General features: G+C 71.8%; 48 protein-coding genes and 1 pseudogene (1 of these 49 running past the window's edge). 26 read left to right on the forward strand and 23 right to left on the reverse strand.

What is annotated here, in order from left to right; all coding sequences use genetic code 11:
- From ACWDR3_RS08760 to ACWDR3_RS08775, 4 genes are all read left to right on the forward strand, one after another.
- On the forward strand, nucleotides 1-259 hold the 3' portion of the coding sequence (locus ACWDR3_RS08760; RefSeq protein WP_450351742.1) for an APC family permease. 1,133 nt of this gene lie to the left of the window's left edge; only the last 259 of its 1,392 coding nucleotides appear in the window; the start codon falls outside the window, past its left edge; it ends in the stop codon at nucleotides 257-259.
- Nucleotides 260-443: 184 nt separating this feature from the next.
- On the forward strand, nucleotides 444-3,200 hold the full coding sequence (locus ACWDR3_RS08765) for a CocE/NonD family hydrolase (RefSeq protein WP_450351743.1): 2,757 nt from the start codon (nucleotides 444-446) through the stop codon (nucleotides 3,198-3,200).
- Nucleotides 3,197-4,060: an ABC transporter permease gene (locus ACWDR3_RS08770; protein ID WP_450351744.1), complete on the forward strand. Its 864-nt coding sequence runs from the start codon at nucleotides 3,197-3,199 to the stop codon at nucleotides 4,058-4,060. The genes ACWDR3_RS08765 and ACWDR3_RS08770 overlap by 4 nt, the downstream gene beginning before the upstream one ends.
- Nucleotides 4,061-4,217: 157 nt before the next feature.
- A complete protein-coding gene (locus ACWDR3_RS08775) occupies nucleotides 4,218-5,855 on the forward strand; it encodes a YfbK domain-containing protein (protein ID WP_450351745.1) in 1,638 nt (545 codons plus the stop codon).
- Between the two features lies 1 nt (nucleotide 5,856).
- Here ACWDR3_RS08775 and ACWDR3_RS08780 read toward each other — a convergent pair whose 3' ends face one another.
- On the reverse strand, nucleotides 5,857-6,429 hold the full coding sequence (locus tag ACWDR3_RS08780) for a TetR family transcriptional regulator (RefSeq protein WP_450351746.1): 573 nt from the start codon (nucleotides 6,427-6,429) through the stop codon (nucleotides 5,857-5,859).
- A gap of 175 nt (nucleotides 6,430-6,604) precedes the next feature.
- Between ACWDR3_RS08780 and ACWDR3_RS08785 the strand changes: the two genes are divergently transcribed.
- Together ACWDR3_RS08785 and ACWDR3_RS08790 are read left to right on the forward strand one after the other, a co-directional pair.
- Entirely contained in the window at nucleotides 6,605-7,414 is an 810-nt protein-coding gene (locus ACWDR3_RS08785; protein ID WP_450351747.1) for an SDR family NAD(P)-dependent oxidoreductase, read from the forward strand.
- Between the two features lie 82 nt (nucleotides 7,415-7,496).
- The gene (locus tag ACWDR3_RS08790; protein WP_450351748.1) at nucleotides 7,497-9,437 is read left to right on the forward strand and encodes an AMP-dependent synthetase/ligase; all 1,941 of its coding nucleotides are present in this window, start codon (nucleotides 7,497-7,499) and stop codon (nucleotides 9,435-9,437) included.
- Between the two features lie 61 nt (nucleotides 9,438-9,498).
- Here ACWDR3_RS08790 and ACWDR3_RS08795 read toward each other — a convergent pair whose 3' ends face one another.
- Both ACWDR3_RS08795 and ACWDR3_RS08800 read right to left on the reverse strand, forming a co-directional pair.
- On the reverse strand, nucleotides 9,499-9,909 hold the full coding sequence (locus ACWDR3_RS08795; protein ID WP_124000098.1) for a rodlin: 411 nt from the start codon (nucleotides 9,907-9,909) through the stop codon (nucleotides 9,499-9,501).
- Nucleotides 9,910-10,168: 259 nt separating this feature from the next.
- On the reverse strand, nucleotides 10,169-10,582 hold the full coding sequence (locus ACWDR3_RS08800) for a rodlin (RefSeq protein ID WP_124000097.1): 414 nt from the start codon (nucleotides 10,580-10,582) through the stop codon (nucleotides 10,169-10,171).
- Nucleotides 10,583-10,775: 193 nt separating this feature from the next.
- Here ACWDR3_RS08800 and ACWDR3_RS08805 point away from each other — a divergent pair, with 193 nt between their 5' ends.
- The 3 genes from ACWDR3_RS08805 to ACWDR3_RS08815 all read left to right on the forward strand — a co-directional run bounded on the left by ACWDR3_RS08805 (nucleotide 10,776) and on the right by ACWDR3_RS08815 (nucleotide 12,718).
- Nucleotides 10,776-11,192: a rodlin gene (locus ACWDR3_RS08805; RefSeq protein WP_450351749.1), complete on the forward strand. Its 417-nt coding sequence runs from the start codon at nucleotides 10,776-10,778 to the stop codon at nucleotides 11,190-11,192.
- A 324-nt stretch (nucleotides 11,193-11,516) separates the two neighbouring features.
- Complete coding sequence (gene chpD / locus ACWDR3_RS08810) at nucleotides 11,517-11,744, forward strand: chaplin ChpD (RefSeq protein WP_450351750.1); 228 nt, start codon at nucleotides 11,517-11,519, stop codon at nucleotides 11,742-11,744.
- A gap of 113 nt (nucleotides 11,745-11,857) precedes the next feature.
- Nucleotides 11,858-12,718, forward strand: a complete 861-nt coding sequence (locus ACWDR3_RS08815) for a chaplin family protein (RefSeq protein ID WP_450351751.1) — start codon at nucleotides 11,858-11,860, stop codon at nucleotides 12,716-12,718.
- A gap of 76 nt (nucleotides 12,719-12,794) precedes the next feature.
- Here the strand turns inward: ACWDR3_RS08815 and ACWDR3_RS08820 are convergent, their stop codons facing one another.
- Complete coding sequence (locus ACWDR3_RS08820; RefSeq protein WP_450351752.1) at nucleotides 12,795-14,054, reverse strand: NAD(P)-binding domain-containing protein; 1,260 nt, start codon at nucleotides 14,052-14,054, stop codon at nucleotides 12,795-12,797.
- Nucleotides 14,054-15,376: a carboxylate--amine ligase gene (locus tag ACWDR3_RS08825; RefSeq protein WP_450351753.1), complete on the reverse strand. Its 1,323-nt coding sequence runs from the start codon at nucleotides 15,374-15,376 to the stop codon at nucleotides 14,054-14,056. The genes ACWDR3_RS08820 and ACWDR3_RS08825 overlap by 1 nt, the downstream gene beginning before the upstream one ends.
- A gap of 120 nt (nucleotides 15,377-15,496) precedes the next feature.
- Between ACWDR3_RS08825 and ACWDR3_RS08830 the strand changes: the two genes are divergently transcribed.
- Entirely contained in the window at nucleotides 15,497-16,876 is a 1,380-nt protein-coding gene (locus tag ACWDR3_RS08830; protein ID WP_450351754.1) for a glycosyl hydrolase, read from the forward strand.
- 22 nt (nucleotides 16,877-16,898) lie between these two features.
- Here the strand turns inward: ACWDR3_RS08830 and ACWDR3_RS08835 are convergent, their stop codons facing one another.
- The 9 genes from ACWDR3_RS08835 to ACWDR3_RS08875 are packed head-to-tail and all read right to left on the reverse strand — an operon-like array spanning nucleotide 16,899 to nucleotide 27,551.
- Nucleotides 16,899-17,984 (reverse strand): GNAT family N-acetyltransferase, encoded by a 1,086-nt coding sequence (locus ACWDR3_RS08835; protein ID WP_450351755.1) that lies wholly within the window; start codon nucleotides 17,982-17,984, stop codon nucleotides 16,899-16,901.
- Nucleotides 17,981-18,637: a lipopolysaccharide biosynthesis protein gene (locus ACWDR3_RS08840; RefSeq protein ID WP_450351756.1), complete on the reverse strand. Its 657-nt coding sequence runs from the start codon at nucleotides 18,635-18,637 to the stop codon at nucleotides 17,981-17,983. Before ACWDR3_RS08840 ends, ACWDR3_RS08835 begins: the two co-directional genes overlap by 4 nt.
- Nucleotides 18,634-19,800 carry a glycosyltransferase gene (locus ACWDR3_RS08845; protein ID WP_450351757.1) on the reverse strand — a complete coding sequence of 389 codons (1,167 nt, stop codon included), beginning with the start codon at nucleotides 19,798-19,800 and terminating at the stop codon, nucleotides 18,634-18,636. The genes ACWDR3_RS08840 and ACWDR3_RS08845 overlap by 4 nt, the downstream gene beginning before the upstream one ends.
- Nucleotides 19,797-20,558, reverse strand: coding sequence for a polysaccharide deacetylase family protein (locus ACWDR3_RS08850; protein WP_450351758.1), 762 nt, complete (start codon nucleotides 20,556-20,558; stop codon nucleotides 19,797-19,799). The genes ACWDR3_RS08845 and ACWDR3_RS08850 overlap by 4 nt, the downstream gene beginning before the upstream one ends.
- A complete protein-coding gene (gene murJ, locus ACWDR3_RS08855; RefSeq protein WP_450351759.1) occupies nucleotides 20,542-22,443 on the reverse strand; it encodes a murein biosynthesis integral membrane protein MurJ in 1,902 nt (633 codons plus the stop codon). The genes ACWDR3_RS08850 and murJ overlap by 17 nt, the downstream gene beginning before the upstream one ends.
- Nucleotides 22,440-23,801 carry an O-antigen ligase family protein gene (locus tag ACWDR3_RS08860; RefSeq protein WP_450351760.1) on the reverse strand — a complete coding sequence of 454 codons (1,362 nt, stop codon included), beginning with the start codon at nucleotides 23,799-23,801 and terminating at the stop codon, nucleotides 22,440-22,442. Before ACWDR3_RS08860 ends, murJ begins: the two co-directional genes overlap by 4 nt.
- Before the next feature lie 4 nt (nucleotides 23,802-23,805).
- Entirely contained in the window at nucleotides 23,806-25,230 is a 1,425-nt protein-coding gene (locus ACWDR3_RS08865) for a sugar transferase (RefSeq protein ID WP_450351761.1), read from the reverse strand.
- Nucleotides 25,227-26,402 carry a glycosyltransferase family 4 protein gene (locus ACWDR3_RS08870; protein ID WP_450351762.1) on the reverse strand — a complete coding sequence of 392 codons (1,176 nt, stop codon included), beginning with the start codon at nucleotides 26,400-26,402 and terminating at the stop codon, nucleotides 25,227-25,229. The genes ACWDR3_RS08865 and ACWDR3_RS08870 overlap by 4 nt, the downstream gene beginning before the upstream one ends.
- A gap of 54 nt (nucleotides 26,403-26,456) precedes the next feature.
- Entirely contained in the window at nucleotides 26,457-27,551 is a 1,095-nt protein-coding gene (locus tag ACWDR3_RS08875; RefSeq protein WP_450351763.1) for a DUF3344 domain-containing protein, read from the reverse strand.
- Between the two features lie 256 nt (nucleotides 27,552-27,807).
- Here ACWDR3_RS08875 and ACWDR3_RS08880 point away from each other — a divergent pair, with 256 nt between their 5' ends.
- From ACWDR3_RS08880 to ACWDR3_RS08910, 7 genes are all read left to right on the forward strand, one after another.
- Complete coding sequence (locus ACWDR3_RS08880) at nucleotides 27,808-28,047, forward strand: chaplin (protein ID WP_401721332.1); 240 nt, start codon at nucleotides 27,808-27,810, stop codon at nucleotides 28,045-28,047.
- Between the two features lie 257 nt (nucleotides 28,048-28,304).
- Entirely contained in the window at nucleotides 28,305-29,057 is a 753-nt protein-coding gene (locus tag ACWDR3_RS08885; RefSeq protein ID WP_450351764.1) for a hypothetical protein, read from the forward strand.
- 277 nt (nucleotides 29,058-29,334) lie between these two features.
- Nucleotides 29,335-29,625 carry a hypothetical protein gene (locus ACWDR3_RS08890; RefSeq protein ID WP_124000080.1) on the forward strand — a complete coding sequence of 97 codons (291 nt, stop codon included), beginning with the start codon at nucleotides 29,335-29,337 and terminating at the stop codon, nucleotides 29,623-29,625.
- Nucleotides 29,626-29,859: 234 nt separating this feature from the next.
- Nucleotides 29,860-30,357, forward strand: a complete 498-nt coding sequence (locus ACWDR3_RS08895) for a DUF5949 family protein (protein WP_450351765.1) — start codon at nucleotides 29,860-29,862, stop codon at nucleotides 30,355-30,357.
- Nucleotides 30,358-30,572: 215 nt separating this feature from the next.
- The gene (locus ACWDR3_RS08900) at nucleotides 30,573-31,088 is read left to right on the forward strand and encodes a hypothetical protein (protein WP_450351766.1); all 516 of its coding nucleotides are present in this window, start codon (nucleotides 30,573-30,575) and stop codon (nucleotides 31,086-31,088) included.
- Between the two features lie 208 nt (nucleotides 31,089-31,296).
- A complete protein-coding gene (locus tag ACWDR3_RS08905; protein WP_450351767.1) occupies nucleotides 31,297-31,791 on the forward strand; it encodes a tyrosinase cofactor in 495 nt (164 codons plus the stop codon).
- Nucleotides 31,775-32,641 carry a tyrosinase family protein gene (locus tag ACWDR3_RS08910; RefSeq protein ID WP_450351768.1) on the forward strand — a complete coding sequence of 289 codons (867 nt, stop codon included), beginning with the start codon at nucleotides 31,775-31,777 and terminating at the stop codon, nucleotides 32,639-32,641. Before ACWDR3_RS08905 ends, ACWDR3_RS08910 begins: the two co-directional genes overlap by 17 nt.
- 108 nt (nucleotides 32,642-32,749) lie before the next feature.
- Here the strand turns inward: ACWDR3_RS08910 and ACWDR3_RS08915 are convergent, their stop codons facing one another.
- The 3 genes from ACWDR3_RS08915 to ACWDR3_RS08925 all read right to left on the reverse strand — a co-directional run bounded on the left by ACWDR3_RS08915 (nucleotide 32,750) and on the right by ACWDR3_RS08925 (nucleotide 35,740).
- The gene (locus ACWDR3_RS08915; protein ID WP_401721316.1) at nucleotides 32,750-33,040 is read right to left on the reverse strand and encodes a chaplin; all 291 of its coding nucleotides are present in this window, start codon (nucleotides 33,038-33,040) and stop codon (nucleotides 32,750-32,752) included.
- A gap of 91 nt (nucleotides 33,041-33,131) precedes the next feature.
- Entirely contained in the window at nucleotides 33,132-34,091 is a 960-nt protein-coding gene (locus ACWDR3_RS08920; RefSeq protein ID WP_450351769.1) for a D-2-hydroxyacid dehydrogenase family protein, read from the reverse strand.
- 32 nt (nucleotides 34,092-34,123) lie between these two features.
- Nucleotides 34,124-35,740, reverse strand: a complete 1,617-nt coding sequence (locus ACWDR3_RS08925; RefSeq protein ID WP_450351770.1) for an MFS transporter — start codon at nucleotides 35,738-35,740, stop codon at nucleotides 34,124-34,126.
- 399 nt (nucleotides 35,741-36,139) lie between these two features.
- On the opposite strand from ACWDR3_RS08925, the gene ACWDR3_RS08930 reads away from it, so the two are divergent.
- Nucleotides 36,140-36,691, forward strand: a complete 552-nt coding sequence (locus tag ACWDR3_RS08930; RefSeq protein ID WP_450351771.1) for a hypothetical protein — start codon at nucleotides 36,140-36,142, stop codon at nucleotides 36,689-36,691.
- A gap of 19 nt (nucleotides 36,692-36,710) precedes the next feature.
- On the opposite strand, the gene ACWDR3_RS08935 is transcribed toward ACWDR3_RS08930, so the two are convergent.
- Nucleotides 36,711-36,980: a GlsB/YeaQ/YmgE family stress response membrane protein gene (locus tag ACWDR3_RS08935; RefSeq protein WP_450351772.1), complete on the reverse strand. Its 270-nt coding sequence runs from the start codon at nucleotides 36,978-36,980 to the stop codon at nucleotides 36,711-36,713.
- A gap of 261 nt (nucleotides 36,981-37,241) precedes the next feature.
- On the opposite strand from ACWDR3_RS08935, the gene ACWDR3_RS08940 reads away from it, so the two are divergent.
- From ACWDR3_RS08940 to ACWDR3_RS08960, 5 genes are all read left to right on the forward strand, one after another.
- Nucleotides 37,242-37,613 carry an ArsR/SmtB family transcription factor gene (locus ACWDR3_RS08940; protein WP_450351773.1) on the forward strand — a complete coding sequence of 124 codons (372 nt, stop codon included), beginning with the start codon at nucleotides 37,242-37,244 and terminating at the stop codon, nucleotides 37,611-37,613.
- Nucleotides 37,606-40,377: a magnesium-translocating P-type ATPase gene (gene mgtA / locus ACWDR3_RS08945; RefSeq protein WP_450351774.1), complete on the forward strand. Its 2,772-nt coding sequence runs from the start codon at nucleotides 37,606-37,608 to the stop codon at nucleotides 40,375-40,377. Before ACWDR3_RS08940 ends, mgtA begins: the two co-directional genes overlap by 8 nt.
- Nucleotides 40,378-40,523: 146 nt before the next feature.
- A complete protein-coding gene (locus ACWDR3_RS08950) occupies nucleotides 40,524-42,302 on the forward strand; it encodes an LCP family protein (protein WP_450351775.1) in 1,779 nt (592 codons plus the stop codon).
- Between the two features lie 151 nt (nucleotides 42,303-42,453).
- On the forward strand, nucleotides 42,454-42,702 hold the full coding sequence (tatA, locus tag ACWDR3_RS08955) for a Sec-independent protein translocase subunit TatA (protein WP_450351776.1): 249 nt from the start codon (nucleotides 42,454-42,456) through the stop codon (nucleotides 42,700-42,702).
- A gap of 244 nt (nucleotides 42,703-42,946) precedes the next feature.
- Entirely contained in the window at nucleotides 42,947-44,977 is a 2,031-nt protein-coding gene (locus ACWDR3_RS08960; protein WP_450351777.1) for a LamG-like jellyroll fold domain-containing protein, read from the forward strand.
- Here the strand turns inward: ACWDR3_RS08960 and ACWDR3_RS08965 are convergent.
- Entirely contained in the window at nucleotides 44,964-46,145 is a 1,182-nt protein-coding gene (locus ACWDR3_RS08965; protein ID WP_450351778.1) for a N(5)-(carboxyethyl)ornithine synthase, read from the reverse strand. The two genes, ACWDR3_RS08960 and ACWDR3_RS08965, sit on opposite strands and share 14 nt — an antisense overlap.
- Nucleotides 46,146-46,414: 269 nt before the next feature.
- Here ACWDR3_RS08965 and ACWDR3_RS08970 point away from each other — a divergent pair, with 269 nt between their 5' ends.
- The 3 genes from ACWDR3_RS08970 to ACWDR3_RS08980 all read left to right on the forward strand — a co-directional run bounded on the left by ACWDR3_RS08970 (nucleotide 46,415) and on the right by ACWDR3_RS08980 (nucleotide 48,937).
- Nucleotides 46,415-47,593, forward strand: coding sequence for a hypothetical protein (locus tag ACWDR3_RS08970; protein WP_450351779.1), 1,179 nt, complete (start codon nucleotides 46,415-46,417; stop codon nucleotides 47,591-47,593).
- A gap of 206 nt (nucleotides 47,594-47,799) precedes the next feature.
- Nucleotides 47,800-48,240, forward strand: coding sequence for a VOC family protein (locus ACWDR3_RS08975; RefSeq protein ID WP_450351780.1), 441 nt, complete (start codon nucleotides 47,800-47,802; stop codon nucleotides 48,238-48,240).
- 136 nt (nucleotides 48,241-48,376) lie between these two features.
- Complete coding sequence (locus ACWDR3_RS08980) at nucleotides 48,377-48,937, forward strand: hypothetical protein (RefSeq protein ID WP_450351781.1); 561 nt, start codon at nucleotides 48,377-48,379, stop codon at nucleotides 48,935-48,937.
- Nucleotides 48,938-48,952: 15 nt separating this feature from the next.
- Here ACWDR3_RS08980 and ACWDR3_RS08985 read toward each other — a convergent pair whose 3' ends face one another.
- The 4 genes and pseudogenes from ACWDR3_RS08985 to ACWDR3_RS09000 all read right to left on the reverse strand — a co-directional run.
- Complete coding sequence (locus ACWDR3_RS08985) at nucleotides 48,953-49,447, reverse strand: hypothetical protein (RefSeq protein WP_450351782.1); 495 nt, start codon at nucleotides 49,445-49,447, stop codon at nucleotides 48,953-48,955.
- Between the two features lie 15 nt (nucleotides 49,448-49,462).
- Nucleotides 49,463-49,768 (reverse strand): annotated as a pseudogene (locus tag ACWDR3_RS08990) (IS5/IS1182 family transposase); the annotation flags it as partial.
- An 18-nt stretch (nucleotides 49,769-49,786) separates the two neighbouring features.
- The gene (locus tag ACWDR3_RS08995; RefSeq protein WP_450351783.1) at nucleotides 49,787-50,545 is read right to left on the reverse strand and encodes a DUF6082 family protein; all 759 of its coding nucleotides are present in this window, start codon (nucleotides 50,543-50,545) and stop codon (nucleotides 49,787-49,789) included.
- Nucleotides 50,546-50,755: 210 nt separating this feature from the next.
- Nucleotides 50,756-51,148: XdhC family protein (locus tag ACWDR3_RS09000; protein WP_450351784.1), on the reverse strand; the 393-nt coding region annotated here is incomplete at its 5' end.

Here is a 51,148-nt window from a genome sequence, read left to right on the forward strand (position 1 = left end):
CCTCCTGGTGGCGGTCGCCGCCCTGCTCTCCCGCCGGGGCACCCACAAACACACGGCGGCTTGGCGGATGCCCCTCTGGCCCGCGGTACCTCTGCTCCTGATAGCGGTCCTGACGTACATCCTGAGCCAACAGGAGACGACCTACTTGCTGTGGACAGGCGGAATCACAGCAGCGGCAACGGTGTACTGGGCCCTGTACCTGCGACCGCGCAGAGAGACACGCTGGCTCATCTCGCTCCCCGAGGATCAACTGACGTAAGGGGCGCGGGGAACTGCGCGACCAGCCCCCACGCAGCCGCACCCGGCACACAACAGACACGACCGAGCTCTTCGCCGTACCACGCCTGCGGTACGACTCGATCAACTCGTACTCCCAGAGAAGGTCCGGACGTTCACCCCGGGGTCGCCCCCAACTGTCAGAGACGCCCCGTACGGTTGAACGCATGGATCTTCGACTCCCCACCCCGCGAGACCTACTGCGAAGGCCGCGCCGCGCACTCGCAGCCGGCGCCGCCATCGCCGTACTCGCGGCAGCGGGAACGTGGACGGCAGTCGCCTCGGACGAGAAGACCCCGGCACACCGGACCGACCAGATCATGTCGATCGACGGCGTCCGCATCGACACCTCGTACTTCACCCCCACCACCGCCGGACGGCACCCCGCCGTGCTCCTCGCCCACGGCTTCGGCGGCAACAAGAACGACGTACGTCAACAGGCCGAGAACCTCGCCGAAGACGGCTACGCGGTACTGACCTGGTCGGCCCGCGGCTTCGGAAAGTCGACCGGCAAGATCGGCCTGAACGACCCGAACGGCGAGGTCAAGGACGTCTCCAAGCTGATCGACTGGCTGGCCGAGCAGCCCCAGGTCCAGCTCGACAAGCCCGGCGACCCGCGCGTGGGCGTCGCCGGCGCCTCGTACGGCGGCGCGATCTCCCTCCTCGCGGCCGGCTACGACAACCGCGTGGACGCCATCGCCCCCGCGATCACGTACTGGAACCTCGCGGACGCCCTCTTCCCCAACGGCGTCTTCAAGAAGCTGTGGGCCGGCATCTTCGTCAACTCAGGCGGCGGCTGCGAGAACTTCCAGCCGGAGCTGTGCCAGATGTACGAGCGGGTCGCGGAGGCCGGCAAGCCGGACGCCCAGGCGCGCGCACTGCTCGACGCCCGCTCACCGTCCGCCGTGGGCACCCGCATCAAGGTGCCGACCCTCCTGCTGCAGGGCCAGACCGACTCCCTCTTCCCGCTCGGCCAGGCCGACGCCGCCGCGAAGGCCATCCGCGCCAACGGCGCCCCCGTGGACGTCGACTGGATCGCGGGCGGGCACGACGGCGGCGACATGGAGACCGGCCGCGTGCAGTCACGCGTGCGTGCCTGGTTCGACCGCTACCTCAAGGACGACAAGGCCACCGACACCGGCCCGGCCTTCCGCGTCACCCGCACCGGAGGCGTCGACTCCACCGACGGCGCGGCCCTGCTGCGCGGCGCGAGCGCCGACAGCTACCCGGGCCTGGAGAGCGGCCAGAAGTCGATCGAACTGACCGGCCGCCGCGAGCAGAGCTTCGACAACCCGGCCGGCGCCAGCCCGCCCGCCGTCTCCGCCCTGCCCGGCCTCGGCGGCGGCGGCCTCTCCCAGCTCTCCTCACTGGGCGTCGGCGTCTCGCTGGACTTCCCGGGCCAGTACGCGCGGTTCGAGTCGGCGCCGGTCGGCAGCGGCCTGCGCATCACCGGCTCGCCGACGGTCACCGTCCACGTGAAGTCGACCAGCGACGACGCCGTGCTCTTCGGCAAGGTGTACGACGTCGGCCCCGGCGGCACATCCCCCGTACTGCCCTCCCAGCTGGTCACACCGATCCGCGTCGAGGGCGCCAAGGCGGGCAGGGACGTCACCATCACGCTCCCGGCCATCGACCACGAGATCGAGCAGGGCCACCGGCTGCGCCTGGTCCTCGCCTCGACGGACCTCGGATACGCCTCACCGACCGCCCCGGCGACGTACACCGTCTCCCTGAAGGGCGACCTGAAGGTGCCGACGGCGCCCGGCGTGACGACCGCGGCCGCCCCGCTCCCATCCTGGGTGTGGTGGCTGCCGCTGGCGGGCGCGGTGATCGCCCTCGCCCTGCTCCTCTCGGGCCGCCGCCGCACCCTCGCGGTGCCCCCGGACCCGGCGCTGGCCGAAGTCCCGCTCCAGATCACGGACTTGAGCAAGCGGTACGCGCGCTCGGCGGACCGGTACGCGGTCCGGGATGTGTCCTTCCGCGTGGAGAAGGGCCAGGTCCTCGGCCTGCTCGGGCCGAACGGTGCGGGCAAGACCACCACCCTGCGCATGCTGATGGGCCTGATCAAGCCGGACGCCGGCGAGATCCGCGTCTTCGGGCACGCGATCCGCCCCGGAGCTCCGGTCCTGTCCCGGGTCGGCGCGTTCGTCGAGGGCGCGGGCTTCCTGCCGCACCTCTCCGGCCGCGAGAACCTGGAGCTGTACTGGGCGGCGACCGGCCGCCCCATCGAGGACGCCCACCTGGACGAGGCGTTGGAGATCGCCGGTCTCGGCGACGCCCTGGCCCGCGCGGTCCGCACCTACTCCCAGGGCATGCGCCAACGCCTCGCCATCGCCCAGGCCATGCTCGGCCTCCCGGACCTCCTCATCCTCGACGAACCCACCAACGGCCTCGACCCGCCCCAGATCCGCGAGATGCGCGAGGTGATGATCCGGTACGCGGCCGCCGGGCGCACGGTGATCGTCTCCAGCCACCTCCTGGCCGAGGTCGAGCAGTCCTGCACGCACCTCGTCGTCATGGACCGCGGCCGCTTGGTCCAGGTGGGCGCGGTGAGTGAAATCATCGGTGAGGGCGACACCTTGCTTGTGGGCCTGGCGACCGACATCCCGGACCCGTTGGTGGAAAAGGTGGCAGCCCTACCGGGCGTCGAATCGGCGACCCGAACTGACGGCGGCTTGCTGCTACGCCTGGCCCCGACGCCGGACAGGGGCGCGGGGAACTGCGCGACCAGCCACAACGAACCCGCAGACGGCCAACAACACATCGACCCTCTTCCCGAGCCGCCCACAACCCCCCGCAGGAATTCAGAAGCCGCCGCCGATCTCCTCGTAGAGCTCGTCCGTCTCGAAGTCCCCGTCGCCTCCCTCGGCCCGCACCGCCGGCTCGAAGACGCCTTCCTCACCCTGATCGGAGGTTCCGCATGAGCACGCTCGTCGAGCGCGCCGAGGTGGCGTCCGGCTACCGGGCCGGCCGCACCCTGCCCCTCCGCGTGGAGCTGGCCCGGCAGTTGAAGCGCCGGCGCACCCTGGTCATGGGCGCGATCCTCGCCGCGCTGCCGTTCGTGCTGCTGATCGCGTTCGCGATCGGCGGCGGGCCGGGCAACGGCAATGGCCAGGTGACGCTGATGGACACGGCCACCGCGTCCGGCGCCAACTTCGCCGCGGTGAACCTGTTCGTGTCGGCGGGCTTCCTGCTCGTCATCCCGGTCGCCCTGTTCTGCGGGGACACGGTCGCCTCGGAGGCCGGCTGGTCCTCCCTGCGCTATCTGCTCGCCGCCCCCGTCCCGCGCGCCCGCCTCCTGTGGTCCAAGCTCGTCGTCGGACTCGGCCTCAGCCTGGCCGCGATGATCCTGCTGCCGGTGGTGGCACTCGCCGTCGGCACGGCCGCCTACGGCTGGGGCCCGCTGGAGATCCCGACCGGCGGCGCGCTGGAACCGGGCACGGCAGCGCAGCGCCTGGTCGTGGTGGTGGCGTACATCTTCGTCTCCCAACTGGTCACCGCCGGGCTGGCGTTCTGGCTCTCGACCAAGACGGACGCACCCCTCGGCGCGGTCGGGGGCGCGGTCGGTCTGACCATCGTCGGCAATGTCCTGGACGCGGTGACGGCCCTCGGCCACTGGCGCGACTTCCTGCCCGCGCACTGGCAGTTCGCCTGGGCGGACGCCGTCCAGCCGCACCTGGAGTGGTCCGGCATGATCCAGGGCACGGCCGTCTCGATAACGTACGCGCTCGTGCTGTTCGCCCTGGCCTTCCGCGGTTTCGCCCGCAAGGACGTCGTCTCCTAGGTCAACGGAGGATTACCCACCGGTCTCAACGGCCCATGATCGTGGCCTTGTTGAGATCCTTCCGCAACGCCCCGTACCGCACGTTCCGGCTTCTCCCGCCGTCACAGTCACAGATGTCGACGTCAACGGAGCAAGCCGGAGCAAGGGGGAACGGAAGATGGAGTGGTACCGAACACCACGGCCGGGCACACCACGCCCGGGTACACCACGGCCGGGCACGACACGGCCGAGCACGCCACGCCGCCGCACCCGGCGGCTGGGCACCGCCCTGCTCGCCCTCACCGCGGCCGGCAGCCTGCTGCTGACGGCCTGCGGGGGAGCGGACTCCGACGGCAGCAAGGCCTCGGACGGCTCCGACCGGAACGGCTTCCCGGCCCCGGCGCCCGCCGCCCCGACGGCCGGCGACGGCAGTCAGGAGGGCGAGCGACAGGACGGGCAGCAGGGCGAGGACTCCTTCGCCGCGCCCTCCCCGACCCCCGACTACCTCTCGACCTTCGCCCTGGACGTGGACACCGCCTCCTACGGCTACGCCCGCCGCACCCTCGCCGACGGCCACCGGCCCGACCCCTCGACGGTCCGTCCCGAGGAGTTCGTCAACAGCTTCCGCCAGGACTTCGAGCGCCCCGACGGCAACGGCTTCACGGTCACGGTCGACGGCGCCCGCACCAAGGACGAGAACTGGTCGCTGGTCCGCGTGGGCCTGGCCACCCGCCCGAGCTCGCAGACCGGTGAACGTCCGCCCGCCGCCCTGACGTTCGTCATCGACATCTCCGGCTCGATGAGCGAGGAGGGCCGCCTCGACCTCGCCCAGAAGTCCCTCGACACCATGACGGACCGGCTGCGCGACGACGACTCGGTCGCCGTCGTCACCTTCAGCGACAAGGCCGAGACCGTCCTGCCGATGACCCGCCTGGGCGGCCACCGCGGCCGCATCCACCACGCGATCGACAGCCTGGAGCCGACCTACTCCACCAACCTCGGCGCGGGCGTCGAGACCGGCTACGACACCGCCGTCGAGGGCCGCCGCGAGGGCGCCACCAACCGTGTCGTCCTCATCTCCGACGCCCTCGCCAACGACGGCGACACCGACCCGGACTCCATCCTCGACCGCATCTCGGACGCCCGCCGCGAGTACGGCATCACCCTCTTCGGCGTCGGCGTCGGCAGCGACTACGGCGACGCCCTGATGGAACGCCTCGCCGACAAGGGCGACGGCCACACCGTCTACGTCTCCGGCGAGGCCGAGGCCCGCAAGGTCTTCTGCGACCAGCTCCCGCAGAACATCGACCTCACCGCCCGCGACGCCAAGGCCCAGGTCGCCTTCGACCCCGAGACGGTCGAGCAGTTCCGGCTCGTCGGCTACGACGACCGCCGGGTCGCCGACGACGACTTCCGCAACGACCGTGTCGACGGCGGCGAGGTCGGCCCCGGCCACACCGTCACCGCCCTGTACGCCGTCCGCGTCCGCGAGGGCGCCAGTGGCCACCTCGCCACGGCCACCGTCCGCTGGCTCGACCCCGACACCCGCGACCCGCACGAGAAGTCCGGCGAACTGGAGACCGACGCGCTCCAGGGCTCCGTATGGAAGGCGAGCCCCCGCTTCCAGGTCACCGCGGTCGCCGCCTACTTCGCCGACTCCCTGCGCTCCGGCGACGACCGCTGGAACTCCCTCCCCGGCGACCCCGGCCTCGGCGAACTGGAGGACCGCGCCCGTGACTTGGCGGACCGGACGGAGGACAAGGACGTGAAGCAGCTCGCCGACGCCATCGAAACGGCCGACCGCACGGTGCGCTGAGTCAGCCGGCGCCGGGCCGCCGCCCGGCGCCGTACAGCAGTGTGTCGACGACGAGCGTCGCCAGGGCGTCGGGATCGCGGTCCGGGCGCTCGTCGTGCAGGGCCTCGCCGATCAGCGCGTAGTAGACGCGGCGGACCCACTCCAGGTCCGCCGCCGGGTCGAGCAGACCCTCGACCTGGGCCCGCCCAAGCAGCTCGACGCAGCGCGCCCCGAGCTGCTCCCAGCCCGCCGCGGCGCCACCGCCCTGATCGGTCGGCTGCCCCAGGGCATAGCTCCAAGCCCCCTTGATCCGCAGCACGTTGGCGGTGACGCGGTGCAGTGCGATCAGCGGCGGCGTGGTGTCGGGCCGCGCGTCCTCGATGGCCTGCGTGAGCTGCCGTACGGCCGACTCGGCGAGCGCCTCGATCAGTGTCTGCCGACTGGCGAAGCGCCGGTGGACCGTCGTCCTGGCCACGCCGGCGGCCTCGGCGATCTGCTCCATGGACGCGTTCGGATCGACGGCGAGCACCAGCTCGGCCGCCTCCAGGATCGCGCGCACACTGCGCTCGGCATCGGCCCGCAGCGCTCGGCCCATGGGCACCTCCACTCCGTCGGTTCGTGACCCCCCACTGGACGTAGACGATACGCCAGGGTCGCCGTTCCACGACTAACTGAGTCAGTGCTGTTGCAATTCTAAGAATAAGAGCTACAGTAGTGTCTTAGTTAAGCGTTCGGTTCGTCTTCATCGCGACCTTCTGAAGGGAAGGGCCATGACCACCACATCCACCGCCCTGATCACCGGCGCCTCCTCCGGACTGGGTGCCGAGTTCGCCGGCCAGCTCGCCGCCCGCGGCCACGACGTGATCCTCGTCGCCCGCTCCCGGGACCGCCTCGAAGCACTGGCCGACCGGCTGCGTACGACGTACGGCGTCCAGGCGCACGTCCTGCCCCAGGACCTCGCCGAGCCCGACGCGGCCGACCGCATCGCCGAGGCCCTCAAGGCCCGCGGGCTCAGCGTCGACCTGCTGGTCAACAACGCGGGCTTCGGCACCTGCGGCCGCTTCGAGGAGATCGACCCGCGAAAGGAGCACGACGAGATCATGGTCAACGTCCTCGCGCTCGTGGACCTCACCCACGCCGTACTCCCCGGCATGCTGGAGCGCGGCTCCGGAGCCGTCCTCAACGTCGGCTCCACGGCGGGCTACCAGCCCTCCCCGTACTTCGCGGTCTACGGCGCCACCAAGTCCTTCGTCCTCAACTTCTCGCTGGCGCTGCGCCAGGAGTACCGAGGCCGCGGGATCAAGGTCACGGCCCTGTGCCCCGGCTCGGTCGAGACGGGCTTCTTCGAGACGATCGGCACCCGCAAGGCCGCGATGGGCACCCCCTCCACCGCGGAACCGGTCGTCCGCGCGGCCCTGCGTGCCCTCGACCGCGACCGCGCCTACATCACGCCGGGCCTGGGCAACGCGCTGGGCGCCCACCTCAACCCGCGCCGCCCGCGCACCCTGGTGGCGGCGATCGGCGAGCGCATCACCCGCAAGGTGCTGGACCCGGAGCACTCCGAACCCGCGGCCGCCTGAACTGGTCCCGCGGAACCCATTGAAATTCCGTTACGCACCGGTAAGTTGACCTCCGTTCAGCCCCCTGCGACCGGGAGCCGTCATGGGCGTACGCAAGGATCTGAAACGGGCGAAGCGGCGCGCCGACCTGGCCTCCCGCACCGAGGTCGAGCTGGTCAGGGACGAACACGGCGCGGTCCGCGAGGCCCGCACCGCGCCCCTGGCCCCCCGGCCCACCACGGGCAGCACCGCGGACCTGCCCTTCACCAACGCGGCGCAGGCCCCCGACGCCGTACTCCTGCGCCGCAAGGAACACGGCACCTGGCGGCCGGTCACCGCGGCGGCCTTCGCCCGCGAAGTCACCGCCGTCGCCAAGGGGTTGATCGCGGCAGGACTCGAACCCGGCGGCCGGGTCGCGGTCATGTCCCGTACCCGCTACGAGTGGACGGTCCTGGACTTCGCGATCTGGGCGGCCGGCGGCCAGACCGTCCCGATCTACGCCACCTCCTCCGCCGAGCAGATCGAGTGGATCGTCCGCGACTCGGGCACCCGCTTCGTCGTCACCGAGACCGCCGAGAACGCGGACACGGTGACGACGGGCACGGCCGGCCACGAACACCCGCCGTACACCTGGCAGTTGGACGCCGGCGCCCTGGCCGAGCTGACCGCCCTCGGCCGCGACCTCCCCGACGAGGAGGTCACCAAGCGCCGTACCGCTCTCACCCCCGACACGATCGCCACCGTCTGCTACACCTCCGGCACCACCGGACGGCCGAAGGGCTGCGTCCTCACCCACGCCAACCTGCACGCCGAGGCCGCCAACACGGTCGAGCTGCTGCACCCCATCTTCAAGGAGGTCACCCGCCAGGTGGCCTCCACCCTTCTCTTCCTCCCGCTCGCGCACATCCTCGGCCGCACTCTCCAGATCGCCTGCCTGATGGCCCGCATCGAGATCGGCCACTGCCCGAGCATCAAGCCCGACGAACTCCGCCCCGCCTTCAAGGAGTTCCGCCCGACCTTCCTCGTCGGCGTCCCGTACCTCTTCGAGAAGATCCACGACACCGGCCGCGCCACCGCCGAGAAGATCGGCCGCGGCGCCTCCTTCGACCGCGCGGACCGCATCGGCGTCCGCTTCGGCGAGGCGTACCTGAACAGGTTCCTGGACACCGGCAAGGGCCCCACCCTGCCCCTCTACGCCGCCTGGGCCCTCTACGACCTGCTGGTCTACCGCCGCATCCGCAAGGAACTCGGCGGCCGCATGCGCTACGCGATCAGCGGCGGCTCCCCCCTCGACCGCAACCTCAACCTGTTCTTCTACGCCGCCGGAATCATCGTCTACGAGGGCTACGGCCTGACCGAGACAACCGCCGCGGCCACCATCGTCCCGCCCCTCAAACCCCGCCCCGGCACCGTCGGCCTCCCGGTCCCCGGCACCGCGATCCGCATAGCCGACGACGGCGAGGTGCTGATCAAGGGCGGAATCGTCTTCGGCACCTACTGGAACAACCCGGCGGCCACCGACGCCGTCCTCCAGGACGACTGGTTCGCCACCGGCGACCTCGGCTCCCTGGACCAGGACGGCTACCTCACCATCACCGGCCGCAAGAAGGACATCCTCGTCACCTCCGGCGGCAAGAACGTCTCCCCGGCCGTCCTGGAGGACCGGCTGCGCAGCCGCTCACCGGTCGGCCAGTGCCTGGTCGTCGGCGACAACCGCCCCTTCGTCGCCGCCCTGATCACCCTCGACCCCGAGGCGGTCGCCCACTGGCTGTCGGTCCGCAGGATGCCCGCCGACACCCCGCTGTCCGAGGTGGCCCGCGACCCACGCATCCGCGCGGACGTCCAGAAGGCCGTCGACTACGCCAACGAAGCCGTCTCCCGCGCCGAGTCGATCCGCGCCTTCACCCTGGTCGAGGGCGAGTTCACCGAGGACAACGGACTGCTGACCCCGTCCCTGAAGGTCAAGCGGCACGCGGTGCGTGAGGTGTACGGGGACGAGATAGAGGCGCTGTACGTCAAGCCCGACCAGCACAAGTCCCGTTAGCGGACACGGAAAAGCGGGCCGCCGAAGTGCTCGGCGACCCGCTCTCGCGGTGCTGCTGAGGTCAGCTGCCCACGGCGCCGTTGCCGGACAGGACCGGGATGTTGTCCAGGATGTGCGACAGCGGCTCGTCGCCCTTGGCCTGGGTGGAGTTCTCGGTGCACTGCTGGTTCTGCGGGGCCGACAGGACGGGGACGTCCTGCAGGACGGTGACCGGAACCAGGCCGACGATGGAGGCGGCGTTCACCTTGGCCGGCAGGCCGATGCACGGCTTGTTCAGGGTGCCCTGCACGAGCGAGAGCTGGGGGCTCATGTCGCCGTGGGTGGACTGGTTGCCGTAGACCTGCTCGGCGCCGTTGCCATTGGTGGTGGTGACACCGTCGTCGTTGCCGATCGCCAGCGCCTGGGGCGCGGTGGCGGCCGACACACCCGCGACGGAGGCAGCGATCGCGGCGGTCGCCAACAGCTTCTTCATGATTTCGTTCCCTTTCGGAGAGCGGACTCCGTGCAGAGTTTCGGAGAGCGGACTCCGTTGCAGAGCCGCGTGTTGATCAACCCGCGAGAAGTCGTTTGGTTGCGCTTTTTGCCCCGATTGGCGCAGCGCACTCGACGGGCGCGCGCCGCACGGAACGAAGACGGAACAAAGACGGACCCCGCGGAATCAAGACGGAATGGAGAAGGGCATGCAAAAGGGCCGCCGAGAATTCGGCGGCCCGTTCGCGTGTGCCCGGTGATCAGCTGCCGGCGGAGCCGTTGCCGGACAGGACCGGGATGTTGTCCAGGATGTGCGACAGCGGCTCGTCACCCTTGGCCTGGGTGGAGTTCTCGACACACTGCTGGTTCTGCGGGGCCGACAGGATCGGCACGTCCTGCGCGACCGTCACCGGCACCACGCCGACGAGCGAGGCCAGGTTGCCCTTGACCGGCAGACCGACACAGGGCTTGTTCAGGGAGCCCTGGATGAGCGCCATCTGGGGGCTCATGTTGCCGTACGTGGCCTGGTTGCCGTAGACCTGCTCGGAACCGTTGCCGTTGGTGGTGGTGACGCCACCGTCGTTGCCGATGGCCAGCGCCTGGGGCGCGGTCGCGGCCGATACACCGGCGACGGAGGCGGCGATCGCCGCGGCAGCCATAACCTTCTTGATCACTTGCGTGGTCCCTTCTGGAGTAACCCCGTCCACCGGAGCGACCTGCACAACTGGCGCTGGGCCGCATGGTTGCTGCCGTTCACTCCAATGGCCCACGTGGAATCCGACCGGGTGAAGTCACGAAACCTATCCGGCCGCCCCTTGTTGAGGTGGAAGCAGGAATGTGTGCTCCCGTCAGGAAAGGACCGGAGAAATGTTGAAGAAGGCAATGGCCGCAGCCGCGGTCGCGGCTTCTGTCGCCGGAGTATCGGCCGCGACCGCCCCGCAGGCGCTGGCCATTGGCAACGACGACGGCGTCACGACCGTCAACGGCAACGGCGCCGAGCAGGCCTACGGCAATGCCAAGACCAAGGGCGCCATGAGCCCCCAGGGCTCGCTCGTGCAGGGCAGCCTCAACAAGCTCTGCGTCGGTCTGCCGGCCAAGGTCAACGCCGCCTCCATCGTGGGCGTCCTCGTCCCGGTCACCGTGCTGCAGGACGTGCCCGTCCTGTCGGCGCCGCAGAACCAGCAGTGCGCGGAGAACTCCACCCAGGCCAAGGGTGACGAGCCGGCGTCGCACATCCTGGACAACATCCCGGTGCTGTCGGGCAACGGCGCCGTCGGCAGCTGACCCGGGCGACCGATCGACACGGCTCGGGCGGCCCACCGGTTCTCCGGTGCGGCCGTCCGGGCCTCGCCACGAAATTCCCCACCGTTGTTCGAATCCGCCTGACGTTTCTGCGCGCCCGCTTGAGAAGAAGCGTTACTGCTCCTCGTGGGTCAATATGTCAATTCGGCACGGGGCGTTCGAGTGAATTATCCGGTGGCTGATGTTCCGTAGTTTCTTCCGCTGTCTATCCCTCGTTTTGCAGCCTGCAGGTCATGGCGAGCCGCTCCAATGTGCTCGCTCGGTTTCGGCCGTCACCAGAGCATGACCGCAGAGAAGGGAAAGCTCATGAAGAAGACCGCCGCAGTCGTCGCGGGCGTCGTCATGGCCCTCGGCCTGGCCGCCCCGGCCTTCGCCGACGCCGGTGCCGAGGGTGCCGCCATCGGATCGCCGGGTGTCCTCTCGGGCAACGTGGTCCAGGTTCCCGTCCACATCCCGGTCAACGTGTGTGGCAACTCGATCAACGTCATCGGGCTCCTGAACCCGGCGTTCGGCAACGAGTGCGTCAACGACTGACCTCGTAACGCGCAGGCACCAGCCGTTCGGCTGCGTCACAGCCGGCCTCGGACGTCTTTTCCCGGTCCGAGGCCGGCTTTTCCCACTTCTTCTTCAGGCAGGAAGACAACGAGATGCGACAGACCCTGAGCAAGGGAATGGTCGCGGCGGCTGCCGCGACAAGCATTCTGTCCCTGTGCGGCGGCCCCGCCCTGGCCGACACGCACACGGGCGGCGCGGCCACGGACTCACCCGGTGTCCTGTCCGGCAACAGCGTCGAGGTCCCGCTCGACGTACCGGTGAACGCCTGCGGCAACTCCGTCGACGTGGTGGCCGCCCTGAACCCGGCGTTCGGCAACTCCTGTGCCGAGGGCCAGGCCACGCACGGCCGCGCGCACGGCGGCAAGCACCAAGGCCATGGTGGCGGATACGGCGACGACGACTCCGGCTACGGGTCGGACGACGACTGCGAGGACTCGGGCTACGGCTCCGGCGACTCCTGCGGCGAAGACCACACGCCCCCACCCGGCGGCCACCACACGCCCCCGCCCGGCGGCCACCACACCCCTCCGCCCGGCGGTGACCACACGCCTCCCCCCGGTGGGGATCACACCCCGCCCCCCGGTGGCGATCACACGCCTCCGCCTGGCGGCGATCACACGCCTCCGCCTGGTGGCGACCACACGCCTCCGCCCGGTGGGGATCACACCCCGCCTCCGGGCGGTGACCACACGCCCCCGCCCGGTGGCGATCACACGCCTCCGCCTGGCGGCGATCACACGCCTCCCCCCGGCGGCGATCACACCCCGCCTCCCGGTGGCGACCACACGCCCCCGCCGTACACCCCGCCCCCCGGCGGCGGTGACCACACGCCTCCGCCCACCCTGCCGCACACCGGCAGCGAGGCCATGATGGGTGCCGCGGGGGTCAGCGCCGCGATGATCGTGGCCGGTGCCGTGCTCTACCGGCGCGGTCGGGCCGGGTCCCACCGATAGTCGAGCAGTACGAGTACGACGAGCAGTACGAGGTGCCCCGGGTGCCGGACGGTCCGTGTCCGGCACCCGGCGTTCGTCAGCGGCGCACCCGCACCTGGTCCCCACCGCTCGCCGGCGCCGGGATCGCCCCGCCGGCCGGACTGGTCCGCAGCCGGCGCCGAACTCCCCGTACCAGCGCACCCGCCGTGTAGGTCGCGCCGTGCACGAAGCGCATCGCCGGGCCGAAGCCGGCGGCCGTGACCAGGCCCGCCAGGAACAGACCGGGGTGCGAGGACTCGAAGTCGCGGCCGACCTCGGGGGAGCCGTCGGCGACCGCCGCCAGGCCGGTGCGCAGGTCGTCGGAGAGCAGTGACAGTCGCTCTCGGGTCGCGGTGAACCCCGTTGCCGCGATGACGTGTTCGGTCTCCAGCGCGCGCAGCGACCCCACGCTCCGGTCCAGCGCCTCAAGACGCAGCCCGCCCGGTACCGCGCGTGCCGCCGTGACCTCGTGGCCGAGCAGTACCTCGACGCCCGACTCCACCCGGTCCCGTACCCACCAGGCACCCGCCGGGCCGAGGGCGCTCGCGGCGATGCCGGCCCGGGTCCGCTCGGGCAGTCGGTGGAAGAGGCCGGGGCGCTCGGCGTAGAACCAGTTGCGCCAGCCGCAGCCCAGGCCGCTGTGCGGGGAGCGGGCCGACTGCCACCAGGGGCGCACCCACGGCGGCGGTACGTCGTTCCAGCACAGCCCGTCGGCCCGCGCCAACACCCGTACGCGCGTGCCCTGTTCGGCGAGCAGGGCCGCGGTCTCCAGGGCCGCCTGGCCGCCGCCGATGACGGTGACGTCCTTGCCGCGGAAGCGGGCGAGGTCGCTGTGGTGGCTGCTGTGCGAGACGAGGGAGGGGTCGAGGGCCCGCAGTGCCGAGGGGATCTCCACGAACGGCATGACGCCGACCGCCAGCGCGACCGTCCGCGCGTGCAGCACCTGGCCGTCGTCGGTGACGGCCTCGAAGCCGCCGGGGCAGGGCGCGACGCGGGTGATCGTCCGCTCGTCCACCTCCGGCACGGCGTTGCGGGCGAACCAGAGCCCGTACTCGGCGAACATCTCCACCGGGATCGGCTCCCCGTGCCGTGCGGCCACGCCCTGGCCCGCGCAGTACACGTCCAGGCGCCAACGGGCCGCCGGGTCCGAGAGGTTGGAGGCCCACGGCTCCGACTTGAGGAACATGCCGCCGGGCATGTGGTCGCGCCAGGACGCCATCGGCCGGCCGAAGACACGCAGGGTCAGCCCGGCGGCCGCGGCGTGGGACGCGATGGACAGGCCGTACGGGCCCGCGCCCACCACCAGCAGGTCGTACATCAGCAACTGCTCGCTTTCTCGTCGTCGGAGAGGTCGGAGGGGTCGGACAGGTCGGACGGATTCGTGAGGGGGGACAGGCCGGGTGTCGGGGCGGCCGCCTGGTGCACCACGCGGGCGGGTGCCGCCGAGGGGCCGGACACCGCACCGGTGGCGCGCACGCGGTCGCGGAGGCGGGTGGAGACATGGCGGCCCCACAGGGGCCACAGGGCGCGGCCGGGTTCACGGTCGTCGTCGGCGTGCCAGGCCAGCTCGCGGCCGGCGGGGGCGGGGCGCAGCGCGGCGAGCGGCGCGTAGTTCTCCACCACGAACTCCCGCCCGGCCAGCGGCGCCGGCGTCGGCAGCGGACGGTGGGTCAGATCCAGGTGCAGGGCGCGTACGACGTCCAGTCCCGCGCCGTCGCCGAAGAGGCGGAACTGGGCGCCGGGGCGCGGGTTGAAGTCGAGGAGGTGATAGCGGCCGGTGCGGCCGCAGCGGCGGAAGTCGAGGTCGAGGATGCCGCGGTAGCCGAGCTCACCGGTGAGGCGTTCGGCCAGCGCCGTCACCTGCGGGTTGGGCGTCCAGCGGCCCACCGCCGTCAGGCCCGCGCCACGCGGCCAGGCCCGCAGCTTGAGGCCGGCTCCGCCGCCGCGGACGGCGCCCGAGCGGTCGACGTAGCCGTGGAAGAACCAGTCGCGCTCGGGGCCTGGTGGCAGGAACGCCTGGAGCAGGAGTCGGCTGCCCGCCTCCTCGGAGCGCAGGTACAGCTCCCGCGCCTCCTGCGCCGAGCGCACGACGACGGTGCTGCGCAGGCCCGTGCCGGTCGGCACCAGCCAGGGCCGGCTCCACTTGGCCACCAGTGGCAGCCCCAACTGCCAGGCGGCGGTGGCGGCCTGGGCCGGGCTGTCGGGGATCAGCGTGGTCGGGTGCGGGACCTCCAACGCGGCGCACAGGTCGGCCAGTTCGGCCTTGTCGGCGACGCGCCCGGGCACCGCGCCGGGCATCGCCGGCAGCAGGTAGGAGGGCGCGAGTTCGTCGCGCAGCCCGCCCACCGCGACGGCGCTCGCGTCGTCCATCGGGATCAGCACGGCGGGGCGGGCGATCCGGGCGGCCACCCGGCGCAGCGCCACGGCGATGTCCTGGGCGGCCGCGCCCGGGCGCGGCGGTGGGTGCAATTGACGTACAAAACGCGATCGGGAAACGGGACTTCCGGTGGAATCCGCGACCACGTGCACATTCACCCCCACTCTGCCGAGCGAGCGCACGGCGCCGAGTGTGCCGTGGTGAAAGGGATTCCGGTCGATTCGCAGGAGAACCGCGGGGACGCGGATGTCAAACAGCGACACGGGCATTTTTTCTTCTCACTCGAAGGCCGTAGTGGCGGTGGCGTGATTGCCGTTCATATGACTGAGTGTCAGTAAAGGAAATCCGAGAGTGGAGATTCGAGAGTGGAGAAAGGAGCAGGTATGACCCAGCAGCGACGTCCCCGGTCCCGGCGGCTGGCGGTCGTGACGGCCACCGTCGTCGTGTCGGCTGTCCTGGCGTCCGGACCTGGCTTCGCCGCGGGGGTGGTGCGGGTCGCCGATCCTCCCGCTCCGACGCCGACGTCCCCGGCACCCGCGGTGACGCAGCCGGCGGTGGAGGCCCCGACGGCCCCGCAGCCCCTGCCCGTCCAGACCCCGGCCGCCCAGGTCCCAGCCGTGCCGACCCCGGCCGCTCAGACCCCGTCCGTGCCGACCCCGCCGACCAAGACCCCGGCCGCCGAGCCCAAGAAGGACACCCCTGCCTTCGGCGCCTACCTCGACTACGGGGCCCGCGGCGTGGCCCGGATCGCCGAGCTCAGCCGCTGGCTGGGCGGCGCCGAGCTGCGGGTCGGGCACACCTACCTGCCCGGCGACCGCTGGAGCAACATCGAGGGACCGCCCGGGTTCCTCGACGTGTGGGCGGACTGGCGCACCGAGCGGGACGACCGGATGCTCGTCCTCAACGTCCCCATGCTGGAGCGCAACGAGGAGGGCGTGCCCGACTACCAGGTGCGTTCGCTGCTGCGGCAGGGCGCGGCCGGCGACTTCGACCGGCACTTCAAGGCGCTCGCCCAGCGCCTTGTCGACCTGAAGGTGCCGGACACGGTGATCGTGCTCGGCTGGGAGATGAACGGCACCACATACACCTCCCGCTGCGGTCCGGACCCGGAGTCCTGGAAGAAGTACTGGAACAGGATCGTCACCACCATGCGGTCGGTGCCGGGCCAGAAATTCCGGTTCGATTTCACGCCGACGCGCGGCCGGGACGCCGTTCCCTGGACGCAGTGCTACCCGGGTGACGACACCGTCGACATCCTCGGTATGGATTCCTACGACCAGCCGTCCGGGCTGACCTTCGACGAGCAGGTGAAAGAGCCCTACGGACTCCAGGAGCACGTGGACTTCGCCAAATCCCACGGCAAGCCCATCTCCTATCCGGAATGGGGACTCTTCCGCAACGGCGACAACGCCGAGTACATGAAGCGGATGCTCGCCTGGATGGACGAGCACAAGCCGCTGTACAACACGCTGACCGACTACTGCCCGCACGGTGTGTGGCAGTGCTCGTCGAACCCGAAGTCGTCGAAGGTCTACCGGTCCGTCCTCTTCGGCCGCACCGACACCCCGGCCACACCGACCGAGCCCACCACACCCCCCAAGCCGACCGAACCGACCACTCCGACCACACCGCCCAAGCCCAGCACCCCGCCCACCCCGGTGCCCCCGCCCAACTGCTCGCCGATGGACCTCGGCGACTGGGTCGAGTACTGGATCGGCGGCAAGCTGTGCCTGCGCCTGGACTGGTGGTCGCGCAACCGGTGAGTCCGGACCGGCGGCGGGCCGTTCACGGTCCGCCGCCACCGCGCTCCCTCCACGTCCGCACCAGCTCCTTGCCCCGCCGCCGCGCCGCCACGTCACACACGGCCGCCGCGAGCAGCGGGGCGGTACGGCGCCTGGCCAGCAACAGCCTCTGGTTTACGACGGGTTCGGGCCGCCAGTGATGCTTGTACGGCTCGTTGCCGCGCAGCAGGCTCAGCGTCCCCCGGGCATGCTCCGCGCACGCGTCGAGGAGCATCACGGCCACGTCCGCCTTGCGTTCGCGCAGGCACGGGTGGGCGCCGTACAGATAGCCGCCCGCGAGGCGCCGGGACAGCAGGGTGAGATCGACGGCCACCACGTCGTCGTCGAGCCGGAACTCGGTGACGACCGCGTCCCCGGAGCGGACCATCGGCCCGACCGAGCGCACCAGGTGCTCACAGAACCGGGGCCGCAGATGCTCGGACGTCACCTTCCGCCCCTGCCACTGGAGTTGGTGCAGCTCCAGCAGCCGGCGCAGTGCCTTGTCCACGTCGTCCGGTGTCACGACGTGCCGTTCGACGCCGAGCGCGGTCAGCTTGCGCAGTTTGGCGCGGACCCGCTGGGCCTTGCCCGAGGGCAGCCGGGCGACCAGGTCGGTCATCGGCAGCGCGGGCAGCTCCAGGCACAGCGAGTCGCCCACCCGGCGGCGCGGCCCGCGCCAGCACTCGTAGACCCGCTCCGCCGCGCCGCCGGGACGCACCTCGCGCAGGTCGATCAGCGCGGTGCGCGCGCACGCGGCCAGCCCCTCGGTGAGCGCGGTGACGGCCTCCTCGCCGCGCTCCTCGTCCAGCAGGACGTCCCCGTAGTCGGAGATCGCCCCGCCCAGCGGCACGAGCGCGGGCATCGGGCGCCGGACCCGCATCAGCGGTGCCACGCCCACGAGTTCGGTGCCGTCGCGCACCAGGAGCAGCCGGAGCCGGCCGGGCCTGCCGTAGGACAGCCACCACGAGTGCAGCCAGGCGTGGCTCTGGAACGGGGTCGCGGACGGGCAACGGGCGTACAGCCGCGCCCAGTCCGCGCCGAGTTCGGCGAACTCGCCCTCGTCGGTGACCAGTCGGGTCGTGTACGTCACAGCTGGCCGTGGGCTTCGGCGGCGACGGCCGGGCCGGGCACCGAGGCGGGCCGGCCGGCCTCGGCAGTGGCGGTCCGGCGCGGTCGGACCAGCAGCACGAGGCCGCCGAGCAGCCCGCCCGCGCTCGCCCCGACCAGACCGGTCACCGCCGGGGAGGCCGAGGAGGGGGCGGTCGGCTTGGTGGCGCGGGCGAACTGCTGGAGCTCGACGTTGGTGGTGTCCTTGACGTCGTTGGCGTGCCGGGTCAGGGCGCGGGAGACGGCGTTGGCCATGTCGGCGGCGCGGTCCGCGCGTTCGGAGGTGGCGGTGATCGCGACCATCGGGGCGTCCGGCGAGGTCGCCGTCTGCACGCTCGACTGCAGCGTCTTCACCGGCACGCCCGCCCACACCTGCGCGTCCCCGAGCACCGCGAGCTGGGTCGCGACCCGCCCGTAGGCCTGCGCGAAGCCCAGCGCGGAGGCCGGGTCGGACTTCTCGGTGGGGACGGCGACGACGTAACTGGTCGCCGTGTACTCGGCCGGCTGGACCAGGCCGTATCCGCCGCCGAGCAGGCCGCCGGCGAGGGCGCCGGCCGCGACGAGGGTCCACGGGGGCAGGGCCCGGGCGCGGGTCAGGGCGGCGGGACGGCGTGGGCCTGAGGTGTTCTCGGTCATGGGGAACTGGCTCCCTGGGGTGAAGGGGACGGGGACAAGGACGACGACTTCTCGGGGACCGCGGCCGCGTAGACGTTCATCAGCCGGGCGGCGCTGCGGGTGATGCAGTAGTGGCGGGCCGCGTCGGGGGCCGCGCGCGGGCCCGGCTCCGCGGCGCGGGCCGCGGCGATGGCGGCGGCGAACTCCTCGGCCCCGCCCCGCACTTGGCGTGCGCCGGACGCGGCACCGGGAGGCAGGTCCTCGATCGCGGGGCAGGACGCGTAACGCACCGGAAGGCCGGACGCCAGCGCCTCGATGATCGCCAGGCCGAACGCCTCCTCGGGACACGGCGAGCCGAGCAGGTCCATCGCGGCGGTGAGGGAGGGCAGATCGGGGCCGGGCGTGCCGTCGGAGACGTAAGGGCGTTCGCCGGTGAACAGGACCCGGTCGGCGACCCCGGCCTCGTGCGCGATGCGCCGCAGGACGTTCTCCTCCGGGCCGCCGCCGACCAGCAACAGCCAATAATCCTGCGGCAGTTGCGCCAGGGCGTGGATGAGGACGTCGAAGCGTTTGCCCGCCGTGAGCCGGCCGATCCCGCCCACCACGTACGCGCCCTCCGGCAGCCCGAGCCGCTGGCGGGTGCGGTGGCGCCGGACCGGGTCGAAGCCGAAGCGGGTCAGGTCGATGCCGTTCGGGACGACCTCGATGCGCGGCCCGGGCACGCCCCAGCGCTTGAGCCGGTCGGCGACGGTGGGGGAGACGGCGACCGTGGAACGGCCGAGGCGCTCGCTGGCCAGGTACAGCCCGCGCACGCCCGCCGTGAGGCTGCGGCCCTCCATCTGCGAGTCGCCCAGGGAGTGTTCGGTCGCGACGATCCCGCGCACCCCGGCGAGCCGGGCGGCGAGCCGGCCGTAGACGCAGGCCCGGTAGAGGTGGGTGTGCACGAGGTCGTAGCGGCCCGAGCGGATCAGCCGCACCAGCCGGGGCAGCGCGGCCAGGTCGCGGTTGCCGGCCATGCCGAGGTGCGTGACCCGCACCCCGTCCGCGACCAGACCGTCGGCGACCGCGCCCGGGTTGGTCAGCGTCACCACATCGCAGTCGACCGGCAAGTGCCGCAGCAGCAGCCGCAGTTGCTGCTCCGCACCGCCCACGCCGAGCCCGGTGATGACATGCAGCGCCTTCACCGCAGCCCCTCGACGGGACGCCGACGCAGGCGGTGCAGCCGGTACTTGAGGTGGAGGCGTACGGAGGTGTCGTTCTGCCCGATGTGCACGCGGGGGAGCGCGAGCAGGCCGTTGAGCTCGCCGGGGTCGATGGCGCAGGCGTACGCGTACCCGGCGTCCCGTACCGCGTCCATGGCGCGCTGGTCGATCGTCCCGTACGGATAGCAGAAGCCGATGGGCAGCACGCCCGTCAACTCGGCGAGCACGGACCGGCTTTCGGCGACCTCGGCCTTGAGTACGGCGTCGTCCGCCTTGGTGAGGTCGACGTGCGTGAGGCCGTGCGAGCCGATCTCCACGCCCTCGTCGGCCACGCGCCGGATGCCGTCGTCGGTCAGCAGGGGCTTGCGCGGGCCCAGCGGGTCCCAGGCGTTGTCGCCGCCGAGCCGGCCGGGCAGCACGAAGAGGGTGGCGCCGAAGCCGTGGTCGCGCAGCACCGGCAGGGCGCCGTCGAGGAAGTCCGCGTACCCGTCGTCGAAGGTCAGCCCGACCAGGCCGCGGCCCTCGCCGCGGGCCCGGGCGGCGAGCAGGTCGGCCATGGAGACGCCCCGCAGACCGCGCCGACCGAGCCATCTCAGCTGGGCGTCGAGGCGTTCGGGGGTGACGGTGATGCGGTACGGGTCGTCCGAGCAGTCACCGACGGAGTGGTACATCGCCACCCACGGGACCGGGCCGGGCGCGCGGCGGCCGGCGGTGGCTGGGGAGTCAACGGGTGCGGCCATGCGTCAGCCTTCGGGTCGCGGAACGGACGGAACGGAGTGCGGGGACGACACCCTCGGCGTCGAGGGCCCAGCACAGGAGGAGGAAGACGGTGGCCACGGTGACCGTGCCGGCGGCGAGTCCGGGCACGGCGGAGTCGACCCGGCTCGCGACGAAGGCCCCGGCCACCGTGGCGACCACCGCGGCCCGGGCCGGCCTGCTCAGCTCCACCAGCACCCGCCGGGTGCGGATCGGCACACTGCGCGGGCCCATGCCGGCCAGCAGGAGTACGGCGGTGACGGTGATGCCGGCCGCGTTGGCGACGGCGATGCCGCAGACGCCCCACGGCACGAGCGTCCAGGCGCCGATCCAGGACGTCACGACGATGCCGGCGGCCATCGCGACGACCGGGTACCAGGTGGCCCGGCCGGCCGAGAAGTAGGAGCGGACCAGGACACCGGTGAGGGTCTGGCCGAGCAGGCCGAGGGCGTACACGCGCATGACGCTCGCCGTCGCCGCCGTGTCCTGGGCGGTGAACGCGCCCCGCTGGAAGAGGAGTTCGATGATCTGCGGACCGCAGGCGATCACCGTGGCCGCGCCGAGCAGCACCATGGCCGCGGCCAGCGCCAGATCGCGTTCCACGCGGCTGCGGGCCCGCTCGGTGTCGCCGTCGGCGAGCGCCCGCGCGACCACCGGGAAGGTGACCGTGCACAGCATCATCGACAGCGTCATCGGGATCTGCGCGACCTTCTGCGCGTAGTTCAGGTGCGAGATGGCGCCGGAGTGGAGGTTGGAGCCGAGGAAGCGCTCGATGAGCACCTGCGACTGGCGGCACAGGGCGAACAGCAGCACGGTGGCGACGAGGGCGAAATCGATGGGGCGCACGGTCTGCTTGCCGGCGCCCATGCCAGTGTCAACGCCCCCGCCAGTGCCGACGCCAACGTCAGTGCTGGTGCCGGAGTCACCGGCGCCGGCGCCGCCCGCCGCGTTCGCGGTGCTTGGCACGCCCTGCGCGCCGGCGCCCTGCGCGCCGACGCCCGACGAGCCGACGCCCGCCGCGTCGGTGCCCGCTGTGCCCGCACCGGATGCGTCCACGCCGGTCCCGGCCGCACTCGCCGTACTCGCCGAGCCCGCCGCCGACTTCGCCACGCGCCTCAACTGCCGTACGAGGGAAGGCGCCTGGATCGCCACCATCAACAGCCCGCCCACCGCGACCCCGACCGCCGCCGAGCGCACCCCCCAGCGCCCGCCGAGGACGAACATCGCGGTGATGATGCCGGTGTTGTAGGCGACGTAGATCGCGGCCGGGGCCAGGAAGCGGCGGTGGGCGCGCAGGGCCGCGCTGCAGTAGCCGGCCAGGCCGAAGCTCAGGACGCAGGTCGCCGTCAGGCGGGTGCAGTCCACCGCGAGGGAGCGGTCGGGCAGGCCCGGGGCGAGGGCCTCGACCACCCAGGGCGCGGCGGCGGCCAGGAGGGCGCCGACCGCGACGAAGGCCAGCGAGAGGCGGGGCAGCGTGGTGGCGACCAGGGCGCGCACCGGGTCGCCGGGGGCGCCCTGCGCGCGGCGGGCCAGGGCCAGGCTGAACGCCGGGATCAGCGCGAAGGCGAGGCCGTCCTCGATCAGCAGCGTGGCCGCGAACTCCGGCACGGTCCACGCGACCAGGAACGCGTCCGTCTCGCTGCCGGCCCCGAACAGCCGGGCCAGCGCCTGGTCGCGGATCAGCCCGAGCAGGGCGCCGGCGATGGACATCGCGGCCGTGACGAACGCGGCCTTGGCGAGGAACCCGCGGGAGACGGGGGCGAGTTCGGTGACGCTGTCGGACTGCGCCCGGGCCGCGGGGACGGCCGCCTTGGCGTCGGCGTCGGTGTCGGCGTCGGTCCCCGGGGTCCGTGAGGGCGTCACTGTCATCGCGCGGCGGCTTCCTCGGCGCGCGCGGCGACGGGGAGCGTGGCGGCCGGTGCCCGGTCCGAGCCGCGGGCGCCGACCAGCGACCACCAGGCCACCAGCCCGAAGCACACCGCCGTCAGCACGGTCGAGGGGCCGCCGATGTCTGCGTACACGAAGTCGATCAACTGCCAGACCAGCAGGCCGCACGCGACGAGCGCGCAGTCGAGGCCCTTGCCCGTGCGGCGCGCTCGCCACAGGCCGTGCAGGCCGCAGACCAGCAGGGCCAGCCAGCTGCCCGCGAGGGCGAGCAGGCCGATGAGGCCCTGTTCGGCGAGGACCAGCAGGTACATGTTGTGCGGGGAGAGCAGGGGCTGCTTGCGGAAGGCCGCGCCCGCGCCCTCGGTGTCGCTGCCGGCGGACAGGGCGAGGGAGGCGTGCGCGTCCCGGTGTTCGGGGAAGCCCTTCAACCCGACGCCGGTGAGCGGCTGTTCGCGCCACATGTCGACGGCCGCCGCCCACATCGTGTACCGGTCGACGACCGACTGGTCGGGGGCGTCGGTGACTTGAGTGATGCTGTCGATCCGTTCCTGCAGCATCGCGGAGCCGACCCCGAAGCCGCCGACCAGGATCACCCCGGCGGCGACCGCGACCGCGCCCACCTTCAACGCCCGCCGCAGCCCGGCCAGTACGAGCTGCACCAGACAGGTCGCGGCCGTGGCGATCCACGCCCCGCGGCTGAAGGACAGGGCGAGCGGGATCAGCAGGGCGAGCGCGCAGCCGACGGCAATCGCCCGCTGCCGTACGGAAGTTCGGCCGACAGGCCCCAGTGCCAGGCCCAGTGCGCAGATCAGTCCGAAGGAGACGACCGTGGCCATCCCCATCACGTCGGCCGCGCCGAAGGTGCCGACGGCCCGGATCTCCTCGCCCTGGTAGGAGGCGCCGGTCCCGGTGACGAACTGGTGCACGCCGATCGTCCCCTGCCACAGCGCGAGGCCGACGAACGACCAGGCCAGCAGGCGGAAGTCGCCCCGGTCGCGGACCAGCAGCACGACGGCCGCCGGGACCAGCACGAAGACCTGGAGGTAGCGGCCGAGGCCCCCGATCCCCTCGCCCGGCGAGGCCGCCCCCATCGCCGCGATCGCGAGCCCGATCACCGGCAGGCCCAGGACCACGGCGGAGGTACGGGTCAGGGGGCGCCGGCGGTCCCGGACCAGCCGGATCCCGCAGTACAGCACCACCAGCGCGGAGACCGCGTCGGCCGGGCCCGCGCCCCCGTCGCCGCCGGGCGCGAGGGGCAGTCCGAGCAGGGCGATCACGGCGATCACCGGGAGGACGGGGGACCACTCCCGCACCCTGGGCAGGGTCAGCGCGTGGCTCATCGGCTCAGCTTCCCGTCGGACGCACGAGTGAGGCGGCGGTGCGCAGGAGGATGCAGATGTCCTGCCACAGCGACCAGTTGTCGATGTAGGCGTTGTCGAAGCGGGCCCGGTCTTCGATCGAGGTGTCACCGCGCAGCCCGTGGATCTGGGCGAGCCCGGTGATGCCGGTCCGCATCCGGTGGCGTGCCGCGTAGCCGGGGTAGGTCTTGCTGAACTGGGCGACGAAATAAGGGCGTTCGGGTCTCGGCCCGACCAGGCTCATGTCGCCCCAGAAGACGTTCCACAGCTGGAGCAGCTCGTCCAGGGAAGTGCGGCGCAGGAAGCGGCAGAACCACGACATGCGGTGCTCGTCGGCCACGCTCCAGCGGGTCGCCGACTCGTGCTCGTCGACCGGGCGGTGGGTGCGGAACTTCAGCAGCGTGAAGGGGCGCCCGTCCTTGCCGATGCGCTCCTGCCGGAAGACCACCCCGGGCCCGTCGCTGAGCCGCAGCACCACCGCGCACACCAGCAGCAGCGGACTGACCAGCGCCAGGAGCGTTCCGGACACCAGCACGTCCAGCGCCCGCTTGCCGACACTGCCGCGCCGCCGCCCGTAGCCCATGTCGAGCCGCCGGCAGGAGAACCCGGCGAACTGGTGGTTCGAGGCGTACGACGGTGAGTCCGCGTCGACCTCCCACACCGCGCACCCCGACTCGGCGAGCGCGCGCAGCAGCGGCCCCTGCTGGGTCCGTACCGAGGGATGCACGCAGAGCACGTCCCGTACGCCGTTCTGGATGAGCGCCCGCTGCACCTCCTGACCCGTCGTCAGAACGGGCAACCCGTCGGTGCCGTCAGGGTGTTCGGCGACGATGCCGACCGGCAGCACGCCACTGCGCGGGTGGCGCAGGACGGACGCGGCCACCCGCTGAGCGGTCGCCGCCGGGCCGATCACGAGGGCGGTACGGGGGCGGGTCAGCCGGGCCGTGCGGCGGCGCCAGTGCACCAGACCGCGGCCTGCCGAGGCCGCCGCCGACTGGATCAGGAAGCCGAGCAGCAGGGTGCGCGCCGAGAGCGCGTGCTGCGGGGAGTGCGCCGCGACGAGCGACGCGAGCGCCATCCAGGACACCGCGATCCGGCCGCAGACGGCGGGCAGTTCGTCCAGCACGCCCGGCACCGGCCGGGGTACCTGGGTGCGCAGCAGCATCGACGCGGCGACCAGCACCGCCATCAGCAGCGGGCCGTGCGGGACTCCGAGGAAGACGAGGGCGCCGACCAGGGCGGCGGCGAGGTCCGCGGCGAGCAACGGCACCGGGGACGCGGGCCGGGCCGGCGGGCGGCGGGCGGGGAACCGGAAACCGGCGGTGGTGCCGCGCGGCATGACCGAGAGGGGTGAGAATCCGAGATCCCGTGGCTGCCCGCCGGGCGAGGGGACCGTACTTTCCGCAGTCACGAGGGGATGGACTCCCTGCACTCGGTGGGCACGACGGGTGCGGTGGGCGCGGTGCCCAGCAGCTCGCGGTACACGGCGGCGACCGCCTCGGCCGCGTGCCGCACGTCGTGCGTGGACAGGACGTATCGGCGCCCGTGGTGGCCGAGCGACTCGCGCAGCAGCGGGTCGAGCAGCAACTCTGCGCACGCGTCGGCGAGTTGGGACGGGTCGTTCGGGGGTACGAGACAGCGCGGCGCCAGCTCCGGCGGCAGGCTCTCCCGGGCGCCGTCCACGTCGGTCACCACCACGGGCCGCCCGCAGGCCATCGCCTCCAGCGGCGCGAGCGCCATGCCCTCCCAGCGCGAGGGCAGCACCACCAGATCGGCGGCCTGGTACCAGGGGACCGGATCGGCGACGGCCCCTGTGAAGACCACGGACTCGGGGGCGCGCGCGGCCAGTTCGGCACGGTCCGGCCCGTCCCCGACCAGTACCAGCCGGGCCGCGGGCACCCGCCCCACCACGGCCTCCCACGCCTCCAGCAGAACGTCCTGCCCCTTCTGCCGGCACAGCCGCCCCACACAGACCACGAGCGGAGCCGCTGGATCCCCGCCGGGCAACAGCGTCGCCCGTACGGTGTCCACGGCCGCGGGGTGGAAGCGCTCGGGATCGATGCCGTTCGGTACGACCGTCCAGCGGCCGTCGATCCCGGCGTGCACGCCGGTCGCGCGCTCCCCTTCGCTCACACACACCACCCGGGAGGCCCAACGCGCCCCCCACCGCTCCCACCTGAGCGCCAGCGCCGCCGTGCTCCCGCCGACCGCCTCGAACGACCAGGCGTGCGGCTGGAACACCGTGGGGATCCGCCCCCGCACCGCGAGCCGCCCGGCCAACCCGGCCTTGGCGCTGTGCGCGTGCACCAGATCGGGCCGTACGTCCGCGAGGACGCGGCTCAGTCGGCGTACCTCTCCGACGAGAGCCGGTCCTGGCGAACGCGCCGCCTCCCAGTGCCGTACATCGGCGCCCAGCGACCGCAGCCGGTCCGTGAGCGGGCTCTGCGGACAGGCGACGGTGACGTGCAGGCCGGCTGCGAGCTGAGCCCGCGTCAGGTCCGTGACGACACGGGCGACCCCGCCGTCCACCGGCTGGGTGAGGTGCAGGACCCGTGGCCGAGGGTCGGGTGCTGACAGGTGCATTGCGCGGTTTCCTCGCTCACGGACGGCGCTCGGGACTGCGGGCGGGAACGCGCCTCACTGCTGTGCGTCGACGGCCGCGAAGAGCACGCCGGCCCATGCCGCGTCCCGCTGGGAAACGAGCCGGAAGGCCAGCTGGTCACCGCCGCGTCGCAGAGCGCTGCCGATATCGAACACATCGGAGTCGTAGCCGAGCGTGTTCGAGTACGCCGGAACCCGGGATTCCGAGGCCGTGCCGGGCTGCGAGATGGTCGAATTCAGTACGTCGTCACCGGGATTGGCGGAATCGGCCAACGGGGTGTTCGAACCACGGTTGGTCGACAATGTGATCGAATCACCGGTGCGTGCGCGGTCGCCGTTGTACGCGACGAGCCCGACCCGGCCGCCGGCACCCTTCGGAATCCGCGCGCCGCGCAGCCGGATCTCGCGGCCCGCGCCGGGCTCCAGCGAGTCGAAGCCGTCCCACAGCGACAGCCGCCGCAGCGGCTCCGCCGCGTTCTCGTACGCCACCACCAGCGTCCAGCCGCCCCACGCGCCGGCGGCCGACTTCCCCATCGCCACATTGACCTGCGCCACGGTGTACAGGCCCGAACTGCTCTCCCGGACCAGCTTGGTGACGTCCGCCGAGGCCTGGAACGCGTCCGCGCCCTTCGCCACCCGGTGCCCCACGACGGTGTCCGCGAGGACCTGCTTGTACTCCCCGCCGGGCTCCGCGATCAGCACCCGCCCGTTGTCCTTCGGCGGCTTCTGCTCGCCCACCTTGAGGTTGCCGCCCCAGTACAGGCGCGCGTACGTCACCCGGGCGCCCTGCGGCAGCCGGACCTCGGCGCGGGAGGAGTTGTACGTGTTCGGGTCGCGGTCGACATCGACGTAGAACATGTCGAAGTCGCCGTTCGCGCCCCGGCCGCCCTCGCGGACCGCCGGGCAGGCGGGGGCGCTCCTGGTGTCGCCGGTGCGGCAGCTGATGGCCGCGTTGGCCGCGCGGACGATGCCGCCGTGCTGCACCGCGTGGTAGCGCTCGGCGAAGGGGAGGCGCGGTGCCTCGGTGGCGGGCGGCGCGGCGGCCCGCGCGCCCCCGGGTACCCAGATCGTCGCGAGGGCGAGGACTCCCACCGTCGCGCGGCGCAGCGGCGGACCCAGAGAAATGCGCATGACCGGGTGGCCCTTTCGGGAAGTCAGGGGGCGTCATGAATGCGATTTGCTTGCAATAGGGGTGTGTGAGGAGGTGCGCAACTCTAGCCGCTATGCGTATTAATCCGGCGAAACATGACATGTGTGTCGGAATGGTGAAGGGGCCCTCTTTTCGGGATCACTCCATTGGCGGCACAACCCGCGTGGGCGTCGCGCGTTGACACAGCGCCGGGTGTCCGCCCGGATGTTTGTGTCAACCCCCAAGGAGCACCTCTCCATGTCGCGTATCGCGAAGGGCCTGGCCCTTACCACCGTCGCCGCCGCGGCCGTCGCCGGCGGCGCCGGCATCGCTTCCGCCGACAGCGACGCGCACGGCGCTGCCGCCCACTCCCCGGGCGTGCTGTCGGGCAACGTCGTCCAGGTTCCGGTCCACGTGCCGGTCAACGTCTGCGGCAACACCGTCAACGTCATCGCGCTGCTGAACCCCGCGTTCGGCAACGAGTGCGCCAACGACTGACGTCTGTCGACGCAGCGCAACACCCCGAGCCGGCCGTCCTCCCGTGGTTCCATCACGGGCGGGCGGCCGGTTCTTGTTGCCCCGAATGGGGGGTGGGGTGCCGGACTTGGCGTGCACCCGTCGACGCGCTTCTCACCAGGGAGGACGTCGGAGGCGCCGGGATCGGGGCATAGCTGGGCGTGCTCGTTCGGTTGCAGAGTGCAGTGAGCGCTTTCACGGTGGGCACAAGATCCGACGCACCACCGAAAGGAACACCCATGCGTGCTCTGCCCGCACGGCGTATCGCCTCCACCGCGCTCAGCGCCACCCTCCTCATCGGCCTCGCCGCACCGGCGGCCGTCGCGGTCGACGCCTACTCGACCCGGGAGCAGAGCGTCCGGGCCGCGGCGCATGCGCCCGTCCCCGGCGCGGACGCGCTCCTCGCCCAGGTGAAGGGCCTGGGCAACCTCGGCGCCGTGCTCACCCCGGTCACCGACCTGCTCAACGCCGTGCTCGCCGCCGACAACGGCCAGCTCTCCGCCGACCAGGCGACCAAGCTCGGCGACGCCGTGAAGGACGCCATCGCCAAGGTCACCGCCGCGGCCCCGGCCGCTCCGGCGGTTCCCGCGGCGCCTGCCGTCCCGGCGACTCCGGCGCTGCCCACGACGCCGGCCCTGCCGGCCGTGCCGACCCTGCCCGGGCTTCCCACCACGAAGAGCGGCGGCGACGTCGAGGCGGACGACGCCAAGGCTCAGGCGCAGGCGCCCGCCGACCTCACGGCCGACGCCCTCGCCGCCCTGCAGAAGGCGGTCACCACCCTGCTCGCGGCGGTCACCTCGGGCGATGTCGCCCAGGTCGTCCCCGCGGTCACCGGCGTCCTGACCGGCCTGGTCAACGTCCTCGCCGCCACCCTGCTGGCCGGTGGCCTGCCCGCCCCGAGCCTGCCCGGACTGCCGGCCCTGCCCGCCCTGCCGGCGGCACCCGCGCTCCCGGTGGCACCGCCGGCGCTGCCCGCGCTGCCGACGAGCTGATCCCGGGCGCGCGCCGACCGGCGTACGCCTGCGGGCGGATGCCGAAAGACGTACGCCGACGGGCGCGTGCCGAAAGGCCGTCCGGCCGATCCTTTCCGGGTCGGCCCGGCGGCCTTTTCATATGAGGATGAGAAACGCCGATCGGACGCACCGTTCATTCGGGTGGGCCGCAGAAAGTTTCTGCTTCCGGGGTTTCCCGCCCCGTGGGAAGTCGTTAGGCACGGCGTCAGAATTCCACCTGGTGACGTGAGTTGCCGAAGAAAGGAACCCGAACCCGATGAAGTCCCTGAAGGCCGCCGCAGTCGTTGCCGGTTCCGTGGCCCTCGTCGGTGCCGCCGCGCCCGCGTTCGCCTACAACGCCTCCGATGTGACGCCCACCAGCCTCAACGGTGCGGTGAACACGCTCACCAGCGGTCGCGTGGACCCGGTCGACGTCATGCCGCTGCAGCACCAGTCGAACGCCCTCGACACCGAGAACAAGGACTCGCTGCTCAACACCGTGAAGGGCGCGACCGCCGCGCTGAACAACACCGGTGGGCTGCTCGGCGGGCTTCCGCTGCAGAAGTGACGTAATTCCGGCGGCGTTTGTCGGGGATTCCCGGCGTTTCCCTACGTTTCCCGGCGTTTCACCGATAGGGCCGATTCCCCCCGGCGGACTCCAGGCCGAGTCCCCACCGCGCGGAGTCGGCCCTCGGTGTGTGTTCGAGCGCCGTCCCCCGTTCGTGTGGACACGGCGGGCACGATCGCCCGGTCGGGTGATGAGGCGTCAGGGGGTCTTCCGGAGCGTCGATAAGGTCGCGCGGTGACCTCAACCTCAAGCGAAACCCGTCCGTTCGGCGCCGCCGACCTGGGCACGCTCGTCGTGCTTGCCTGGAGCGGCGAGGCCCCCGACGGCGACATGCCCTATCTCCTCGCCTATCCCCTCGGGGACGCGCCGAACGGCCCCGAGGCCTCCTCCGCCGCCGTCGCGCAACTGCTCAAGAACGCCGGGCTGCCCGTCGGCGGAGAGCTCGTCGACGCCGCCACCCGGCCGAGCCTGCCGGTCAGCATGCTCGTCGAGGGCGGCCAGGCCGTCGTCACCATGCCGGGCTGCAACGCCCAGTGCGTCCCGCCGCCCGAATGGCTCGCGGCCGTCGAGGAACGCGGCTACGCCTACCTGGTGTTCACCACCCGCCCCTGGCCCGAGGCCGAGCCGGGCAAGCCCCTGGAGGCCGACGCGCTGGCCGCCTTCGCGGGCTCCGAGGAGACCCTCGACTCGGCGGCCCACGTCGTCCTGCCGGCCCGCAAACTGCGCGGCTGACGCGGGGACTTGAGCCAGCGGCGACCGGGGTCTGCCCCAGGCCCCGGCCCGCCGACGTGCCCGGTCGGACTCGCCGGACCGCTCCAACTGGTGGGACTTCTCGACAAGCTGACTACTGCTGCACCCGGGCGAAACTTGAACTGATGGCGTCGGCAGCCTCGTTACTCGGTACGCACGCAGAGCCCTCCGACCGTCCGAAAGGGACCGTACCCGAGATGAAGTCGACCACCCGAGGAACCCTTGCCGCCGTCCTGACCGGCGTCGCGGCCGCCGTGGGCGCCGCCGCGACCCCCGCCGCCGCGGTCGGCACGGTCCCCGTCCCCGTGCCGCTGGAGGGCGCCGAGCAGGCCCTCAACATCGCACTGCCCAAGGTCGGCGGCGAGATCCCCGTGCCCATGCCGGGCAAGCCGGACGGACCGCGGTACGTCGAGGGCCGCCTCATCCCCGAGCACGTCATCCCGCAGCTGCCGGTGCACGGCGGCCTGCCCGGTCTCGGCCTGCGCGCCCCGCTGCCGCACGTCCTCGGCGACGACTTCGACCACGTCGGCCTCCAGACGCCCGCCTCCGACCTGCGCACCCTCGCGCCGGGCCTGTCCGTGGACGCCCCGCTGACCCCGCCGAACGCCGACAACGCCGGGCTGCCCGACCTCAAGCTCCCGCAGGCGGGCGTGCTCGCGCCGGTGCTGCAGACCGTGCCGGGCGCGAACCTGGGCCTCGGCCCCGGCCTGTAGAGGCACACAGGCGCCACCGGAGCAGGGCCCGACGGCCCGCCAAGCAGCGCGAATCGATAGAACAGGGGCCGACGGGCCCGGGCCGCCGCGACGGGTCCGGGCCCGTCGGCCTGTCCGGACCCGGACACCCCATGAGCCGTACGACGTGACCGCGCGGGCCGTCCGGCGGTTACCGGGGTGGAAGGACGGACCCGACGAAAGGCAGGCCATGGTCGTCAGCGTGGGTGGAGTACCCGTGGGAGCGGAACCGGCACCGAAGGGCCGTACGAGAGGCGGGCCCGCGCAGGGCACCCGACGGGACGTGCTGCGCGGGCTGTTGGTGCCGGCCGTGGCCCTGGCCCTCGCGCCCGTCGTCGCCGCCTCCCGGCCCGTGCACGACGAACCCCGGCCCGGGGACGGCGCGTTCGACGAGACCTACCGGGGCCGGCACATCGTCGGTGTCCCGACGGCCGCGGCGCACGCCTCCGACCGGAACGTCCACTGGGAGGTCACCGTCGACGGCCGCCCGCTGCACCTGATGCGCCGGGCCGACGGCACCTGGCTGAGCATGGTCGACCACTACCGCTCGTACCCGACACCGCTCGCGGCGGCCCGGGCGGCGGTCGATGAACTGGGCCCCGGTGAGCAGCTGCGCGATCTCGCGCCGGGGCCGATGAGCGGGGGGAAGATGCACATGGGGGGCGAACATGGCGTACACGCGTAAGGACGTCAGCACACTCACGGCCGCCGAGAAGAAGCGGTTCGTGAAGGCGATGCTGGAGGTCAAGAGGCGGGGGGAGTACGACGAGTTCGTACGGACGCACATCGAGTACTACACGGCCGACGGCGAGGACGGGCTGCGGGCGGCGCACATGACGCCCTCCTTCCTGCCCTGGCACCGGCAGTTCCTGCTGGAGCTGGAGAAGGCGCTGCGCCGGGTCGACTCGTCGGTGTCGGTGCCCTATTGGGACTGGACGCGCAACCGCACGGCGACCTCGGCGCCCTGGACCAAGGACCTGCTCGGCGGCAACGGGCGGCGCTCGGACCACCAGGTGACGACCGGTCCCTTCGCCTACGGGACGGGCAACTGGACCATCAAAGAGGGCGTCACCGACGGGGAGTTCCTCACCCGCGACCTCGGCCGGGCCCGGGACCCGATGGCGCTGCCGACCAAGTCCGAGCTGGAGTCGGCGCTCGCCGAGCCGGTGTACGACTTCGCACCCTGGGACTCCACGCTCACCAAGGGGTTCCGCAACAAGCTGGAGGGGTGGGGGACCGGGCGCGGCACCGTCTCCTGGCGCAACCACAACCGGGTCCACCGGTGGGTCGGCGGGGTCATGCTCGGCGGCGCCTCCGTCAACGACCCGGTCTTCTGGCTGCACCACGCCTTCGTCGACCTGCAGTGGTCCCGCTGGCAGAGCCGCCACCGCGGCGCGCGCTATCTGCCGGCCACCCCGCCGGGACCGGCCGACCGGCAGCACGGTCGGATCGTCGCCCGGCGCGAGAAGATGCCGCCCTGGGACGTGACACCGGAGTCGCTGGAGGACGTCAGCCGGATCTACCGGTACGCGTAAGGGCCGTATCCATCGCCTGGACACGGGGAGAGCCCCGGCGCTCGAGGTGCCGGGGCTCTTCCGTGGGTACTGCGGTACTGCTGGTACGACCGGTCGTACGACTGTGGGTCAGCCGCCGTAGCCGTAGCCGCCCGGGCCGGGGTGACCACCCTTGTGGTCGCTCAGGTTGGCGCAGCTGTTGCCGAAGACCGGGTTCAGCAGGCCGATCACGTTGACGGTGTTCCCGCACACGTTGACCGGGATGTGGACCGGGACCTGCACGACGTTGCCGGACAGCACGCCGGGCGAGCCGACGGCCTCGCCCTGGGCGCCGGCGTCCGCCATGGCCAGGCCGGTCCCGCTGAGGACCACGGCACCGGCGCCGAGGGCGACGGCGGCCGTCTTCGCGATGCGAGACATCACGTTCTCCTTTGTACTCGAGGAGTGCGCCGGCACCACTAGCCGTCGCACTTCCCGTTCAACGCCTCCGCTGACAGGTGGTCACGGTCGTTCATCCCAGTCGTCGTACCGGTTTCCCGTCCAGGAAGGCCCGGATGCCCTCGACCGCCTGTCCGTAGTACGTCTCGTAGTTCGCGCGCGACACATAACCGAGGTGGGGCGTGGCGAGCAGCCGGGGTGCCGTGCGCAGGGGGTGACCTGCGGGGAGGGGCTCCACGTCGAAGACGTCGACGCCCGCTCCCGCGATCCGGCCCTCGTGGAGCGCGGCGAGCAGGGCGTCCTGGTCGACGATCGCCGCGCGGGAGGTGTTGATCAGATACGCGGTGGGTTTGAGGAGGGCGAGTTCGGCGGGGCCGAGCAGGCCGCGGGTGCGGTCGCTCAGGGCGAGGTGGACGGAGACGAAGTCGCTGTCGGACAGCAACTCCTCCTTGGAGGCCGCGAGTTCGACACCCACCTCCGCCGCGCGCTCCGCGGTCAGGTTCTGACTCCAGGCGCCGACCCGCATCCCGAAGGCCAGCCCGACCTGCGCCACCTTGCTGCCGATCTTCCCCAGGCCCAGCAGTCCGAGCCGCCGCCCGTGCAGGTCGGCACCCACCGTCCGCTGCCAAGGCCCGCCGGACCGCAGGGAGTTGCTCTCCTCGACGATCCCCCGGGCCAGCCCGAGCAGCAGCGCCCAGGTCAGCTCCACCGGCGGGGTCGAGGAGCTCGCCGTGCCGCACACGGTGACGCCGTGCGCCTCGGCGGCGGCGTAGTCGATGACCGTGTTGCGCATGCCGGAGGCGATCAGCAGCTTCAGCCGGGGAAGGCGGGCGAGCAGACCGGCCGGGAAGGGGACGCGCTCGCGCAGGGTGACGACGATGTCGAACTCGGCCAGGGCAGCGGCCAGTTGATCCCCGGAGTCGAGGTGCTCGGAGAAGGACACGACGTCCACCCGGTCGGCCACGGACGACCAGTCGGCCAGTTCGGTCGCGACCTGCTGGAAGTCGTCGAGCACAGCACAGCGCAGGCGCACGTCGGGTCCTCTCCTCGGCTCACCGGTACAGATCACCCATGGTCGCGTACGAGGTCGGTGGCCGCGTCGACCGGTGCGTGCTCCTGCGCGGGGGAGGCGGCGGCCTTGGTGAGGGGCTCCCGGCGCCGGCGGAGCAGCACCGCGGCGACCACGGCGGCGAGCAGGGCCAGGGTGCCGGCCACGAGCAGGCAGAGCTGGAGGCCGTCCAGGAAGGCCTCGCTGAGGGCGGCCAGGGCCCGGGGCTGGTCGGCGCCCAGGTCCAGGCCGGCCGCCGCGCCGAGGCCGCCCTGGTCCACCGCCCCGGTGACCGCCTCGACCGCCGGCCGGCCGAGGCCCGCGTCGGTGAGGTGCCCGGGCAGGGTGTCGGTGGCCCGCGTGGTCAGCAGGGTGCCGAGGACGGCCGGGCCGAGGGCACCGCCGACCTGGCGGAAGGCGTTGTTGCCGGCCGCGGCCATGCCGGCCAGGTGGTGCGGCACCGAGCTGACGGCGGTGGCCGTCATCGGGGTGATCACGCAGCCCAGGCCCAGACCGAGCAGCGCCAGCCGCCAGGCCAGCGAGCCGAACGACGTGTCGGCGTCGATGCCGGTGAGCGCGAACAGCGCGCCCGCGGTGAGCAGCAGACCGGCGGTGATCATGACGCGGGGTGCGATGCGGTGCATCAGACGGCCCGCGACCGGGCCGACGAGGAGACACACGCCGGTGACCATGAGCAGCCGGTAACCGGCCTCCAGCGTGTCGAGCCGCTGCACCATGCCGAAGTACAGGCTCAGCACGAAGAAGAAGCCGATCAGCCCCAGGAAGCTGATCATCGCGACGAGCGTGGTGGCGCTGAACCCCGGGCTGCGGAACAGCGACAGATCCAGCATCGGGCTCGTGCTGCGCCGCTCGGCCATGACGAAGGCGACACCACTGACGACCGCGACGAACAGGGCGAGCAGCACCTTGACGTCCGTGAAGGACACGGCGCCGCCCTCGATCACGCCGTAGACCAGAGCCGTGACGGCGAGCGCCGCGGTGAGCTGGCCGGGCCAGTCGAGGCGGCGGGCGGCGGCGCCGGGAGCGCGGGAGTCGACGAGTGTGCGGGCGGCGATCGCCATGGCGAGGAGGGACACCGGGAGGGCGGGGAGGTAGATCCAGCGCCAGCCGGCGTGGTTCAGGATCACGCCGGCGATCAGCGGGCCGACGGCGAGCGCGGCCAGCAGGGCGGACGCCCACAGGCCGACGTACTTGCCGCGTTCGCGCGGGTCCGGGACGGCGTGGCTGATCAGCGCGAGGGTGGTCGGCAGCAGGGCGGCCGCGCCGATCCCGGCGAAGGCCTGGCCCACCCACAGCACCTGGACGGAGTGCGCGCACAGGGCGACGGCCGCGCCGACGGCGGCGAACGCGAGGCCCGCCTGGAAGACCTTCTTGCGGCCGTGTACGTCGCCGAAGACGCCGGCGGTCAGGATGAGGGCGGCCATGGGCAGCACGAACGCGTCGGACACCCAGGAGAGTTGGGAGGTCGACGCGTGCAGCGCGCGCTGCACGGTGGGCAGGCTGACCGAGACGGTGGTCACCGGCAGATAGGCGACGAAGACGCCGACGCAGGCCATGACGAGCGTGGCCGCCCGCCGCTCGACCGGCGGACCCGCCGTGGTCGTGACGTTCACTGAATTCTCCCTTTGCGGTGCCGGGCACCGGGTCGGTTGTTCCGGCCGACACTCTGGGGCGGGGTGCCGCGTCGGAGCGGGCCACGGGGCGCGAAAACCTGGGAATCCGACATCCGGAACCGATAATCAGCGGATTTTCGACAGCCGTTCCGGTGGCCTGTTCGACGGCCTTGACATTCAACGTCCGCCGTGGACAAAGGAATTCACCGGATAACAATTCGGCAACCCTATGCCTATGGGTGTGTTAGGCCTTCGGACGTGTGAATGCCGTTGATTCCGGGAAATCGAGCCTTCGGGGGACTGTCTCCGCGTCCGTCCGTGTCCGTCCACGTCCGGCCTTCAAAGGTTGCGCAAGTCATGAACCATTACACTCGCCAGTCCTCAACCAACGGGGGAGACATGGCAGATCCGGGGCCGTCGCAGGAGAGCGACGCGGTGCTGTTCGAGCGGGTGCTCGACCAGGCCCTCGAACGCGTCGACGGGTCGGTGGACCGGGAGTGGCTGCGGGTCAGGGCGCTGGACGAGCGCGCCGGCATCGTCGCCGCGGCCAGGGCGAACGGCTCCGACGGGGTCCAGAACCTGCTGGTGATGCTGATTCCCGTCCTGTCGGCGGTGGCCGCGGTCGTCCTGCTGATCGCCGGGTACGGCATGCGCGTCTTCGCGGACCGGCCGTATGTCGGCGGCGGTCTGATCACGGCGGCGCTGCTCGCCGGGGCGGTGGCCGTCGGGGTGGCGGTCGGTGATCTGGGGTGGCTGCTGGTGGCCGCGGCGCGGAGCCGGCCGCTCGACGACGCCGGTGAGGGCGGCCGGGGCGGCGACGGCCGGGGCGGCGAGGCCTGGGAAGCGGCCTTGCTGGAGCGCGGGATGGTGCCGTTCCTGCAGAGGTGCCTTGAGGAGGCGCGGGCGGGTGGGCGCGGTGATCGCGCCGTACGCGGTTCCCGCGCCCCGTAGGCCGCCGACGGCCGTCGCGTCAGGCGCGGCGCGTGTTGCCGAACAGCAGGCGGTAGGCGATGAGCAGGACCAGTGAGCCGGCGACCGCCGAGCCCCAGGTGTAGAGGTCGAAGAAGTGGTTCTCCACCGGGCGGTCCAGGAAGCGGGAGGAGAGCCAGCCGCCGACGAAGGCGCACGCGATGCCGATGAGGGTGGTGCCGATCAGGCCGCCCGGGTCGCGGCCGGGCAGCAGGATCTTGGCGATGGCTCCGGCGAGCAGGCCGAGGATGATCCAGCCGATGATGCCCACGTCGTTGTCCTCCAGTCAGGGTTGCTCAGTCAGTCAGGGTTGCCCAGTCGGTTGCTTGGTTGCGCAACCCTAAATCGCATACCCCGATCCATCGCCCGTGCTCACGAGATCGTCGAGGTTCTGTCACTCGCTCAAGACATTGCGCAATCCGCGAACTCCGGGCACGAGCGGCGGGCGCTGTCGGTGGGCCCGCCTAGACTGGGCGAGCGTGTGGATGACGGGTGAACGACGGCTGTGACATGGGTGGGACGGGAGCGGATCGTGGCGGAGAACGTGGGGGGCGCAGTGAGCCACGAGGACCCGTCCGCCGAGGTTCTCACGGAGGCGGCCGCGGTGTTCGGCCTGCTCGCCTCCTCGGCCCGGCTGCACATCATGTGGGCGCTGTCCCAGGGCGAGAGCGACGTCACGCATCTCGCCGACCGGGTGGGCGGCGCGCTGCCCGCGGTCAGCCAGCACCTGGCCAAACTGAAGCTCGCGGGACTCGTGCGCTCCCGCAGAGAGGGCCGACGGCAGGTCTACTACGTCGACGACCCGGACATCGTGACCGTCGTGCGCGTGATGGTCGGCCAGCTGACCGCCCGCTCGCACCAGACCACCGCGCCGGTACGCCGGCTGCGCGGGGCCGGTGCCTGAGCCGACCGCGGCCGAGGGATCCGGCCTGCGAACCGCCGTGACGACGACCAAGTCGGACGTGCCGGCCGGGACGGCGACGACGTCGGTACCGACCGTGCTCGAAGTGCTGCGGCGGCTGGACAGCGGTCCGCGCGGGCTGACCCGGGCGCAGGCGGAGGAGCGGCTGGCGCGGTTCGGGGAGAACACGCTGCCGGCCCGTCGCGAGGCCTCGTGGGCGCGGTTGTTCGTGCGCAGTCTGCGGGACCCGTTCACCGCGGTCCTGTTGTGCCTCGGTCTGGTGTCGGCGGCCGTCTTCGCCTGGGGCACCGCCGCGGTGATCCTCCTGCTGGTCGCGGTGAGCTGCGTACTGCGCGCGTCCGGGGAGCACCGCGCCGACCGCTCCATGGCCGCGCTGCGCGAACTGGTCGCCACCACCGCCACCGTGCTGCGCCGCGCCGACGAGGACGCGCCGCCCGCCGTCCACGAGATCGTCGTGGACGAGCTGGTCCCGGGTGACGTGATCCGCCTCGGCCCGGGTGACGTGGTGCCGGCGGATGTACGGCTGCTGCGCGCGAGCGGGCTCGGCGTGCACCAGGCCGCGCTCACCGGGGAGTCCGCGCCGGTCGCCAAGTCCGCGGCGGATGTGCCGGGCACGGTGGACGGTGTGGGGCACGCGCGCGATGAGGTGCTTTACCTGGCCGACGGCCCAGGCCACGGGGTTCATGGCGAACCGCCCGTGTCCGTCGGCCCGTTCGAGGAACCGCAGCTCTGCTTCCAGGGCAGCAGTGTCGCCGTCGGCAGTGCCACCGCGATCGTCACCGCGACCGGCGCGCACACGCGGTTCGCGGCCGCTCACGGTCGTAGCGCCGACCGGGCCGGGGACAGCGCCTTCGACCGTTCCGTGCACGGCGTCTCATGGATCCTCATCCGGTTCATGCTGTTGACGCCGCCGCTGGTGCTCATGGCCAACGCGGCGCTGCGGGGGCGGGGCCTTGAGACCTTGCCGTTCGCCGTCGCGGTGGCCGTCGGGCTGACGCCGGAGATGCTGCCGGTCCTCGTCACCACCTGCCTGGCCCGCGGCGCCTCGCTGCTGGCCCGCGCGCACGGGGTGATCGTCAAGCGGCTGCCCGCGCTGCACGACATCGGCGCGATGGACGTGCTGTGCCTGGACAAGACCGGCACGCTCACCCAGGACCGCCCGGTCGTCGACGGCGCCCTCGGCCCGGACGGCCGCGACGACCCCGAGGTGCTGCGCTGGGCCGGCGTCAACGCCTGGTGGACCCTCCAACTCGCCGACCTGCCCGCCCCCGACGCCCTCGACGAGGCCCTCCTGGACGCGGCCGACGAGGACGAGCTCATGGCCTACGACGGGACCGCGGCCGTCCCCTTCGACCCGGTCCGGCGCCTGTCCACCGCGGTCGTCCGCACCCCCGGCCGCCTTGGCACGCACACCCTGGTCGTCAAGGGAGACGTCGAGGCCGTGCTGGAGCGCTGTGCGTTCGAGGAGAGCCGGCGTGAGGGCGAGGGCGGGGGCAAAGGCGAAGGCGAGGGCGGGGACGCGCGTGATCGGGTGCGGGTCCTCGCCGCACGGCAGGCCGCCGACGGGCTGCGCGTCCTGGCCGTCGCCACCGCCGAACGCCCGGCACGCGCGCGTGCGTACACGCCGGCCGACGAACGCGGGCTCACCTTCCGCGGTCTGGTCACCCTGCGGGACGCCCTAGCGCCCACCGCCGCCGACGCACTGCGGGTGCTCACCGACCGCGGTGTCGCCGTGAAGATCCTCACCGGCGACCACCCCGGCACCGCCGCCCGCGCCTGCCGCGACCTCGGGGTCCCGGTCGCCGACGGGACGGTCCTCACCGCCGACCGCACCGACGGTCTCGGCGACGCCGAACTCACCGAACTGGTCGGCTGTACAACGGTGTTCGCGCGCTGCACCCCCGAGCACAAGGCCCGGATCACGCGCGCTCTGCGGTCCGCCGGGCACACCGTCGGGTTTCTCGGGGACGGCGTCAACGACCTGCCCGCGCTGCGCGCCGCCGACGTCGGGATCGCGCCGCGGGGGGCCGCCGACGTGGCCCGTGAGGGCGCGGACGTGGTGCTCGCCGAGAAGGACCTCACCGCGGTCGCCCACGCCGTCGCCGCGGGCCGGTACGCGGGCGGCAACATCGCCACGTATCTGCGCGTCACGCTCTCCTCGAACCTCGGCAACGTGATCGCGATGCTCGGCGCGGGGCTGCTGCTGCCGTTCCTGCCGATGCTGCCGGCCCAGGTGCTGACGCAGAACCTGTGCTTCGACGCGGCGCAGTTGGGCTTCGCGCACGACCGCCCGAACGCGGCGGTGCTGCGCCGGCCGACCGTGCTGCGGCCGCGCGCGCTGCTGCGGTTCATCGTCGGGTTCGGCGCGCTCAACGCCGTGGCCGACCTGGCCACCTTCGGCGCCCTCGCGCTCGCCCTGCACGGGCCGGGGACGGGGGACGACCAAGCGGCGTTCCACTCCGGCTGGTTCACCGAGAACCTGCTCACGCAGGCCTTGGTGATGGTGTTGCTGCGGGTCGGTAGCCGGTCTGCGCAGGTGCGCAGACCTGGCCCGGTGGTCTGGTCGGCGGTCGTCCTGGCGGTGATCGGGCTGGCCCTCCCGCCGTCGCCGCTCGGCGCGCTGCTCGGTCTGACCGCGCTCCCGGTCGTGTACTACCTGCTGCTCGCCGCCGTTCTGGTCCTGTACGCCGGCGCACTCCTGGCGGCCCGGAGGCGGTACGAGCGGAGGCACGACGGGTTTCGGTGACCCCGGGTTCCCGCGAGATGCCTTGAGATCCCTCACCTGTGAATCGGACGGGCGCTCGCCCTGAAACGGTCAGGGGTTTGTTAGATTGCGCAACTACGCAACCCAAGGAGCCCCTGCTCGGGCCCGACCGTTCAGGGGAGTGGGAGATGAGCGACCCGTGGGACGGCAGGGGCGGCCAGGCCACCCGTAGCCGTGGTGACCGGGTGCCCGGGCAGCACGCGAAGTCGTCCGGGGGGACGGGGAGATCGGCCGGCGGCGCGCGAAGGTCCGACGGAGCGGCGGAGAGGTCCGCCGGTGCGCGACCGGCGGGCGGTGGCCGGGCGGCGGCGCGGGAAGCGGCCCGCGCCCGTGGTGGCAGGGGGGCGCGCCGGGCGCGTCCGGTGCGGCGCGGCAGGCGGGTGCTGAGGACCGTAGGCCTGTGTCTGGCTGTCCTGGTGACAGCGACGGCCGGGGCCGGCTGGTGGTTCTACGAGCACCTGAACGGCAACATCAACAGCGTCGCGCTCGACGGCAAGGGCGGCACGGAGAAGGCCGACGCCTTCGGGCGTACGCCGATCAACATCCTGGTGATGGGCTCGGACGGGCGGACCAGTGCCGCCGACTGCAAGCTGGGCGGCGGCTGTTCGCAGACCGGCGTGCAGAGCGGCAGCGGGAACGCGGACGTACAGATGGTGGTGCACATAGCCGCCGACCGCTCCAACGCGACCATCATGAGCATCCCGCGCGACACCATGACGAACGTCCCGGCCTGCAAGGACACCGCCAACGGCACGTCCACCGCGGGCTATTACGGCCAGATCAACAGCGCTCTCCAGTACGGCCCCGCGTGCCAGGTGGCCACCATCCACCAGCTCACCGGCATCCCCATCGACCACTTCGTCAAACTTGACTTCTCCGGGGTCGTGAAGATGTCGGACGCGGTGGGCGGTGTCCCCGTGTGCGTGAGCAGCAATGTCTACGACACCTACTCGCACCTCAAGCTCTCCAAGGGCACCCACACCCTCAAGGGCGAGGCGGCGCTCCAGTTCGTGCGCTCCCGGCACGGCTTCGGCGACGGCAGCGACCTCGGGCGTACGGTCTCGCAGCACATCTTCCTCAGCGCGATGATCCGCAAGTTCAAGAGCGCGGGCACGCTGACGGACCCGGCCGCGGTCTACGGTCTCGCGGACGCCGCCACCAAGGCGCTGACCGTGGACGACGGGCTCGGCAGCGTCAAGAAGCTGATCTCGCTCGCGGCCGACGTGAACAAGGTGCCCACCAAGCGGATGACGTTCACGACCATGCAGACGGCCCCCGACCCGAGCGACGACAACCGGGTCGTGGTGGGCGCGGGCGCCAAGACGCTGTTCTCCACCATCGCGGGCGACCAGCCGCTGACCGACGGTTCCGGCAAGAAGTCCGCGGCGGCCTCGGCGACCGCGAAGCCCTCGGCCACCGTCCAGGCCGTGCCCGCCGCCCAGATCGCGGTGACCGTGGAGAACGGCACCCAGATCACCGGCCGCGCCTCCACCGTCGCGACCGCCCTCACGGACCAGGGCTTCAGCCCGGCCACGACCACGGCCAACGCGCCGAGCCCCGCGGCGACCACGACGCTCAGCTACGGCACCGGCCAGAAGGGCGAGGCCCAGACGGTCGCGAAGTCCCTCGGCCTGCCCACGTCCCACCTGGAACAGGGCAGCGGTACGGGCCTGACGCTGGTGATCGGCAGCGACTGGCCGAGCGGGGGCGACTACCCGGGCGGTACGTCCTCGCCGGCGCCGGCCGACACCGCCGCCGCCGTCTCCAACGCCCACGCCTCCACCGCCGACCAGTCCAAGACCTGCGCCAAGGTCAGCCCCTACAAGACGGTCAGTCTGAACGGGGTGGCGATGACGCCGGCGCAGGCGTATGCGGCGGCGACGAGCAGGCGGGACTCCGCCGACTGAGGGTGCGGGAGCGGGGAGCGGGGAGCGGGGAGCGGGGAGCGGGGAGCGGGGCCGGGGGTCGGGGGGCGTGCTGGGATCGACGCGTCGGCTCAGGGTTGTACAGTTGCGCAAGACTGCAATAGAGCACGGGGGATGAGAGAGGGCGTGCGCGATGCTCCGTAACGGACTGGAACCCTGGCACCTGCTGGTCGTGGCGATCCTGTTCATCCTCCTGTTCGGCTCCAAGAAGCTGCCGGACGCGGCGCGGGGGCTGGGCAAGTCGATGCGGATCCTCAAGAGCGAGGCGAAGGCGATGAAGGAGGACGGGGCGGTGGAGTCGTCCGTCGCTACCACCGCCACGGCCGCCGGCGCCGACGTCGATGCCGCCGGCTCGACCGAGGCCAAGCCGGCGGCGGGTTGAGCTGCCATGTCCAGCCGCCGGAGTTCACCACCTGGAACCGGAAGTTGTAGTCGCCGTCCTGCAGATCGCGCCGGAATTGCGGAACTTCCCCCAGGCCGGTGCTGAGAACCCTGCGTCCGGCCTGACCGTCTGATGTCAGTGGTGTTGGGGTGGCGTTCGGCATCCGGTACCCGGCGCGCACGTCTGCTGTATCGAGGCCGCCCCTAGCGTGACTCCGTTCCAGTACTCGGCATTTGGAGCGGACATGGACAGCTCGCCCACGGGTGACAGAGACCACGACGAATACGAGCACGACCGGCGCGCGGTGGGCTGCGAGTGCCCCCGCACCGCCGACCTCGACGGTGACGGCATCGCCGCGTCGAGTCGACGTACGTTCCTGAATCGAGCCGGTGTGCTCGGGGTGGGGGCGGCGGCCGCGGGGGTGCTGGGATCGGCACCGGCGTACGCGGCCGGCGGCGGAAGCGGACCGGGTCGGACCGGGGAGGACGATGACCCGTACGGGCAGACAACGATGTCACCGGCGCCTCGGGGCAAGTGGGACCCGGATCCCGACAACCCCCGGTTCACGGTCGTCGTCATGCCGGACACGCAGTACATGTTCGACCAGGACCGCATTCACCCGGTGCCGATGGAGGCGTCGTTCCGTTACGTCCTCGATCCGGCGGGCCGGGCGGGTGGGAGCGACGAGAACATCGTGTTCCTGGCGCACCTCGGTGATGTGACGCAGAACGGTCTCGTCGAGGAGTACGCGGCGGCGACCAAGGTGTTCGACCTGCTGGACCGCGCGGGGGCGTCGTACGGCGTGCTGGCCGGTAATCACGATGTGCGGGGCGATGACCAGCGTGGGGCCACTCCCTACCTGAACACGTTCAGTGCGGCGCGGGCCAAGAGGACCCCCGGTTACCACTCCTCAAGCCCCGACGGGTACAACACCGCCCACATCTTCAAGGCGGGCGGCCGCAAGTGGATGCTGCTGTCGCTGGACTGGCGTCTGTCGGCGGCGGGGTTCGCGTGGGCCAACTCCGTCATCGCGGCGAATCCGACGCTGCCGGTGATCGTGACCACGCACGAGATCGTGGGCTCCGACGAGGACGGCGCGGCCGAACTGTCCGACTACGGGCGGCAGTTGTGGGATGGGCTGATCAAGGACAACGACCAGATCTTCCTCACCCTCAACGGCCACTACTGGCCGCCCGGCAGCACGGTGCTGAAGAACAGCGCGGGCAACGACGTACATCTGCACATCACCAATTACCAGGACCGCTACTACGGCGGCGCCGGCATGATCCGCTCGTACCGCTTCGATCTCAACCGCGGGATGATCGACGTCGCCACCTTCTCGCCGTGGATCCGGGAGCTGGCGGCGGAGGGTGAGTTGAACGCGCTCGCGGCGAAGGAGCTCGAACTGACCTCCAAGGTCGACTACTTCTCGATGGAGATCGACTTCGAGAGGCGCTTCGCCGGGTTCGCGCCGGTGCCGCCGCGGAAGTCCCGGCCGGCTCGACGGATGCTGCTGCCGGGGACGTTGGCGTACTGGCGGTTCGACGAGGGCGGCGGCGCGGGCGATGACGTCGCGGCCGACACGGTCGTAAGGGACCGGACGGGCCACGGCAACGACCTCGTCCTCAAGACCGTCCCCGGCACCCCGGCGCACGCGCTGACCTGGACCGGCGACCACCACCCGGACCAACCCGCCCACGCGGGGCTGGTGTTCGCGGGTCAGGGCAACCCGGTCAGCGGTGCGTACCTCCAGACCGTCGACCGGGCGCCGATCAACCGCGAGACCTTCGCGCACGGTTACACCTTCGAGGTCTTCTTCAAGGTGCCGGCGGACTGGGACGGCGGGCGCAACGGCTGGTCGTCGATGCTCAGCCGCGCGGGCACGGCGGCCCAGGCGGGCAAGAACGGCCCGTCCGCCACGGCCGACGAGCCCATCCTCACGCTCAGCCTGTCGAGCTCCGTCGAACTCCAGTGGAACGCCTACCCGTTGAACCAGAACGGCGCCACGACCGCCTGGAGCCACCTGCTCCAGCAGGAGGAGTGGTGGCACGTCGCCGTCGCCAACGACGGCCGCATCAGCAAGCTGTACGTCAACGGCTGCGAGGAGGGCCGCAACCCGACCAGCACGGCCGTCGGGTTGACGGCGCTCAACTTGCCGTTCCTGCTGGGCGGTTACCAGTGGGCGGGCGCGGTCAGCCAGGTCTTCCACGGGACGATCGGGGATGTGCGGATCGTGAACCGGGCGCTCAGGCCTGGGCAGTTCATGAACGCATAGCTTCCGCGGATGCGGGTGCGGTTACTGGCGCGTGCGGATAGGCCTCCGAGCGATGCTGGAAGGACAGGATCTTCGGGTTCTGGATGACGCCGTCTCGGATCTCGATGGCCTTCTTGAGGGTGACGTCGGTGTCCCAAGCGGCCGGGCCGCGCATGACTTTGTGGAGGTAGGGGAGGAGGGCTTCGCTGATCTCCCAGGTGGCGGAGTTCCAGAGGTGGGACGGGCTGTGGTCCACGGCGTAGTAGTGGCAGCCCGATCCCACCGTGTGCATGGGCTCGCCGAACGTGGTCGGGCGGGCCCAGGCGAAGCCCATGCCCTCGTCGCAGGAGACGTCGATGAAGAAGGTGCCCGGCTGGAACAGGGCGAGTTCCTCGTCGTTGACGAACATCAGCGGCGCGTCGGTGTCCTGGAGGACGCAGTTGACGACGATGTCGAACCCGGCGAGGTACTGCGCGAGCGGCACGGGACCGAGCCCGGTGACCGCCTGGAGTCGTGAGGGATCGTCCTCCTGCTCCTCGAAGTGGCCCATCACGACCGAGGGCATCGGCGAGGCCACGGCAGCCGCCGCGCGCTGCGTGAGCACCGTGACGTCGGAGACGCCCATGGCGCCCAGACCCGTGACCGCGCCGCGCGCCGTGGCGCCGAAGCTGATGACCACCGCGCGCAGCCGGCGCCCGTAGCTGCCGGTCAGCCCGCCGAGCTGGAGGGCGTGCAACACCGAGCAGTAGCCCGCGAGTTCGTTGTTCTTGTGGAAGACGTGGACGCTGAAGGCGCCCGTGGAGGTCCAGTGGTTCATGGCCTCCCAGGCGATCAGGGTCAGCCGCCGGTCGATGGCGAGCTGCGTCATCTTCTCGTCCTGCACGCAGTGCGGCCATCCCCACAGCGTCTGGCCCTCGTGCAGTTCGGCGACGTCGTCGTGCATCGGCTTGGGCAGCATCACGACGTCACAGTCCGCGAGCAGCCGCTCACGGGAGCGCAGTCCGGCCACGAGCGGGCGCAGCGCGTCGTCGGCCACGCCGAAGCGTTCGCCGTAGCCCTGTTCGAGGAAAATACGTTCTCTTATGTCCGGGGTGATCCGGTCGAGGTGGCGGGGGTGCAGCGGCAGCCGGAACTCGTTCTCCTTGTGCGAGGAGGCGAGTACTCCGAGAGACAACAGGCTCGGGCTCATGTGGGGCGGCTCATTTCCGACCGGTCGCGAAGGCTCCGGCCGCCTTGCCGTTCCCCGAGGGCGACGCCGAAACGGTGACGGCGTGCGAGGTGCGCTCGGTAGGCCCACGGTACTCCGGTCCTGGCTCGATCCCGTCCGCCGGCGGTCCGGCCGACGGCGTGCCGCGCAGGTCGGACACGGTGTGGACACGGTGGCCTGCGTCCAAAACCTCGGTGTCGACGGGCCCGTTCCCTCGCGCTGGACGGCTCCCGCCTGTCAGGCTCGGGCACGTGACGTACGTAGTGACTGTGGACACCTGCATCCCGGAGGGCACTCCGGAGATGGACCCGCTCCAACGCGCCGGCGCCGTGGCGCTCATCGAGGACGGATTCGACTCCGTACGGGCCGTGGAGGGACCCGACGGCGTGGAGGTCGACGTCCTCGACACGATCGTCGCCGTCCACCCGGGCGGCGCCCTCCTGAAGGTCGTCGTGGACGCCCCGGCCCTGGAACTCGCCGAGGAATCCGTACAGGCGCTGGTCGACGAACTGCTCGAACGCTCCGAGCTGTTGGCCGACTGGACGATCGACCGCTGCGAGGTCGAACTCCACCCCGACCTGGCCCGACAGAGCCTCGACGCGGCGGAGGGCCCGGACGCCCCGCCCGACGACCCCGCCGCCCGCAAGGCCCGCCACACCAGCGGCCCGACGACGGAGGGCACGGACGGGGGTTACGACGCCGAGGCGAAGTCGGCGACCGTGCGGAGGCAGATGCTGGAACTGGCGGATCAACTGCGGTCGTTCCCGCCGGCCATGTTCGGAGTGATCGAGGAAGGGGCCGGGGAGGAGGCAGAAGGCGAGGGGCCAGGTGACGATGGCGACAGCTCCTCCGTCCCGCCGGCCGGCGCGCGACTCGCCGCCGGTGCGCTGGTCTACGCGATCGACTTCCTGGTGGACGAGCTGTTCGAGGACGTACAGGTACTGACGCAGGAGGAGGCGACCGTCGCGGAGTGCGAGGGTCCGCTGTGGCACCTGGAGCGCCTGCCCGACCGCTACGCGCTCAATTACGACGCCCGCTTCTCCCGTCGCTTCCTGGTGACGGTGATCGCCATGACCACCCGCTTCACGGACGGGAGCTTTACGCGGCTCAGCTGCGTCGCCGAGGAACTCGCCCTGCGCTTCCTCCTCAGCCAGGCGACCACGACCCTGGAGCTGTACGGCCTCCTCGACGACGACGTGTCGGCCGCCCTCGAAGCGTTCGCCGGCAACGTCTACGAGGACATGGGCCACGAGTGGCTCTACGACGACTCGATGGACGGGCTCGGCGCGATCGGTGGGATCGGGGAGATCGGAGAGATCGCGCTCGGGGGCGTGCCGGTGGCGTTCAAGGCCTGGTTCACGCCGTTCAACGAGGGCAGATACGTCCATCCGTCGGCGGCGGCGGGGGAGCCGGAGGCGGCGGTGCAGTGACGCTTCTCCGGGCGGCGGGGACCGGCCGTGCGGTGGTGGCTGCCCTGCGGTGGGGTGGTGCGTCCGGATGAATCTCACCCGGGGCGCGGTCCGATCCGCATTTTTTTGAGTTCGGCCGCCCGCGGATGTCGAGAACGTGTCATCGGCTCCGTCCCAGGGACATCAGCGGCCACCACGGGCCGTACGAGGAAGAAGGAGAAGCCATCATGGCGATTCAGCGCATGGACAACGTCGGCATCGTCGTCGAGGACATGGACGCCGCCATCGCGTTCTTCGTGGAACTCGGTATGGAGCTGGAGGGCAGGGCGGAGGTCAAGGGCCTCGTCGCCGACCAGTGCACCGGACTCGACGGCGTCCACTGCGACATCGCGATGGTCCGGACCCCGGACGGCCACAGCCGGCTGGAACTGGCGAGGTACCGCAGCCCCGAGGCGACCCGCGACGAGCCCCGCAACCGGCCGCACAACATCCTCGGCACCCACCGCGTCATGTTCGCCGTCGACGACCTCGAGGACACGGTCGCCCGGCTGCGCCCGCACGGCGCGGAACTCCTCGGCGAGATCGCCCGGTTCGAGGACGTCTATCTGCTCTGCTACGTCCGGGGGCCGGAGGGGATCATCGTGGGGCTGGCGGAGCAGTTGGGCTGAGGGGGAGGGGGAGGGGGAGGGGGAGCAGGGCGGCCTCCGGCGGCAGCAAGTATGTACCGCTCAGCTGTTGATGCGTGAGGCCCGATGCCGTCCAAGTCGCTTCCGGAGGCCGGGCGGAGAGCTGAGACTGTGAGCTGTGAGTACCGACTGGAGTTTCATCGCGACCACGGGTGGTGCCGTACTGACCACTCTGCTGGGCGTTTTCGCCGGCTCCGTGGTGAGCAGCCGGGCGCAACGAGGGCAGCGGTCGTGGGAACGGCAGACGGATGCTTGCGCCCAGGTGCTGCGGGAGTCCGCCGCGATCCTGGTTGCTCTGAGCCAACTCTCTCAGGAGACGAGAGGGCGACCGGTGGGCGAGCCGGATGGCGCCCTCACAGCTATCGACTGGCGGCCCTGGAACGACGCTTTGGCCATGGTGAGTCTCGTCGCCGACTACGACATCGCCCATGCGGCTCATGCGATCGACGAGCAGATCTGGCGGACGCATCTGACCCTCGTTCGGGAGACGTCCACGCAGGAACGCTGGTTCGAGCTGAGGGACTTGGTCGAGGGCCGTCGTCAGTCCTTCGCCGGAGTCGCACGCAGGCGGCTGGCTGTCCCGGGACCCGTACCGAGCCGTCTTCACGGTCGGCCGGATCCGCACGACCCGGTGTGGACGCGTCCGGAACCCCCAACGCCCCTGCCGGACAACGGTTGAGGAAGCTCCCCGGAATCAGAGGATTTCGGTCTGGTGCGGGAGCACGCAGTGGATGTCCTCGCCAACCTGCACGATGTAGCCCTTCGGCGGCTCCAAGCATGTCGTCCTCCAGATCCAGGCAACCTCCCCGACCGCTTCCGTCGCCGCGCCCGGTGTGTCCGACTCCAAGCGGATTCGGACGCGGGTTCCTTCGGGGAGGTCGCTGCGATAGCGGGGTGGCATGTCGGGACGTAGACCTCCCCTGGAGATCAGGAACTCCGACCGCAGCCTCCAGGGACTGCCGTCCTCGGTCTCCACCGAGTAGAGCGGTACGACGTGGCCGTCACGCTCGTCCTGCTCGATGACGCACGCGACGATCACACCGCGGCTGCCCACGATCTCCGGTCCGAGCCGGCCCAGTTCGGGAATCGGTGGGTGTGGCGTCGTCAGTTCGACCATCTCGCCGTAGGCCAGCGTGGCTTGCTCGGGCCAGGGAGTCTCGTCCAACAGCCAATGATGCTCGACGGTCATGAGCCCCTCCTGTTAGTGGGACGTGTTGTGGGCTGCTTTCCCGGCGGGCAGGTCTTCGCCTCTGCGGCGCCGGTGGGGCATGACGAGTCCGGTGCGTGGGTGGCCGCCGTCGCATCCAGTGCCCGGATGGCCGCCGTCGGCAATCGTGGTGCGCCCAACTGCGGCCCTGGCGCCGGATTCCTCCCACGCCTTGCAGTCGTTGCGGTTGCCCGGCAGCGGTCGGCCGACCACGACAGCCGCAGCGCGGCCGGCAATCTGCCGAACTGAAGCGTGCCCAGTCCGGAGAACGGGGTTGTCCAGGACGGCTCCGACACCGTGATCACACCAGCCACACCGTGATCATCTCGCCCGCGCCCGACGCGACCCCTGGCGTCGGTCGCGCAGCAGCGATCCGAGCGCCAAGCCGGCGCCCAGGCCGATCAGAGCGCCGACCGAGGTCCGCCACACGGGCGGCGTCCCCGCAACAGGCGCGGCGGGCGGACGGGGGACAACGGGTGAGCGAGTCGGCGGTCCGGAAGCGACCGCGCGAGCGTGCTCCTCGCCCACGATGGCCAGGAAGCGACGACCGACACGGCTTCCTGACGAACTGGCGATCCACGAGGTGTGAGCCCTGCTCCAGTAGTGCCGCCCGGCCTCTCCGGTGAACATCCCGGCCAGCATGTCCCGCAGCAGACGCTCGCGAATGGTCCCGATCTCGAAGCCCATCCACGCGTAATTCATCATGAGGTCGGCATAGACATGCCGCTTCTGCTCGTGTGGATCGGCGATGTCCGTGGCGCCCCAGACGGGCTGGAAGAGCGCCATGTCGTCGAGTTCCAGGCGGACCAACTCAAGGTAGTAGCTGCGGATTCCCTGGACCTGGTCCGCCCTGGCCTGCCGGTTCTGCACGATCAGGGACACGGCGACGCCGGCCAGCGCCAACGCCGAGACGATCGCCGACGTGAATCCGTACGCCGCGCCGATCTGACTCAGCCTGTTCCAGTCCACGCCACTGGAGCCCGAGATCTCCTCCAGCACGAACGGCGACAACAGCACCACCGTCAGCGCAACCGCCGCAGCCGCGACCAGCCCCAGAACTCTGCCTACTTGGCGAGCCACCGATGCCGTAGTCGCGGACCCATGACGAACTATCAGGCCAATCACCCCCAAGCGAGCCTGCCCCGTGACCAGGCCGAGCCTGGGGCAGCCTACTTCCAGCCGACGTGCTCGACAGCGCCCGCCTCCACGGCATTCGCCGTACGCCCGGACCGGCCGAAGTCCGTGGCAAAGTGAGCGACCCGCTCGAACTCCCTTGCCGGTGACGCCGGTTCAGGCCACCGATCCGATCCGCCGGGGTGGTGCGGACGCGGGGTCGTGGTGGATCGGCGTATGCGCGCCGGTCAGGGAGACCCCGCTGCCGCCGCGCCTGCCCGCGACGATCTCGGAGGCGATCGACAGCGCCACCTCCTCCGGCGTCCGGGCACCCAGATCGAGCCCGATGGGCGAACGCAGCCGCGCCAACTCCAGCTCGGTCACGCCGACTTCGCGCAGCCGCTCGTTGCGGTCCAGGTGGGTGCGGCGCGAGCCCATCGCACCGACATACGCGACCGGCAACCGCAACGCCAGCTCAAGCAACGGGACATCGAACTTGGCGTCATGGGTGAGCACGCCGCCGCCCGCCACGCCTCGCGCGAGCCGTGGGCCGCCGCCATGCCCTGCGCC

The organism is Streptomyces sp. NPDC001002, assembly GCF_053599215.1.

Coding starts and splice junctions, on each gene's coding strand:
- ACWDR3_RS08765 (WP_450351743.1), top strand. CDS start 444: ATGGATCTTCGACTCCCCACCCCGCGAGACCTACTGCGAAGGCCGCGC.
- ACWDR3_RS08770 (WP_450351744.1), top strand. CDS start 3,197: ATGAGCACGCTCGTCGAGCGCGCCGAGGTGGCGTCCGGCTACCGGGCC.
- ACWDR3_RS08775 (WP_450351745.1), top strand. CDS start 4,218: ATGGAGTGGTACCGAACACCACGGCCGGGCACACCACGCCCGGGTACA.
- ACWDR3_RS08780 (WP_450351746.1), bottom strand. CDS start 6,429: ATGGGCCGAGCGCTGCGGGCCGATGCCGAGCGCAGTGTGCGCGCGATC.
- ACWDR3_RS08785 (WP_450351747.1), top strand. CDS start 6,605: ATGACCACCACATCCACCGCCCTGATCACCGGCGCCTCCTCCGGACTG.
- ACWDR3_RS08790 (WP_450351748.1), top strand. CDS start 7,497: ATGGGCGTACGCAAGGATCTGAAACGGGCGAAGCGGCGCGCCGACCTG.
- ACWDR3_RS08795 (WP_124000098.1), bottom strand. CDS start 9,909: ATGAAGAAGCTGTTGGCGACCGCCGCGATCGCTGCCTCCGTCGCGGGT.
- ACWDR3_RS08805 (WP_450351749.1), top strand. CDS start 10,776: ATGTTGAAGAAGGCAATGGCCGCAGCCGCGGTCGCGGCTTCTGTCGCC.
- chpD (WP_450351750.1), top strand. CDS start 11,517: ATGAAGAAGACCGCCGCAGTCGTCGCGGGCGTCGTCATGGCCCTCGGC.
- ACWDR3_RS08815 (WP_450351751.1), top strand. CDS start 11,858: ATGCGACAGACCCTGAGCAAGGGAATGGTCGCGGCGGCTGCCGCGACA.
- ACWDR3_RS08820 (WP_450351752.1), bottom strand. CDS start 14,054: ATGTACGACCTGCTGGTGGTGGGCGCGGGCCCGTACGGCCTGTCCATC.
- ACWDR3_RS08830 (WP_450351754.1), top strand. CDS start 15,497: ATGACCCAGCAGCGACGTCCCCGGTCCCGGCGGCTGGCGGTCGTGACG.
- ACWDR3_RS08840 (WP_450351756.1), bottom strand. CDS start 18,637: ATGACCGAGAACACCTCAGGCCCACGCCGTCCCGCCGCCCTGACCCGC.
- ACWDR3_RS08850 (WP_450351758.1), bottom strand. CDS start 20,558: ATGGCCGCACCCGTTGACTCCCCAGCCACCGCCGGCCGCCGCGCGCCC.
- murJ (WP_450351759.1), bottom strand. CDS start 22,443: ATGACAGTGACGCCCTCACGGACCCCGGGGACCGACGCCGACACCGAC.
- ACWDR3_RS08860 (WP_450351760.1), bottom strand. CDS start 23,801: ATGAGCCACGCGCTGACCCTGCCCAGGGTGCGGGAGTGGTCCCCCGTC.
- ACWDR3_RS08870 (WP_450351762.1), bottom strand. CDS start 26,402: ATGCACCTGTCAGCACCCGACCCTCGGCCACGGGTCCTGCACCTCACC.
- ACWDR3_RS08875 (WP_450351763.1), bottom strand. CDS start 27,551: ATGCGCATTTCTCTGGGTCCGCCGCTGCGCCGCGCGACGGTGGGAGTC.
- ACWDR3_RS08880 (WP_401721332.1), top strand. CDS start 27,808: ATGTCGCGTATCGCGAAGGGCCTGGCCCTTACCACCGTCGCCGCCGCG.
- ACWDR3_RS08885 (WP_450351764.1), top strand. CDS start 28,305: ATGCGTGCTCTGCCCGCACGGCGTATCGCCTCCACCGCGCTCAGCGCC.
- ACWDR3_RS08890 (WP_124000080.1), top strand. CDS start 29,335: ATGAAGTCCCTGAAGGCCGCCGCAGTCGTTGCCGGTTCCGTGGCCCTC.
- ACWDR3_RS08900 (WP_450351766.1), top strand. CDS start 30,573: ATGAAGTCGACCACCCGAGGAACCCTTGCCGCCGTCCTGACCGGCGTC.
- ACWDR3_RS08905 (WP_450351767.1), top strand. CDS start 31,297: ATGGTCGTCAGCGTGGGTGGAGTACCCGTGGGAGCGGAACCGGCACCG.
- ACWDR3_RS08910 (WP_450351768.1), top strand. CDS start 31,775: ATGGCGTACACGCGTAAGGACGTCAGCACACTCACGGCCGCCGAGAAG.
- ACWDR3_RS08915 (WP_401721316.1), bottom strand. CDS start 33,040: ATGTCTCGCATCGCGAAGACGGCCGCCGTCGCCCTCGGCGCCGGTGCC.
- ACWDR3_RS08930 (WP_450351771.1), top strand. CDS start 36,140: ATGGCAGATCCGGGGCCGTCGCAGGAGAGCGACGCGGTGCTGTTCGAG.
- ACWDR3_RS08950 (WP_450351775.1), top strand. CDS start 40,524: ATGAGCGACCCGTGGGACGGCAGGGGCGGCCAGGCCACCCGTAGCCGT.
- tatA (WP_450351776.1), top strand. CDS start 42,454: ATGCTCCGTAACGGACTGGAACCCTGGCACCTGCTGGTCGTGGCGATC.
- ACWDR3_RS08960 (WP_450351777.1), top strand. CDS start 42,947: ATGGACAGCTCGCCCACGGGTGACAGAGACCACGACGAATACGAGCAC.
- ACWDR3_RS08965 (WP_450351778.1), bottom strand. CDS start 46,145: ATGAGCCCGAGCCTGTTGTCTCTCGGAGTACTCGCCTCCTCGCACAAG.
- ACWDR3_RS08975 (WP_450351780.1), top strand. CDS start 47,800: ATGGCGATTCAGCGCATGGACAACGTCGGCATCGTCGTCGAGGACATG.
- ACWDR3_RS08985 (WP_450351782.1), bottom strand. CDS start 49,447: ATGACCGTCGAGCATCATTGGCTGTTGGACGAGACTCCCTGGCCCGAG.